This window comes from Sphingomonas sp. P4_G3 (assembly GCF_056401105.1).
The window spans coordinates 286,287-342,878 of sequence record NZ_JBFUJZ010000003.1; the positions used below are offsets into that span (position 1 = coordinate 286,287).

Consider the following 56,592-nt stretch of genomic DNA (forward strand, 5'->3'; position numbering starts at 1 on the left):
ACGGCGCGGCCTGGACCTTCGTGATCTGGGGCGGACTGCACGGCGCGGCATTGGTGATAGAGCGGGTCTGGGCAACGAGCCCGCAGACCCGAAAGATCGTTCTGCCGCATTGGGCCAAGGTCGTGCTGACCTTCCACGTCGTGACCTTGGGCTGGATCTTCTTCCGCGCGGCAAGCTTCGGCGACGCGCTGGCCTATCTCGGCGGGATTGTCGCGCCGGCGACGGGCGCGGTCACCGTGACGCCATTGGTCGTCCTGCTGATCGCGTTCGGCCTCGCCATCCACGCCTTACGCTGGGACTCGATGACGCGACTGGCCGAGCGGCTGCGCGGCTTGCCCGCGCCCGCGCTCGCCGGCGCGTTGGTCGCGGCGATGCTGGTGGTCGACGCGATGCGCTTCGAAGGGATCGCCCCGTTCATCTACTTCCGCTTCTGAGAGAGCCGATCATGTCCGACCTCTACGAATTCCCCGCCAATCTTCCCGACCAAGACGATGACGGCCACGCAACGCTCAAATGGACGGGCGTGATCGTCGCCTTGGCAACGTTGGGACTGGCGTTGTTCAATCCGACCGCAATCAGCGGCTGGGTCGACGATCTACCACCGGGGCCGACCAATGTCCGCCTTACCGCAATCGGCGAAGATTGGGCCGAAACCGCTGACCGGATTGGCCTGGGCATGGGTCACGCCAGGCTTCACGCCGCCTGGAAGAGTGCCGAACGTACCAATTGGAAAGGCCGCCAGCCGGTCGAGATGGCGGCGACCGACCAGCCCGCTACGCCGTGAGGTCACGCAGGCAGGCGATCAGCGTGCGCCGCGCAAGCACGATCTTGAAATCGTTATGGCCGTACCCGCGCGCGGCCCTCAGCAGCGCGTCGGCCGCTGCCTCGAACGCTTCGGTCCCGGCAGGCTTGCCGACCAATGCGGCTTCGGCTTCGGCACTGCGCCACGGCATCGACGCAAGCCCGCCGAACGCCAGCCGCGCCGAGGTGACGACACCATCCTCGACCGCGACCGCCGCCGCGACCGACACCAGCGCAAAGGCATAGGACGCGCGGTCGCGCACCTTGCGATAGAGTTGCCGGCCAGGTGGCGGCGCGGGCAGCTCGATCGCGACGATCAGTTCGCCGGGTCTGAGATTGGTCTCGATCTCGGGCGTGTCGCCGGGCAAGCGATAGAGATCGCCGAGCGCGATCCGCCGCTCCTCGCCGTCAGGCAGCGCGGTCACCACCACCGCGTCGAGCGCGCGCAACGCCACCGCCATGTCCGACGGATGCGTCGCGATGCACGATTCCGATCCACCGAGCACCGCATGGATGCGGTTGAACCCGCCGATCGCGTCGCACCCGCTGCCCGGCTCGCGCTTGTTGCAGGCCGCCGCGGTCTCGTAGAAATAATAACAGCGCGTCCGCTGCAGCAGATTGCCGGCGGTCGACGCCTTGTTGCGCAATTGCGCCGACGCGCCCGCCAAGAGGGCCCGGCTCAGCATCGGATAGTGCGCACGGATCAGCGGATGGGCGGCGAGATCGCTATTCGGTACCAACGCGCCGATCCGCACGCCGCCGCCAGCGATCTGCTCGACGCCATCGAGTGCGAGCCGGCTGATGTCGACCAGCCTGACCGGCGTCTCGACCTGCAATTTCATCAGGTCGACCAGATTGGTCCCACCGGCAATATAACGCCCACCGTCCGCGCCGGCGGCCAAGGCGTCCTCGACGGTCGCGGCCCGCGCATAATCGAATGGCTTCATTCCGCGGCCTCCGCCACGCGCTTGGCATCCGCCACCTCGCGGATCGCCGCGACGATCGTCGGATAGGCCGAACAGCGGCAGATATTGCCGCTCATCCGCTCGCGTATCTCCATATCGTCGAACACGACATGATCGAGATCGTCGCTGACATGGCTCGGCCAGCCCTGGGCGACTTCATCGAGCATCGCAGTCGCCGAGCAGATCTGTCCCGGCGTGCAATAACCGCATTGGAAACCGTCATGATGGAGGAACGCCGCCTGCAACGGACTGAGCTGGTCGGGCGTGCCGAGTCCCTCGATCGTCACCACCTCGTCGCCTTCGTGCATCACCGCCAGGCTCAGACAGGCGTTGATCCGCCGCCCGTCGACCAGCACCGTACACGCGCCGCACTGGCCGTGATCGCATCCCTTCTTGGCGCCGGTCAGGCCGAGATGTTCGCGCAACAGGTCGAGCAAGGTGGTGCGAACGTCCGCCTCCACCTCGCGCGCTTCGCCGTTGACGGTGATCCGCATCGCCTTCTCCCCGGGACAGACCCGCCGCTACAAAGGCACCGGAACGGCACAATTCTGCGACAATTCGAATGTAGTGGCCTGCATTGCTCCCGACCAGTAGCGGATAATGAATGCGTCGTTCGATCAGCCTCGTCTTATTGCTTGCCGGCAGCGCGCCCGTCGCGCTCCACGCCCAAACCGCGCCTGCCCCAGCGCCGAACCCGGCGCCTCCGCAGTCGAAGCCCGCATCTGCGCCGCAATCGGACGACGACAGCGCGGATGAGAACGACATCGTCGTCACCGGCTCGCGCAGCCTGCCCGGCGCGGTAGTCGGCGATATCCCGCCCGAACAGTCGCTCGGGCCTGCCGATGTCCGCTCGTACGGCGTCAACAGCGTCAGCGACCTGCTCAACGAGCTCGCTCCGCAGATTCGCAGCGATCGCGGGTCGGGCGGCGCGCCGGTCGTGCTGCTCAACGGCCGCCGCATCTCGAGCTTCGCCGAAATCCGCGATCTGCCGACCGAGGCGATCGCGCGCGTCGATATCCTGCCTGAGGAAGTCGCGCTCAAATACGGCTATCCCGCCGACCAGAAGGTCGTGAACATCGTCCTGCGCCAGCGCTTCAAGTCGATCACCACCGAACTGGGCGACCAGGTCGCGACCGAAGGCGGCCGCAACACGCCATCGGTGACCGGCGATATCGTCACGATCCGCCGCAACAACCGCTTCAGCCTGCACGCTGGCTATACCGACAGTTCGCCGCTCTACGAGAATGAACGCGACATCCTGCCGCCGGTGACCAAGCAGGCCACGCCGGGAACGATCGACCTCAATCCGGGCTTCGACCAGCGGCCCTATCGCACGCTCTTGTCGTCGAGCCGCAATTTCCAGACGAACCTGGTCTACGCCCGGCCGCTGGGCAAGGTGAATGCGACGATCAACGGCACGTTCCAATATACCGAATCGACCGGCGCGCAGGGTCTGCCGACGCTCGATTTGACCTTGCCCGCGGGCAATCCGTTTTCCACCTCCGCCGGCGATGTCGAGATCGACCGCGTCGCCACCGGCTACGATCCGCTCAAGCAGCGCAATTCGGCGCTGACCTATCATCTCGGCACCGGCTTCAACGGCCAGTTCGGGACGCAATGGCGCTGGTCGCTGACCGCCAATTACGATCGCGTCGACAGCGAGACGTTCAGCGAGACGGGGTTCGACGTCAGCGCCCTTCAAGCCCGGCTCGATGCCGGCGACCCGACGTTCAATCCGCTCGGACCGATCAATCCGCTCGATTATGCGGTGGCGCCGGCCAATCGCGGGCAATCGACCTCCAATAGCGGCGGCGTCGATGCGCTGGTCAACGGCAAGCTGCTCAAGCTGCCCGCCGGCGACATTTCGACCGCGATCCGGGTCGGCGGCTCCTTGTCGAGCCTCGACAGCCAGTCGTATCGCCTCGACTCGCAGAGCGGGCTGGTCAGCACCAGCGGATCGACCACGCGCAACGAAGCTTCGGGGCAAATCAATCTCGACGTGCCGATCGCGAGCAAATCGAAGCACGTCCTGGCGTTCATCGGCGACCTGTCGCTCAACGGCAATTACGCGGTGCACCAATTGTCGGACTTCGGCACGCTGACCACCCGCGGATACGGCGCCAATTGGCAGCCGATCCAGGGCGTGCGGTTCATCGCCTCGGTGACCGACCAGGACGATGCCCCGTCCGCCGCGCAGCTTGCCAATCCCACCGTCGTCACGCCCAACGTCCGCGTGTTCGACTATATCAAGGGCGAGACGGTCAGCGTCACCAGCACGACCGGCGGCAACCCCTTCCTCAACGCCGACAGCAAGCATACGCTGAAGATCGGCCTGACGTTGAAGCCGTGGGAAAAGACCGATTTCACGCTGACCGCCAATTACGTGAAGTCGAGCGTGCGCAACGCGATCGCCGGCTTGCCGTCGGCGACTGCCGCGGTCGAGGCCGCCTTTCCCGACCGCTTCACGCGCGACGCCGATGGCGACCTCACCGCGATCGATACGCGCACGGTGAACTTCGCGCGCACCGACCGGTCCGAATTGCGCTGGGGCTTCAATTTCTCGCATCCGCTCAAATCCAAGTTGCAGAAAGAAATCGAGGCGTTCCGCGCCGGCAAGGGCCCCAACCCGTTCCAGGGCCTGCGCTTGCCCAACAACCGCCGCTTTGGCGAGCGGCCGCAGGGCGCGGGCGGTCCACCCCCGGGTGACGGCGGCACGCCCAATGCCACCACGCCGCCGGCTGACGGCAGCAATCCCAACGCGACGGGTACCCCGCCCCAGGATGGTGCGGCCGGCGGCGGCCGTCCTGGTGGCGGACGCTTTGGCGGTGGCGGGTTCGGCGGCGGTGGTTTCGGCGGCGGCGGCGGGCGCGGCGGTCGTGGTGCGTTCGGCGGCGGCGGTGGCCGGCTGCAATTCGCTTTCTACCACACCTGGCATTTCACCGACCGCGTCGAGCTTTCGCCGACGCTCCCGGTCGTCGACCTGCTCAATGGCGGTACGATCGGGCAAGGCGGCCAGTCGCGCCACGAACTGGAGGCACAGGCAGGCTATTCCAATAACGGCCTGGGCGTCCGCTTGTCGGCCGATTGGCAAAGCGGCACGCATGTGCTGGGCGGCAGTCCGGGCAATCCCAACCCGCTCGATTTTTCGAGCCTGGGGACGATCAACCTGCGGTTGTTCGCCGACCTCACCCAGCAGCTCAAGTTCCTCAAGAAGAACCCCTGGGCTGCCGGGATGCGGGTGACCCTGGCGCTCAACAACGTCCTCGATTCGCGCCAACGCGTCCGCGACGCCAACGGCAGCACGCCAATCAGCTATCAGCCCGATTATCTCGACCCGATGGGCCGGACAATCCGGCTGAGCGTGAGAAAGGTGTTCTTCTAAGGCCGAGTGCAGGGAAATAGCGGCGCTATTTCCCGCCCGGCGCTCGGCCCGGCCGGCGGCGCCAACGGCGCCGTCCGACGCGGCGAGAGGCCAGCTACTGCACAATCCCCAACTAACTCCCCTCCCTTAAAGGGAGGGGGTTGGGGGTGGGTGCACGCGTCTGCGCGCCGTAAAGACTCATTGGCCGATCGCTAGAGAGCGCCGGACGAGGCATCGAGCCTCGCCCGACGCTACACCCACCCCTTGATCCCCTCCCTTTCAGGGAGGGGAGAATGTCGTCGCCGAGATCCCTACAACCCCACCTTCTTCTCCAGCCACCGCGCCGCCGCGTCTGGGCTCTCCTTCCCCGCATCGCGATCGACCATGTAATTGGCCTCGCGCATCGCCTCGACCGGCACGCGCCCGATCAGCGGCTTCAGCGCCGCGATCATCCGCGCATCCTTCGCGTGGCGCGGAGCGATGGTCAGGATCGCATCGTAATTGGGGATCGCCCCCTTTGGATCGCTCAGCACGGTCAGCTTGTCAGCGGCGATCCGTCCGTCGGACGAGAAGGCCGAGATGACGTCCGCCTGCCCGCTTTCGAGCGCGCGATACATGAAGGTCGGATTATAGGCATGGGCCGACCCGAACCGGATCGGATAGGCGGCGCGCACCGCCTTCCATTCGGGGCGTTCGAGGAATTCGAGATCGGCGCCGAATTGCAGGTCTGGCGCCTTGGCGACCAGATCGTCGAGACTGGTAATACCCAGCGCCTCGGCGCGATCGCCGCGCATCGCGAAGGCATAGGCGTTTTCGAACCCCATTCGTCCGAGCAGATTGAGACCCTGTTTCGCTTGCCAGCTGCGGATCGCCGCCAGCATCGCATCGCGCGGCGGCGTGTCGGTCCGCTTCATCTCGTTGGTCCAGATCGTGCCGGTATAATCGACCGCGACATCGACATCGCTCGACGTCAGCGCCGCGAACATCACGCCCGATCCCAGCCCTTCCTTGTAGCGCACGCGATAGCCCGCCGCCTCGAGCCGATGGCCGATCATCCGCGCCAGGATATATTGTTCGGAGAAGCCCTTGGCGCCGATCGTCACCGTCTCCTGCCGCACCGGCAGCACCGGGAGCAAGGCGATCACGACGCCGAGCGCGAGCAGACCGAACGCGATCCATGCGCCGAGCCGTTTGCGCCGCGCGATGCCGCGCTCGATCACGCCGAGCAGCGCATCGACCGCGAGCGCCAGTCCCGCCGCCGCGGTGCACCCCGCCAGCACCAACGCCCAATTCTGCGTCTGCAGCCCGGCGAAGATCATATCGCCCAGGCTCGGCTGACCGACCGTGGTCGACAGTGTCGCCGCGCCGATCGTCCACACCGCCGCCGTGCGGATGCCGGCCATCAGCACCGGCGCGACCAATGGCGTCTCGACCAGCCGCAATTTCTGCCACGCGGTCATGCCGACACCATCGGCCGCCTCGATCACCGCCGGATCGATCCCGGCGAGCCCGGTCACGCCGTTCCTGAGGATCGGCAGCAAGGCGTAGAGCGTCAGCGCGAGGAGCGAGGGAAGGAAGCCCAATGCAGGAATTCCGCCGCCGACCAGCGTCGAGAGCGACAACAGGATCGGATAGAACAGAGCGAGCAATGCCAGGCTCGGGATCGTCTGGACCAGGCTCGCGAAGCCGAGCACGATCCGACCGACCGAAGGAACCCGCGCCGACCAAACCGCGAGCGGCAGGCTGAGGATGATCCCCAGCACCAATGCGCTCATCGCCAGCAACAGATGCTGGGCGAGGAGATCGGGGACCCGTGCAAGGGCGTCGAGGAAGTCGACCACTAAAACTCCTCCCCGGCACAGGGAGGGGGACCGCCGGGCGCAGCCCGGTGGTGGAGGGGGTAGGCCTCCAGGGATGTAGCCGGTGGCGCCCCCCCTCCACCAGCCTCCGGCTGGTTCCCCTCCCCGCAAGCGGGGAGGATTTGGGGGGAACCCATCACGCGCTCGCCTCCAGCGCGCCGAGCCGTTTCATCTGTTCGCGCGGCACCGCGACCAGCGCCTGCGCCGCTGCGCCGCCTTCACCGGCCAACAGCGCCCGAGGCACCGCATCAGCGACGATCCGACCCTTGTCCATGACCAGCACGCGGTCGGCGAGCAGCAGCGCCTCGGCCATGTCGTGCGTGACCATGATCGTGGTCAGCCCGAGCCGATCATGCAGCGCGCGGATGGCGTTGCCCAATTGATCGCGCGTGACCGGGTCGAGCGCGCCGAACGGCTCGTCCATCAGCAACAATCTGGGTTCGGTCGCTAAGGCGCGCGCGACACCTACGCGCTGGCGCTGCCCGCCTGACAAGGCATCGGGCATGCGCGTCGCGAAGTCCGCCGGCAAATCGACCAGCCCGAGCAGTTCCGCAACGCGGGCGTGCGGGTCCTTCTCTCCCTCCAGCCTGAGCCCGATCGCGACATTCTCGGCGACGGTCAAATGCGGGAACAGCCCGATATTCTGGAAGACATAGCCGATCCGCCGCCGCAGTCGGAACCGGTCCTCGGTATCGATCTGTTGCCCGTCGATCGCGATGCTGCCCGCGCTCGGCTCGATCAGCCGGTTGATCGTTTTGAGCAGAGTCGACTTGCCCGACCCCGAGCTGCCGACCAGCGCGACGAAGCTTCCCCCGGCGATCTCGACCGTCACGTCGTCGACCGCGACGGTGCCGCCGGGGTAGCTCTTGGTCACGCCGGAAAGGGCGACGGATGGGCCTGGCAGACTCACGCGGACGTTGTGCGGAACGATTGCCACAGGGTCAAACGCTCGAATTCGTCACCCCGGGCTTGTCCCGGGATCCACTGTGCCGCAATCCTGGGCCAAGAGGCTCCGTGGATGCCGGGACAAGCCCGGCATGACGACGGTACGAAAAGGGCGGGGAATGACGACCAAAGCAATCTTCATCACCGGCGGCGGATCGGGCATCGGCCGCGCGGTGGCACAGCGGTTCGCGCGGGAGGGCTGGCGGGTCGGCCTCGCCGACGTCAACGCCAAGGGACTGACCGAGACCGCCGCGTTGCTGCCTACGGGGATAAGCGACACCTATATCATGGACGTGCGCGATCGCGATTCGTGGAAGAACGATCTCGACGATTTCACGTCCAAGACCGGCGGCCGGCTCGACGTGCTGTTCAACAATGCCGGGATCGGCACCGGCGGGCGGATCACCGAGATGAGCTTCGAGGATCTCGACCGGGTCGTCCAGATCAACCTGGTCGGCGTGCTCAACGGCGCCAAGATCGGCCATGCCTATCTGGCCAAGACGCCGGGATCGTGCCTGCTCAACACCGCCTCAGCCTCGGCGATCTATGGCACGTCCGGCCTGTCGGTCTATTCGGCGACCAAGTTCGCCGTGCGTTCGCTGACCGAGGCGCTCGATGGCGAATGGTATGGCGACGGCATCAAGGTGCGCGCCCTCATTCCCGCCTTTATCGACACGCCTTTGCTCCAAGTGCCGGTCGACGGCAGCAACCGCAATATCCGCGAATCGGTGACCGCGGCCGGACTCGAATTGAGCAGCGCCGCCGACGTCGCCGATGCCGCGTGGAATGCGGTTCATGGCGACGCCGTCCACACTTATGTCGGCAAGACCGCGTTCCGGATGAAATTCGCCGCCCGCTGGATGCCAGGCCAGCTCAGGAAGATGATGCGGCGCGGGATCGGCAGCAAGGATTAGGTGGATCGACATTCAGACCTCCCCATTCTGTCCGCCGGGAGGGATTGTTGACTCAGTCATGATTCTATAGTGTTGATTCGATCAACATAATGGATTGTTGCGACATGACGGTTCGACACGAGCGGGACGTGGCCGCGCTGCGCGGCTTCAACCGCGTATATACCATGCAGTTGGGACTGCTCGACGCCCATCTCGACGACAGCCCGTTCACCCTGAGTGAAGCGCGGATTCTCTACGAACTGGCCAACCGGACCGATCCAACCGCGGCGGAAATCGCCCGCGTGCTCCGGCTCGACCCGGCGCAGATCAGTCGCACGATCAAGCGGTTCGCCAATCGCGGCCTGGTCACGATGCGTGACGATCCATCGCATGGCCGCCACCAATTGCTGTCGCTCACCGGGCCGGGCCGAGCCGCCTTTGCCGCGCTGGAAGGCAATACGCAGCGCGCGGTCGGCGCGCTGTTGGACGGATTGCCGCCCTTCCGGCGCGCGGCGATGCTCTCCGCGGCGAGGACGATAACCCGGATATTCGAACAGGATACCACGCCCCGGCCCGTGCTGCGCGGACTCAGGCCCGGCGACCTCGGCATGGTGACCGCGCGACAGGCGATCCTCTACGCGGAGGAATATGGCTGGAACGGCGACTATGAAGCGCTGGTCGCGCGCATCCTCGCCGACTTCCATCAGTCCTTCGATCCCGACCGCGACGCGGCCTGGATCGCGGAGATGGACGGGCGGATGGCGGGCTCGATCTTCCTGGTTCATGGCGACGAGCCGGACGTGGGCAAATTGCGCCTGCTTTATGTCGAGCGCGATGCGCGCGGCACGGGGGTCGGCAAGATGCTGGTCGCGGCGTGCATCGACCGTGCGCGGGCGGTCGGATACAAACGGCTCGACCTGTGGACCAACAGCGTCCTGTCCGCCGCGCGCGCGATCTACGAGCGAGCCGGTTTCGTGCTGGTCGACGAAACGCCGCACCATTCCTTCGGCAAGGACCTGGTCGGCCAGACGTGGTCGCTGGCGCTTTGACGACGCACCGGGCGCGGCCTATGGCGCTCGTCGCGAGATCGATTGGTGCGGGATCGGGAACGGGAATCGGCCCGGTGAACATCCCCGACTTCGGTGCGTTCGCTCTTGCTCTGGCCAGGAAGCGGATATTGCGGCACTAGCGAATTTATGCCCGGCGTGACCCAAGAGCGAAGGCCGACGATCAGCCTCATCATCCCCGCTTATAACGAGGAGGAATATCTTCCCGCCTGTCTCGATGCGGTGATGCGCAACGTCGCGGGCAAGGTGACCGAAATCATCGTCGTCGACAACAACAGCACCGACGGCACGCGGCAAGTGATCGAGCGCTATCCCGGCGTCACCTATGTGTTCGAGCCCGAAAAGGGCATCACCCGGGCGCGCCAGCGCGGCTTCCTCGAGGCGACCGGCGATATCCTGGCCTATGTCGATGCCGATACGCACCCGCCGGCGGGCTGGATCGAGCAGATCTGGGAACAGTTCGGCAAGCGCAAGAATCTGGCCTGCCTGTCCGGGCCGTACAGCTTTTACGACCTCAGCGGGCTGCGTAACAAGATTTCGAGCGGATGGTTCGTCGCGGCGCGGCCGTTGTACGGGATTACCGGCTATATGATGGTCGGCGGCAATTTCGCCATTCCGCGCGACGTGCTCGAGCGGATGGGCGGGTTCGACAGCTCGATCGAATTCTATGGCGAGGATGTCGACATCGCCAAGCGCGCCAAGCAACAGGGCAAAGTGCTGTTCTCGCCGCGGTTCGTCATGCCCACCTCGGGACGGCGGATGAAGAAACAGGGCTTCGCCAAGATCGCCGGTATCTATTTCCTCAATTATTTCTCGATCGTCTTCCGCGGCAAGCCCGCCACCAAGGGCTATGAGGACATCCGCTAAGCGGAACGGCCACGCAATGGCGGCGGAATCCCATCGCTAGTCGACTAACAGATCGATCGCCTCCGCCATCGCGATGTCGCGGTGCGACAATCCGCCGGCGTCGTGCGTGGTCAGCGTGATGTCGACGCGGTTCCACACGTTCGACCATTCCGGATGGTGGTCGTGCTTTTCGGCCAACAGCGCGACGCGTGTCATGAACGCGAACGCCTCGCTGAAATCGCCGAAGGTGATGCTGCGGCTGATCGCGTCGCGGCCCTCGTCATAATCCCATTCGTCGAGTTCATCGAGCGCTTCGCCGCGTTCCTCGTCGCTCAGTTGTTCGACCATCGCTTTCTCCCTTGCTTGCCGCCGCGATGGATAACGGCCTATGCCGCTCGTCATGAGCGGGCAAGAGGGCGCACATGTCGCGCCAAGCGCACAGGAGATCGAGGCGATCGCGCGCCGAACGCTCGCGGCGTTGCCCGACGCGTTTCGCCGCCATCTCGGCGAGATCGTGCTGATCGTCGAGGATTTCGCCGATGACGAGACGCTGAAGGCGCTCGATATCGAAAGTCCGTTCGACCTCACGGGCGTCTATCATGGCCGCCCGATCGGCGAGAAATCATCGATGGAGTCGGGCGCGGTACCCGACCGCATCCATCTCTATCGCCGCGCGATCCTCGACGAATGGATCGAGGACGGCGAGGATCTGACGACGCTCGTCCGCCACATCGTGATCCACGAAGTCGGGCATCATTTCGGCCTGAGCGACGACGATATGCACCGGCTCGAGGACGACGCGTGACCCTGATCGCGTTCGACGCCGTCACCTGCATTCGCGGCGGACGGGCACTGTTCCAGCGCCTGTCTTTCACGCTGGAGCAGGGTGGAGCGGCGCTGGTCACCGGCCCGAACGGCATCGGCAAGTCGAGCCTGATCCGTCTCGCCGCCGGGCTGCTCGCCCCCGCCGCCGGTCGCATCACCGGTGACGCGGCGCGTGCCCTCCTGACCGACCAGCCCTCGCTCGACGAGGAATTGCCGCTGGCCCGCGCACTCACTTTTTGGGCGCTGCTCGATCGAGCAGCGGACAATGTCGCGGCCGCACTGGACGCTCTTGCGCTGAGCGATCTCGCCGACATCCCCGTCCGCTTGCTCTCGACTGGCCAGCGCCGCCGGGCCGCGATTGCGCGCGTCATCGCTAGCGGCGCACCGCTCTGGCTGCTCGACGAGCCGGCCAACGGGTTGGATAAGGCCGCGCTCGGTCTGCTCGAAACGGCGCTCGCCAAGCATCGCGCGTCGGGCGGCGCGGTTCTGGTGGCGAGCCACACGCCGATCACGCTGCCGGACGCCCTCGCGATCGATCTTTCGCAGCACCTACCTCAGTTGGAGCCGGCGGCATGAGTTCGGCTCTCGTCCTCCTCATCGCCCGCGACCTGCGCCGCGCCTGGATCGGCGGCGGCGCGTTGCTGCCGGTGGCGTTCTTCCTGCTCGTCGCGATCCTGTTTCCGTTCGCGATCGGCCCCGACGCCAAGCTGCTCGCGCGTGTCGGCGGCGGCGTGTTGTGGGCGGCAGCGCTTCTCGCCGCGCTGATCCCGATCGAACGCCTCGTCGCGCCGGATCTGGCCAGCGGGGTGATCGACCAACTGCTGACGCGCGGCCAATCCGCCGCGACCATCGCCTTCGCCAAGCTGATCGCGCACTGGCTCGCCTTCGCCCCGCCGATCCTGCTCGCCGCGCTCCCCGCGGCGGCCCTGCTCAACCTATCCACCGAGACGCTGCTCCGGGTCGAGATCGGGCTGCTGATCGGCACCCCAGGCCTCGCCGCGCTCGCGCTGGCAACCGGGGCGCTGGTCGCGGGGCTGCGCGGCGCCGGCGCGATCGCCGGGCTGCTACTGCTGCCGCTCGCGGTGCCGTTGCTGATCTTCGGCGCGGGCAGCCTCGACGGCGGCGTCGGCGCGCTCAAGCTGCTGGCGGCGGTCAGCCTTGTGCTGGTCGCGGGAGCGCCGTTCGTCGCCGGTGCGGCGATCCGCGCCGGGCTGGATTGAACAATATTCTCGAATTACCCTCCATCGTGGAGCGGGACCGTCATTGCAAGCGAACGAACTGGCGCCATCTTCGCTGGCCGAGCCGGTACCGAGCCGTTAGCATCCAGGCATGCGCCTCGCTTCCCTCGCTTCAAAGATCGCGATCATGGTCTTTGGCATAGTGGTCGGAGCGGTCACGACATGGGCATTCGTATCCCGTCCCGCCCCGCCTGCATCGATTTCGGTATCGATGTCCGCAGAAACCCCGATACCCGAGCCGACGTCACCGCCGCCAAAGGGCAGCAGCGCCGAACTCGGCGCGAAGCTGTTGCAGCGTGTCGGACGCAACCTGATCGCCGACGACCGGGCCAGGGGCTGGCAGGACGGCCCGATCGAATTCTACGGGGCGCCCAGGCCCTATGGTGACACGCTCTGCAGGGTCGCCGTGTACACTGTCGCGCCGAAGATCATCCGTGGCGCGATTCTCGAGAAGGAAAAGTGGGACGACGATCTCAAGGTCGAAACAAGATACGGGCTGTGGAAGCGGCCATCCGCCGCCGGAGGCGACCGGGACAAAGCCTGCGTGGCATTTCGCGACTTCCGGCATCTGATCACGGAGGGCAGCCTGCTCTCGGTCGGCCGCGCTACATACGCGATGGACACGATCCTCGATCAGGCGAAGTCGGGCAAAGCCGGGTTCAAGATGTCCTGCACCATAATGTCACTGAGCTTGGGCAAACCGGTATCGTGCGATCCGCTGGCTATCCTGCGGGCATTGTCGCTTCAGGATATCTATCATGCCGAAACGACGTCCGAGGCCAAAAATGACCGATCTTCAGTGTTCCGCGATCAGGTTCTGGTCGCAGGCGACAAGATAACGAAGATATTGAAGATGAAGACTTTCATGACGACGATCAACATCGAGGACGAACAGCATTTCGGCAAGCAGAGCGTGGACGAAGCCGATGTGCGATCGGTGGAGATCGTGATCGAGGAGCTGTGCTGAGGGATCCGGCCTAGGTCGCTCGTATCGCGCTGGTCGCGGGCAGCCCAGTCGGCGTCGCGGCGATCCGGCCCCGGGGCTCCGCAGGCGCTCAGAACGACCCGCAATTGCTCGGCGCCCGCCCTCCCGCGAAGCGCGCATCGATCCAGCCGAGCGTCGCTTCCGCCTCGGTACGGGCGACAGTGCCATGCTCGCCGCCCGGCACCGAGATGAAGCGCACCGTCTTGCCTGAAGCACAGGCGGCGCGCGCGAAATCGCGCACCACGGCCGGGGCGACTATGGTGTCGCCGGTCCCGGTGGCGATCAGCGCCGGCACCTTGATGGCAGCAGCCGACGGACTGTTCTCGCGCATCAACCGTCCCCAGGGCTGTTTCGTGCCGAGGTCGAGATTGCGGATCGCGCGCTGGGCGATGACGATGCCGATGATCGTGCCGAGCTTGGGCTTCGCGTCGAAGTTGACGCAATTGTTGTCGGCCAACCGGGTCATCACGTTCTGGACCGAGCGCGGTCCCAGGATCGACATCGACGCGCCGTAATAGCGCGACCAGCTCGTCGCGGTATAGGCAGTGAGCAGGGCGCGGACACGGGCGTCGCTGCCTTCCTTGAAATTCCGGTGCAGGTCGGTCGGCGGCACGATCGCCGCGATCCCGACGAGTTGCAGATCGGGGGCGTAGCTCGACCATAGTTGTCCGGTCCACAGCGCGGCATGACCGCCTTGCGATTCGCCCCAGACGGCGAAGCGCGATCCGGCTTCGGCTTCGGGAATGCCCCGCGCCGCACGGACCGCGTCGAGCGTCGACTTACCTTCGCTGGTACCGACCAGCACGGGATGGACCATGTCGGAACCGAGTCCGGGATAATCGGGCGCGACGATGGTATAGCCGCGGCGGACGACGTCATCGAGCGCCGGGATCAGCGTGAAGTTGGTACTGCCCAGGGACGGCGCGCAGCGCTTCGAAATGCCGATCAGGCCATGCGTCCAGGCAATTACCCGTCGCGGGCCGGCACTGGAGCGATCGCGAGGGGCGATGACCATGCCCGTCACCCGGATCGGCTGGTTGCTATCCCCGCTGGTCCAATATTCGATCCGCCAGGCTCGGACATTGGCGGGAGCGTCCCCGACCGGTTGTGCGGCGATGAGCGTGCCGGCGCGCTGGGCGACGGCGGTGCGGGGTAGGATAGCCAATGTCGCTGCCAACAGGATGGTCAAGGTGCTCAGAAACCGATGCATTGGACCGCTCCCCGCAATGTCGGCGGAGAATAGCATGTTCGTCGGGCAGTGGAAAACTGGCCCCTTTCGGCTGTCGAGGCACGGGCGCGACGGATCGCGAAAGCGGGCCGACAGGCGTCTACCAGCTACGGCCGTTCACCGGCTCCAGCGCGCCCAGATCGCGGTGGGCAGCAACAGACCGCGCGCTTCCTCGCGCACCGCGAGCTCGCCCGCCTCGACCTTGCCGGGCAGATCGGAGAAGGCCTGGCTGACGAGTTCGCCGATCGCCAGCGCTGACATGCGCACGGCGTACACCGTCAGGAACAGGAACCGCGAGCGGTCGTCGAGCAATTGCCGGCAATCCTGGATCAACCCTGGCAGTCCTTCTTCAAGCCGCCACACTTCGCCTTCCGGTCCGCGACCGAATTTGGGCGGGTCGAGCAGGATCCCGTCGTAACGCCGGCCGCGTCGCACCTCGCGCGCGGCGAATTTGGTCGCGTCGTCGACCATCCAGCGCACCGGTTTGTCGTCGAGTCCCGCCAGCCGCGCGTTCGATCGCGCGCCTTCGACCGATTTCTTGGAGGCGTCGACATGGACCATCTTCACGCCCTTGGACGCCAATGCCAGGGTGCCGACACCGGTATAGCCGAACAGGTTGAGCGCCTCCGCCTCGTCCAGGCCCGCAAGCCGCTCGCGCATCCAAGTCCATACCGGCGCCATGTCGGGGAAGAAGCCGAGGTGACGGAACGGCGTGGTCTGCGCAGTGAAGCCGACATCGTCCCATTTCATCGGCCAGCCGTCGCGTGGCACCTGGCCGCTATATTGCCAGCGCCCGCCGCCGTCCTCGTCCGATCCGGGGATGAACTCGGCGTCGGCCTTCCAGTCGGGGCTTGCTGGTGCCCACATTGCCTGCGGTTCGGGGCGAATGAAGCGGAAGCGGCCATAGCGTTCGAGCTTGCGGCCATGGCCTGAGTCGACCAGGCCGTAATCGGCCCAGGGCTCGCCGATCATCGTGTCGAGTTTCATGCGGCAGCGCTCGACGACAGACCCTCACCCTTCCGCGCCTGCGGCGCTCCCTCCCTCTCCCGCATGCGGGAGAGGGAAGGGGCCCGCCCGGCGCAGCCGGGTGGGAAGGGTGAGGGTCTGTTGATCATGCCGCGACCCTAGCGATGTACTCCGTCACCGCCTCGAACGTCGCTGGCAGCGTCTCGTACCGTTCCTCGCGCTCGAACAAATCGCCCACCCGCGCCGGCAGGACCGGGCGTACGCCGGTGGCACGCTCGACCGCATCGCCGAACTTGGCCGGGTGCGCGGTCGCCAAGGTCACGATCGGAGCGTCCACGTCGACCTGCCGCGCCGCGCCGAGACCGATCGCGGTATGCGGGTCGATCACTTGCCCGGCGCGCTCGCACGCCCAGCGCATCGCCAACGCCATGTCGTCGAGGTCGATCCGCGCACTCGACAACAGATCCGCCGCGCCTTCGCGCTGTTGGTTGGTCAGCCGCATCGCCTTCGACGCCTCGAACCCCGCCATCTGCGCCGCCATCGCCGCGCCGTCGCGTCCGCCAACGTCGAACAGCAGCCGCTCGAAATTCGAGCTCACCTGAATATCCATCGACGGGGTCGGCGTCGCCACCACCCCGGCGGCCGAATAGTCGCCACTCGACAGCGCGCGGTGGAGGATGTCGTTGACGTTGGTCGCGACGATCAACTTCGCGACCGGCAGCCCCATCTTAGCCGCGACATAGCCGGCGAACACGTCGCCGAAATTGCCGGTCGGCACCGAAAAGGCGATTGCGCGCTCGGGTGCGCCGAGCCGCACACCCGCATAGAAATAATAGACCACCTGCGCCATCAGCCGCGCCCAGTTGATCGAATTGACCGCCGACAGGGTCAGATGCCCGAGCGGGCCAGTCCCGGCGGCATTGGCGTTGAACATCGCCTTCACCATCGCCTGGGCGTCGTCGAAGCTGCCCTCGATCGCGATATTGTGGACGTTGGGCGCGAACACCGTAGTCATCTGGCGGCGCTGGACGTCGGACACCCGCCCTTTCGGGTGGAGCATGAAGATTTCGACCCCGGTCCGCCCGGCGACCGCGTCGATCGCCGCCGATCCGGTATCGCCGCTGGTCGCGCCGACGATCGTCAGTTTCTGGTCGGTCCCCTGGAGGAAGCGCTCGAACAGCAGGCCGAGCAATTGCAGCGCGACGTCCTTGAACGCCAGGGTCGGCCCATGAAACAGTTCGAGCAGCCAGTGGCGGTGATCGAGCTGGACCAGCGGCGTCACCGCGTCGTGCGAGAAACGGCCGTAAGCCTGGGCGCACAGATCGCGCAGCTCGTTCTCGCTCAGCGCGTCGCCGACGAACGGCGCCATCACCCGGACCGCGGTCTCGACATAGGATAGACCAGCCAGCCCGGCGATCTCATCGCGGCTCAGCGTCGGCCACGCCTCGGGAAGGTACAATCCGCCGTCATTCGCCAGTCCGGCCAGCGTGACCTCACGAAAACCGAGCGCAGGCGCTGCCCCACGCGTACTCACATATTGCATGCTTACCCCTTACGAGCGCGGCGGCGCAGCGCCAGCAGATAGATGATCACCGCGATCCCGGCGAACAGGAACCATTGCACCGCATAGGCGAGATGGTTGTTGGGGATCGACTCGATGCTGGGCATCTCGTTCGCCGCCAGTCCCGGCGCCGGCGTATTGGCCACCAACAGCAATTCCTTGGGCGCGGCCCTGCCGAACAATGTCGCGATCAGCGGGGTGCTCGACGGCGCGTGGCTGATCATTCCGTCGACCTTGCCGCCGGTCCATTTGGGCTTGAACTCGGGATTGTGCGTCGTGCCGAGCTGGACCGAAAAGCCCGGCCCTTCGGCCCCCGTGGCGCATCGCGCGATGACACGGAACCCGGCCTTGCCCGCGCCGTCGAGCGCGAAGCTGACCGGTTTCAGGCAGAAGGTGCCGGCGCGGCGGAACAGCAAATCGTCGCCGATCGCCGGGATCGGGAAGGCGATCGGCGGCTTCGACGGGTTGGCGGCGAGCACGGCCAATTCGGCGAGCTTCTGCCCGCGCCGCTGCAATTGCCAGAACCCCAGCGCAATCATCGCGGTCACGGCCAAGGCCACCAGCACGGTCGCCACAATCGGGAAGCGCTTCATCGCGGGCCCTCGCTGCGGAATTCGCGCGCCTTGTTGCGATATTCGAGCGCGAGCAATCCTGCCTTCGACACTCGTAACGCCAGCAGCACGGCGGCCGCGCTCAGCGGAATCCAGAGCAGCACATGAACCCAGAAGGGTGGCGACAGCGACAATTCGAGCGTGATTGCCGCGGCGACGATCGCCCCGCCCAGGATCAGGATCAGGAACGCCGCCGGACCGTCGCCGACATTGAATGCCGAGATGTCGAGCGCGCAGGCAGAACAGCGATCGGCAAAGCGCACCCAACCGGAGAACAAGGTCGGCGCGCCGCAGCGCGGGCAAAGTCCACGCAGCGCGACCTGGACCGGCGCGACCGCGGCGGGCGCAGAGCCCCCGTCGGGTCGCGCCTCAGTCATCAGCCGGCGTGGACGGGCGCGCCCCAGCCACCCCAGACGTAGATCGTGATGAACAGAAACAGCCACACCACGTCGACGAAATGCCAGTACCAAGCGGCGGCCTCGAAGCCGAAATGCTGCTTCGGGGTGAAGTCGCCCTTGTACGCGCGGATCAGGTTGATGGTCAGGAAGATCGTGCCGATTAGCACGTGGAAGCCGTGGAAGCCCGTCGCCATGAAGAACGACGCGCCATAGTTGAGACCCTTGAACGGGAACGGCGCTTCCGAATACTCATACGCCTGGATCGAGCTGAACAGCACGCCGAGCACGATCGTCAGCCACAGGCCCTTCTTGACGCCGTCATTCTCGCCGACGCCCAGCAGACCCCATAGGCCCTTCATCGCGCCGCCGCGCTGATTGTGGATCAGCGCATGGTGCGCCCAGGTCACCGTCGTGCCCGACAGCAGCAGAATGATCGTGTTGAGCAACGGGAATTGGAAGGCGTTGATGACCTCGATGCCCTTGGGCGGCCAGACCGAGGCGGCGGCGATATTCTCGGTCGCCAGGCTCGCCGTCTTGCTCGCGGCGTCCCACACGACCGGCGCGGGGAACAGCGAAAAATCGAAGAACGCCCAGAACCAGCCGACGAAGAACATCACTTCGGAGGCGATGAACAGCACCATGCCGTAGCGCAGGTGGAGCTGCACGACCGGGGTGTGATCGCCCTGATGCGCTTCCTTGATGACGTTGGACCACCAGGAGAACATCGTGAACAGCACGCAAATCAGGCCGAAGCCGAACAACAGCGAACCGTAATGCGCGCCCTTCATCCACATGATACCGCCCGACGCCAGCGCCAGCGCGGACATCGCGCCGATCAGCGGCCAGGGATCGGGTTGCAGGATATGGTAATCGTGGTTCTTGGCGCCGGCCATGTCGGTCCCCGTTAGACTGGTTTGATTAAGCCTCTAGCTTGGCGTTTTCGCGGAATCTACCGGGTAAAACGTATAGCTGAGCGTGATGGTCTGGATATCGCGCGCGTCCGGGTCCTTGAGGATCGCCGGATCGACGAAGAAGATCACCGGCATGCGCTGGGTCTCGCCGGGCTTGAGCGTCTGCTGGGTGAAGCAGAAGCACTGGATTTTCTTGAAATATATCCCCGCCTGCGCCGGGGTGACGTTGAAAGTCGCGGTACCGGTCAGCGTCTGGCTGGACGTGTTGGTCGCATCGAAGAACGCCATGTCGCGCGCGCCGATATCGATCGTTTCCGACTCGTTCTCGGGCTTGAAATTCCATTTGAAGCCGGGCGCGACATTGGTGTCGAACGCGACCGTGACCTTGCCATCGACCGCGCCGGGAGCGCGCAGCGCCCGTCCGGTGGTGCCGTTGAGCCCCGTCGCCTGGCAGAACATGCGATAGAGCGGCACGCTGGCCCAGGCGAGGCCGGTCGAGCAGCATACGCCGATCACGGCCAGAAGCGCTGTACGTGTGGTCCGCTGCATCGCCATCACTCGTGCGACCAACCCAGCCCGATCTTGGCGATGGCGAGCGCGAAGATCAGGATCACCAGCACGCCGAGCACCAGCGCCAGCGCGCGCGCATTGCGGCGTTGCGCCGCGAGTCTCTGTTGGTCGGGAGTCATGCCAGCCACCGATCGGCGACAACCGCGCCAAACAGGATGAAGAGATAGGCGATCGAATAAGCGAACAGGCGCTTTTCCGGGCGCATGCGATCCTCGGCACCGGTCGTACGGAATGTGATCTGCGCCGCGAGCAGTGCGAACCAGGCTGTTGCCGCTACCGCGACCCAGCCATAGATCGCGCCGGTCAGCCCAAGCGGCCAGGGCGCCACCGCGGCAACCGCCATCGGGATGGTGTAGAGCCCGATCTGCGTCCGCGTGGCGCGCTCGCCCGCGACTACCGGCAGCATCGGGATGCCGGCATTGGCGTAATCGGTCTTCACGAACAAAGCGAGCGCCCAGAAATGCGGCGGGGTCCACAGGAATACCAGCGCGAAGAGCAGCAGCGGCAAGGGCGCGAGGCTGCCGGTCGCCGCCGCCCAGCCGATCAGCGGCGGGAAGGCACCGGCGGCACCGCCAATGACGATATTCTGCGGCGTGCGCGGCTTGAGCCAGATCGTGTAGATGAAGACGTAGAACAGGATCGACGCCGTCAGGATGCCCGCCGCGAGCAAATTGGTCGCGAGGCCCATCAGCAGCACCGAAAAGACGCCGAGCCCGACACCGAATTGCAGCGCCGAGTCGCGGCTCATCCGCCCAGCCGGCAGCGGCCGCCCACGCGTGCGCTTCATCTTGGCGTCGATATCGGCTTCATACCATTGATTGAGCGCCCCCGCCGCGCCCGCGCCGAGCGCGATGCACAGGATCGCGGTGAAGCCGATCACCGGGTGGATCGCGACCGGAGCCGCGAGCATGCCGCACAGACCGGTAAAGACGACAAGCGTCATCACCCGGGGCTTGGTCAGCGCCAGGAAATCGCGCCAGTCGGCAGGAAGGGCGATGGTCTCAGTGGTCATGGGTTGAGGGGCCTATAAGCGGCTCGCGGCGGCATGCAAAGCGGTTGCGCCGAAACGAAAACGCCCCGGAAAACTTCCGGGGCGCTTCGTTGCCGGATCAGTACCGATCAATGATGATGGGAATCACCCCCGTCTATGACGGGCAACGTCTCGAACTGGTGGAACGGCGGCGGGCTCGACAAGGTCCACTCGAGCGTCGTCGCACCTTCGCCCCAGGGATTGTCGGGCGCCTTCTTGCCCGCGAACAGCGACCAGATCAGGTTGATGAAGAAGATGGCCATGCCCGCGGCCATGATCATATAGCCGATCGTCGCGAATTTGTTGAAATATTCGAACGCGTTGGGATAGTCCGGATAGCGCCGCGGCATGCCCTGCAGGCCCAGGAAGTGCATCGGGAAGAACAGCACGTTCACGCCGATGAAGAACACCCAGAAGTGCACATGGCCGAGCAGCTCGTTGTACATCCGGCCGGACATTTTCGGGAACCAGTAATAGAAGCCCGCGAACAGCGAGAACACCGCGCCGAGGCTGAGCACGTAGTGGAAGTGCGCCACCACGTAGTACGTGTCCTGCATGTAGTCGTCGACGCCGCCATTGGCGAGCACGACGCCGGTCACGCCGCCGACGGTGAACATGAAGATGAAGCCCATCGCCCAGACCATCGGGGTCTTGAAGCTGAGCGAGCCGCCCCACATCGTCGCGATCCACGAGAAGATCTTGATGCCGGTCGGCACCGCGATCACCATCGTCGCGGCGGTGAAGTACATCTTGGTGTTCACGCTGAGGCCGGTGGTGAACATGTGGTGCGCCCACACGATGAATCCGACCACGCCGATCGCGACCATCGCGTACGCCATGCCCAGGTACCCGAACACAGGTTTCTTCGAGAAGGTGGCGATGATCTGGCTGATCATGCCGAAGCCCGGCAGGATCATGATGTACACTTCGGGGTGGCCGAAGAACCAGAACAGATGCTGGTAGAGGATCGGGTCACCGCCGCCTTCGGCCTGGAAGAAGGTCGTGCCGAAATTGCGGTCGGTCAGCAGCATGGTGATCGCCGCGGCGAGCACCGGCAGCGCCAGCAGCAGCAGGAACGCGGTGACCAGCACCGACCACACGAACAGCGGCATCTTGTGCAGGGTCATGCCCGGCGCGCGCATGTTGAAGATGGTAGTGATGAAGTTGATCGCGCCCAGGATCGAGCTCGCGCCCGCCAGGTGCAACGACAGGATCGCCATGTCGACCGATGGCCCCGCCTCCTGCGTCGATAGCGGCGCATAGACCGTCCAGCCGGTGCCCGCGCCGCCATCCGCGCCACCGAAGAAGGGCGAGGCGAGCAGCAGGGTGAAGCTGGGGATCAGCAGCCAGAACGAGATGTTGTTCATGCGCGGGAACGCCATGTCCGGCGCGCCGATCATCAGCGGCACGAACCAGTTGCCGAACCCGCCGATCATCGCCGGCATGACCATGAAGAACACCATGATCAGACCATGGGCCGTCACCAGCACGTTCCATAGATGGCGCGCCTGGTCCATGTTGACGTCGCCGCCGCCACGGATGTGGTTGAGCGTATTGGCCCATTCGCCGAGGAACTGGATGCCCGGATGCATCAATTCGGCACGCATCAGGCCCGAAATCGCACCGCCGATGATCCCCGCGGTGATCGCGAAGATCAGGTACAGCGTCCCGATATCCTTGTGGTTGGTCGACATGAACCAGCGGGCGAAGAAGCCCGGTTTGTGATCCGCGTCATGATGATGCTCGTGGCCGCCGTGATGCGCCTCGAAGGCGTTGGGCGTGAGGGCGATATCGCTCATTGTCTTACTGTCCAGTCGAATTGCCGGCAGCGGCATTGTCGGAGGCGGTCATATTGTCCGCGGGTGCGGCGGTGTTGGCATCCGCCGGAGCCGACGCATTGGCAGCAGCCGGCGCCGCGCCGGGTTCGGCCGCACCGGCGACCTTGCCGCCCTTGGCGACAACCCATTTGTTGTAGACGTCGAGCGGAACCGCTTCGACCGCGATCGGCATGTACGCATGCTTGGGACCGCACAATTCCGAGCACTGGCCGAAATAGAGGCCCTGCTTCTCGATCGTGAAGCTGGTCTCGTTGAGGCGGCCGGGGACGGCGTCGAGCTTGATCCAGAATGCCGGCATTGCCCAGCTGTGGATGACGTCGGCCGAGGTGGTGATCAGGCGGATCGGCACGCCGACCGGCAGCACGACGCGATTGTCGACCGCCAGCAGGCGGGGACCGTCGTCGTCGGTGCGCGCGCGCTCGCCCGGGCCGACCTCGTCCTTTTCCTTGAGCAGGTTGGCGGTGATTTCGAACCCGCCATTGTCCGGATAGCTATAGGTCCAATACCATTGGTTGCCGGTGACCTTGAGCGTGATGGCATTCTTCGGCGGCGGCGCGAATTGCGCCTGGAGCAGGCCGATCGACGGGATCGCCAGCAGCACGAGGATGACCACCGGGAGCAAGGTCCACACGACCTCGATCATCGTGTTGTGCGCGGTCTTCGACGGCACCGGGTTGGACCGGCGGTTATAGCGGAAGATCACCCAGAGCAGCAGGAGCAGCACGAACACCGAGATGATCGTGATCGTCCAGAGCAGCGGGCCGTTGTGGAACCAGGCGGCACGCTCGCCATTCTTGGTCACCTGCGGCTGGAGACCGATCTCACCATCGACCGGCTGGCCGATCCCTGCGACGGGCTTCATCGGTGGCGCGCCGTCCATCGACAGCAACGGATCGTTAGCCGCGGGCGCCGCCTTGGCATCCGGCGTCCCTTTGGGCACCGCCGTGACAACGATGGCCCCGGCAGGAGCGGCAGTCGTCGCCGCCGGAGTCGCGGCGGTGGCGGGCGGCGGCGCCGTGGGCGCCTGTGGCGCGGCCTGGCCGGCGCCGGCGAGCATCAGCCCCGCCGCCAGCATCGCTGTTTTCACAACCGTAAAGCGCATATTGTCGCGTCACCCTGTTCAAGCATTTGAGCCGCGGCAGCGGCCCCATAAGTCGCGGATTTGGCCCGTCTGGCCCGGGCCTATACGCCGCCCGCGTCGCAATCTTCAAGCGCGGGAGTCGATTTTCGCAGAGACATGACGTTGCGCGCCTCGAACCGGGCCCGTATCTGGGGCGTCAGATGAGCGGCTCCCCTTCCGAACGCCTGCGCCTGGGCGTCAATATCGACCATGTCGCGACCGTCCGCAACGCGCGCGGCTCCGGCTATCCCGATCCCGTGCGCGCCGCCTTGCTCGCGGCCGAGGCGGGTGCCGACGGGATCACCGCGCATCTGCGCGAGGACCGCCGCCACATCACCGACCACGATATCGCGCGGCTGTCGGCCGAGCTCCCGATCCCGCTCAACCTCGAAATGGCGGCGACCGACGAGATGCTCGAGATCGCGCTGCGTCATCGACCGCACGCGGCGTGCATCGTTCCCGAAAAGCGCGAGGAGCGCACCACCGAAGGCGGCCTCGACGCCGCGGGCCAGCACAATCACCTGGCGCCGATGGTCCGCGCGCTGGGCGCGGCCAATATCCGCGTCTCCTTGTTCATCGAGCCCGACCCGCGCCAGATCGAGGCGGCGCTGAGCCTCGGCGCGCCGGTGGTCGAGATCCATACCGGCCGCTATTGCGAGCTGGACGGTGAAGACCGCGCCGTCGAACTCCGCCGAATCGCCGATGCCGCAGCGCTCGCCGCCAAGAACGGGATCGAAGCGCATGCCGGCCACGGCCTGACCTTCGACAATGTCGTACCGATCGCCGCGATCGCGCAGATCCGCGAACTCAATATCGGGCATTTCCTGATTGGGGAGGCGATCTTCGACGGCTTGGCGCCGGTGGTGCGGCGGATGCGTGCTCTGATGGATGAGGCTAGGTGAGCCTAGCTCGATCCCGTCATCCCAGCGAAAGCTGGGATCTCAGGCCTTCGGAGCGCGCGCTTGCGGCACGAGACCCCAGCTTTCGCTGGGGCGACGGCCTGATGGGCGCGCTGATGTGCGTAGAGGCGCGCGGTGCCGGCCCGCRCSCCCACCCGGCCGCCCAGTCATGGTATCTTATGGGCGGCCGGATGGGGGTGCGGGCCGGCACCGCTTCCGCGGCAGCGGACAAAGAGTCGTGATCATCGGTCTCGGCTCAGACCTGTGCAATATCGAGCGGATCCAGAATTCGCTCGACCGTTTTGGCGAGCGATTCGAGACTCGCGTGTTCACCGAGGTCGAGCGTGCCAAGGCGAATCGCCGCCCGTTCACCAAGGCCGGCACGCTGGCCAAGCGCTTCGCCGCCAAGGAAGCCTTTTCCAAGGCGGTCGGCACCGGGTTCAAGGCCGGCGTCTTCATGCGCGATATCGGTGTGGTCAATGCGCGATCGGGCGCGCCGACCCTGGCGCTGACCGGCGGCGCGAAAGCACGGCTCGACGCGATCACACCGGCTGGCCACGTGTCTTATATACATGTAACACTAACCGACGATCATCCCTGGGCGCAGGCCTTCGTGGTGATCGAGGCGCGGCCGGCCCCGGATGATGCTATCGGGTCGAGACATGGTATCGGGAATGACGAATGAGTGACGAGTTGGCGTTGAACGACGGAAAATTCGACCCCGTGGCACCGGCCGAAACCGCCAAGCCCGCGCCCGCGGACAAGTGGCGTGCGGGCGCACACGCCGTCTGGAAAGAGATTGCCGGCATCTTCTGGCTGATCCTCGCCGTGCTCGGCTTTCACAGCTTCATCGCCAAGCCATTCTACATCCCGTCCGAATCGATGCTGCCGGGGCTCGAGGTCGGCGACCAGTTGGTCGTCGCCAAATATGCTTATGGCTGGTCGTTCATCTCGCCCACCTTGCCCAACCCCATCGCGATGTGGCGCGATCTCGTCCAGCACAAGCCGCAGGAAAGCTGGGGCGTGCAATTGCCCTTCATCCACGGCCGACTGTTCGGCCGCCTGCCCGAGCGCGGCGATGTCGTCATCGTCACGCCTCCCGGGCGCAACACCGATTACATCAAGCGCGTGATCGGGCTGCCGGGCGACCGAATCGAGGTGCGCAACGGCGTCGTGTTCATCAACAATGTACCGGTGAAGCGCGGCCCGGTTCACTATGTCGACCTGCCCGATTATGGCGGCGTGGCGCTGACAGGTGAGGAATATGGCACGACCTGCGACATCCCCGGTGGCCTGCAGGGTCCGGCGAACAAGCATTTTTGCCGGTTGCCGCTGGTCCGCGAGACCTTGCCCAACGGGCGCAGCTTCGAAACGGTCGATCTCAGCCGTGGTACGCCGGACAGCGGTCCGAGCTATTACGAAGGCGACAATTACGGCCCGCGCGTGGTGCCGCCCGACCATGTCTTCCTGATGGGCGACAACCGAGAGCGCTCGGCGGACAGCCGCATCGCGCTCGACCAGGGCGGGCTGGGCGGCCCGGTGCCGTGGGAATATATCGGCGGCCGCGCCGAGTTCGTCACCTTTTCCAAGAACGGCAGGGCGACCTGGAACCCGCTGACCTGGTGGGGCGGGCTGCGCGGCGGCCGCGCGGGTACCTCGCTCCACCCGGCACGGGATAAATAAATGGCCGACGACACCGCAGCGCTGGTCGCCGAGCCCAGCCCCAACGAAATGCGCGATCCCGAGATGCGCCGCGAGCTGAAGCGCGCGGCCGTCTGGCTGGGGCTCGCCGCGACGATGGCGCTGGTGGTGATCCTGATCCAGCCGATCCTCATCATTCTGGCGGGTCTGGTATTCGCCTCGATGCTCGACGGCGGCGTGCGGCTGTTGGGCCGCGCTTTGCCGATCGCGCGCAGCTGGCGGTTGCTGATCGTCGTCATCCTGACGATCGCCTTCATCGGAATCGTCTTTTACAAGACGGGCGCGGGCGTGGTGATCCAGTTCCAACAGCTCCAGGCCACGCTCGAAATCCAGGCCGACCGCATGTCGCAATGGGCGGCGGCGCAGGGCATCCTGCCCGGAGCCGAAGATCTCAAGGGCCTCGCGCAACAGGCGTTGGGATCGGTCGGCAAGCTCACCAGCTGGATCGGTACTGCGCTCGGTGCGGTCACGACCTTGTTCATGATCATGGTCATCGGGCTGTTCGTCGCGATGGAACCCCGCATCTATGACCGCGGGCTGCAGTGGATGGTGCCGAGCGACTATCGCGCCGAATTCTCGATCACGCTCGGGCGGATGGCATCCCAGCTCCGGCGGCTGCTGGCCGGCCGCCTGGCGGGAATGGCGTTCGAAGGCGTGCTGATGTGGATCGCGCTCAGCATCGCCGGGATTCCGATGGCGCTGGTGCTCGGCATCATCACCGGCATGCTGGCGTTCATCCCCAATGTCGGCGCCTTCGTCAGCGGTGTCCTGATGGTCTCGGTCGGTTTCAGCGCGGGTGTCGACAAGGGATTGTGGGCGATCTTCATCTATTTCGTCATCCAGACCTTCGACGGCTGGGTGGTGATCCCGTTGGTCGCGCGGCGCACGGTCGATCTGCCCCCGGCGCTGACCCTGTCGATGCAGATTCTCGCCTCGACCCTGTTCGGCGTGCTCGGCCTCGCGCTCGCCGACCCGCTGACCGCGATGATCAAGGTTGCGCTCGAGCGCAATTCGGAACGCACCGCCGAGGAGGATGCCGAAGCGGCGGCTGCCGGCATGGGGATGCTGTGACGATAAGGCTGCACGATTATTGGCGCTCGTCGGCAAGCTATCGCGTCCGCATCGCGCTGGCGATGAAGCAGGTCGACTATGAGCGCCACACCGTCAATCTGCTCAAGCGTGAGCACGTTTCACCGGAAAATCTCGCGGTCAATCCGCAGGGACTGGTGCCGACGCTGGAGATTGACGGCCATATTCTGGGCCAGAGCCTGGCGATCATCGACTATCTCGACGCGCGTTTTCCCAGTCCGCGGCTGATCCCGGCTGATGCGCTCGCCCGCGCCATGACCCTGCAACGCGCGCTGGTGATCGCCGCGGACATCCATCCGGTCGACAATCTGCGCGTCCTGCGCCGGCTGAACGAGATGGGTGTAGATCAGGCGGCGCGCGACGATTGGTACCGCCATTGGATCATCGAGGGCTTCACTGCGCTGGAGACCATGGCTGGCAGCGGCGCCTTCCTGGGCGGGAGATCGCCCGATTTGTCCGATGTCTGCCTGGTGCCCCAAATGTACAATGCGCGACGGCTGGAAACCCAACTTGAGGCCTTTCCCCGCCTGGTGGAGATCGATGCGCGGCTGACCGAGATCGACGCGGTCGCCGCGGCGCACCCCGACCGGTTCAAGCCCGCTGACTGAATAGCCGAGCGATCGGGCGGCGCTTGACCGCGTGCGAAAGCAGCCCGGCCGATCCAGGAACGGATACGCCGGTCAGTCCGCGAACGTCAGTCCGGTTAGCTTCGGCCCCGCTCCATGGTCGACGATGAATTGCGCGATGATCTGCCGCATCGCCTGGTTGGTGATGCTGTTATAGGTCGTGTTGAAATCATGCCCCGAATAGGGAAACAGGATCTGGTGGACCTCAAGACCGGCGGTATTTGCCTTGCGCACGAAATCCGTCCCGGCTTCCGGCGATAACAAGGGATCGGAGGCTCCGCCCAGGATCAGCGTCGGCGGATTGCTGGGGAATTGGAAATGGCGCAAATCGATCGCGGCGTAACGATCGGGATAATCGCGCGGCGACCCGCCGATATAGCGCGTCAGGTATGAACGCTGCTCGTCACGCAATTCGCTAGCATAATACCACGACCCGATGACATCGATCAGCGGCGCTTTGGCGACCACGACCGCGATGTGCGGAATGGCGGGGCCGCATTCCGGGTCGGTGCGCTTGGCATTGGCCAGATATCCGGCGGCCATCGCCAGGCTGCCTCCAGCGGACCCGCCGGTCAGCGTCACGCGATCGAGGTCGATGTGCAGCGCGCCCGCATTGGCGACAGTCCAGGCGAGCGCGCATTGCACGTCGCGCGTGGCCAGATTCCAGGTCGGCCGATCGTCTCTGGCCAGCCGATAGTCGATGCTGACCACGGTCCAGCCATGGTCGGCGAACCAGCGCTGGTTCGCGGCGCCGAACGATCGGCTGCCCTGGAAGAAGCCTCCGCCATGCACCGCGATCAGCACCGGACTCAAGGTGCCGGCTGGGTTTGGCGCGGGGTGGTAGATATCGAGCCACAGGTCTTCGCCGCCCGGCCGCGAATAGATTCGGCTTTCGTCGGGGCGCGCGCCGTCCCGCACTTCGCGCAAGTCGAGCGCCCGGACGACGTTGATCCGCGCGCCGTTGACCTGCGCGATATAGAGCAAGTGGAGCATCACCCAGGTTGTCGCGAGAATGGTGACGACGGCGGTCACGACGAGGGCGATCGCGGCCCGGGATTTGAACAGCGAATTCGCCAGCAACCCGATCAACAGCGCGACGATCCCCCACAGGAACAGCCACGACGTGTGGTTGGGTACGACGCCCAACGCATAGATACGAAACCACGGGATGATCGGCACGACCGCGCCGATCAGGATGAGCAGGCACGGCAACACCATGATCCAGGCGATGGTCATCATGCCCGTGCGGCACAGTCTGAACGCCGTGCTCATACCGCGCCCTCGGGTGATGCGGCATCGGGCATTCCGATCGCTGCGGCGGGAGCCGGCGAGGCGACCGGCCGCACGCCCAGCACACCTGACAAATTGGGCAAGCGCGCGATCGCCACCCAAGTCGCCAATGTCGTGCCGGCCGCGAGCGCCAGTAGAGGCGCGCCAGAAAATCCCCAGGCGGACCACAAAGCGAACACCAGCGGATGCCAAAGGTAGAAGAACAGGCTGTCCCGGCCGATCGCACTGATCAGCGGAATGTCGAACGTTATCCGCCGCAACCAGGGAAACAAGGCGATCAGCGGAACGCACAGCAGCAGTTCGGCGGCTGCCTCGGCCGGAGTTGAGGGATGATCGTACAGACGCGACCACCACAGCAGCCCGACAAACGCGACTAGCAGCAGCGGATATTCGCGCGTCGGCGCGGGGCGGCGCGCGACCCACATCCCCAGCGTGAAATAGATCGGATAGATGAAATAGCGCCGGTCGGGCGTCCAGGCGCCGAATTGCCAGACATCGTGCCCGACGCCGAACACGTACATCGAACCAATGCTCATCGGGATGGCGATCGCCAGCATCGTCGCGGGACCGAGGCGACACAGCTTCGCCGCGAACATGAAGGCCAGGATGACCGGCACGAACCACAAATGATAAGGCGGGCGGATCACCGCATAGAATGGAGAGAACCACGCGATCGAGCCGGTGATCACCACCGCCACCGCACAGGCGGCGAGCCAGGGAAGCACCATGCGATCATAATATTTCCGCAGCAGTCCCGCCGACGACAGGCTGCGCGCCAGTTCGAGGTTGAACAGATAACCGGTCAGGCCGATGAACAGCGGCATCCGGAAGCCGATGCCGAACCAGGTCAGGAAATGGTGGCGTTGGCTCAGTTCGGCGAAATGGCCGAGGATGACCAGGACGACCAGCGCGCCGCGAAACAGATCGATGCCCGAAACGCGCGGCTTGTCGACGCGCGGCGGGGGTGATGTCCACGCGACATCGCGGTTCTGAAGGCCCTCCCCCATAAGCAGGATATTGCCCGGGACGCGTTTCGATCCGTTGAGCGACGATGGTTAACGCGGCCTTCACTACTCGGCCTCTCTTAACCGCTCTTCGCCGAGCAGCGGGCACGAGAGGGTTGCCGCCGCTTTAAACGTTTCAAAACGACTGATCGGTTAAGCGCGAGCCTATGGCTAGTCAGCACAACGCATCGCTCCATTCGTCGCAGGGCGGCGAATCCCCGGCAACCCGCGCCGCCGCTTTCGTCGCGCCGCCCTTCTCGACGCCGCATGTCGTCGCGGAGATCGCCAAGCGCCATCCCGATTCCACCGCGCTGGTCGCACCCTGCGGCGTGCTCAGCTATGCCGAGCTCGACGCCCAGGCGAGCCGCGTCGCCGCCTGGCTGGCGTCGCAGGGCGTCGGTCGCGAATCGCTGGTCGGCGTGTGCCTCGAGCGCTCGTTCGACCAACTCGTCGTCGTGCTCGGCGCATGGAAAGCGGGTGCCGCCTATCTGCCACTCGATCCGAGCTGGCCCGACGGCCGCCTCCAGACGATCGTCGAGGAAGCCGCTTGTGCGCTCGTCGTCGGCCGCGGAGACACTGCCGCTCGCGTGCCCAATAGCCCGACCCCGGTCGTCACGCTCGACTGGCAGGCCCCGGAGCTCGCTACCGCCGAGCCGCTCGCCGCGGCGCCCAACGATCCCGATGCGCTCGCTTATGTCATCTATACCTCGGGCACGACCGGCAAGCCCAAAGGCGTCGAGGTCACCCACGCCAATCTCTCCTGGCTGATCGGCTGGCATAACGAGGCGTTCGGCGTCACCGCCGACGATCGCGGCAGCCACCTTGCCGGTCTCGGCTTCGACGCTTCGGTCTGGGAAGTCTGGCCGTATCTGTGCGCCGGCGCCTCGGTGGTGCTGGCGACCGACGACGTCCGCACCTCGGACGAGCGGTTGCGCGCGTGGCTGATCGTCCAGGGCGTCACCGTCGCTTTCGTTCCCACCGCGCTTGCGCAGGACCTGGTCCGCGACGATTGGGCGGTGGGCACCAAGCTCCGCTACATCCTGACCGGCGCCGATCGGCTGCTCGGTCGTCCGCGTCCGGGTCTGCCCTTCGCGTTGGTCAACAATTACGGCCCGACCGAATGCACCGTCGTCGCCACGTCGGCGATCGTGCCGCCGGGCAATGAGGAAACCGGGCTTCCCGCGATCGGCTATCCGATCAAGGGCACGACGATCCGCATCCTCGACGGCGAGCGCAAGGCCGTTGCCGATGGCGAACAGGGCGAAATCTATATCGGCGGTCCGCAAGTCGCGCGCGGCTATCGCCATCAGCCCGAGCTCTCCGCCGCCGCCTTCATCATGATCGACGGCGAGCGCTTCTACCGCACCGGCGACCGCGCCGCGTGGCGCCCCGATGGCCAGCTCACGTTCCACGGCCGCGTCGACGACCAGGCCAAGGTGCGCGGCCATCGCGTCGAGCCCGAGGAAACCGCGAGCGTCCTGCGCACCCATCCCGGCGTCCGCTCGGGCGCGGTGATCGCGGCGCCCTCGCCCGATGGCGGCGACATGCTCGTCGCCTATGTCGTCGAGAAGGACCCGCTGTCGGCCGAAGAACTGCGCGAATTCCTCGGCAAGACCCTGCCCGAATATATGATCCCCGGCGCGTTCGTCCGGATCGACGCGCTGCCGCTGACGCCCAACGGCAAGCTCGACAAGCGCGCTCTGCCCGAACCGAGCGACGCCAACGCCCTCGCCTCGGCCGGGTTCGCCGCGCCCGAGACGCCGGCCGAAGCAAAGCTCGCCGAGATACTCGAAGGCGTGCTTGGCCGCGGCAATGTCGGGGTCGACGACAATTTCTTCCTGCTCGGCGGTCACTCGCTGCTCGGCACCCAGGTGGTGCTGCGCGCGGGCGAGGCGTTCGGCATCGATCTGACGCTGCGAGACCTGTTCCAGGCGCCGACCATCCGCCAGCTCGCCGCGCGGATCGAGGAGATCGTGTTCGCGATGATCGAGGCGATGGACGACGACGAAGCCGCCACGCGCGCCCAGCAATAACGGCCCAACGGAGAGCCGAGAGATATGACCGAGCATTCGCCCATCGCCGCGGCCCAGCCGTTCGACCCGAGCCTCAGCCTGTTCCAGCTGCTCGACCCGGCAGTGCATGCCGATCCCTTCCCGTTCTACCGCCGACTCCGCGAGGAAGCGCCGGTGATGTGGGATCCGTTCATGCACACCTGGGTCGTCACTCGGTACGAGGACGTGCATTTCGTGCTGAAGGAATTCAGCGCGGACCGCACGCCCGATCCCAAGAAGATGGAGGCGCTCGGCCTGCCCTCGCTCGGCCCCGTCGCCGATCTGATGGCGCGGCAGATGCTGTTCCTCGACGCGCCGGACCACACCCGCCTGCGCAAATTGTGCATGAGCGCGTTCACCCCGCGCCGGGTCGATGCGATGGAGGACAAGGTCCGCGAGATCGCGCACGACCTGATCGACCAGGCGGTGCAAGGCGGCGAGTGCGAGCTGATCGCCGATTTCGCCGAGCCCTTCCCGGCGATCGTCACGGCCGGCCTGCTCGGCGTGCCGCTCGAGGACCATCGCCAGCTCAAGGCCTGGTCGGCGACCTTCGCCGAGATGCTCGGCAATTTCCAGCACAACCCCGACCGCGTCCGCGACGTCCTCAAGTGCGTCGCCGACATGACCGGCTATTTCCGCGATGCGGTTCGCGAGCAGGAGCGCAACCCGCATGACGGGCTGATCCGCTCGCTGATGGATGCCGAGGTCGACGGCCAGCGCCTGTCCGAGGACGAGGTCATCGCCAACACCATCGTGACGATGGTCGGCGGTCAGGAGACCACGACCAACCTGATCGGCAACGGGATCCTGACGCTCACGCGCCAGCCCGACAAGATGGCGCAATTGCGCGCGCATCCCGAAATCATCGAAAGCGCGGTCGAGGAATTGCTGCGCTATGAGACGCCGAGCCAGCACACCGCGCGTATCGTCAAGCAGGACACTGAGATCGGCGGCAAGCTGATGAAAAAGGGTGAAGCGGTGATGGCGGTGATGGCTGCCGGCAACCGCGATCCCGAACGCTTCCCCAATCCCGACGAGCTCGATCTGACCCGCACCGACAACCGTCACCTCGCCTTTGGCTGGGCGGCGCATTTCTGCTTCGGCGCGGCGCTGGCGCGGATGGAAGCGCGGATCTCGTACCTCGCCTTGCTCGCACGCATGGAGGACATTCGCGTCGCGGTGCCCGAGAGCACGCTCGAATGGCGCACCAATTCGGGTCTGCGCGGGTTGAGCGCCCTCCCGCTCGCCTTCCGCCCCGTGGAGGCCTGAACACCCATGAATGCGCATGTCGATCTGTCCGCGTCGAAGCGGGCACTGCTCGAAAAGATGATGCGGGGCGGCGGCGTGGCCGTCGCCAAGCCGCAGCAGATCGAGAAGCGCACACCGGACGCGGAGATCCCGCTGTCGGCCGACCAGCGTCAGGTGTGGCTCCACGCCATCATGGCGCCGGACGTGCCGCTCTATAACGAGTCGATCACGATCCACCGCTTCGGCAGTTTCGACCGCGGCGCGATGGAGCGCAGCGTCAACGAAATCCTGCGTCGGCACGAAGCCTGGCGCACCGCGTTCGTCGAGGAAGGCGGCGTGCTGGTGCAGCGCGTCCGCGAGCATCGCGACATCGTGCTGCCCTATGACGATGTCAGCCATCTGCCCGAAGCCGAGCGCGACGCCGCCGCGCTGGCGATCGGCCAGGAGGATGCGCGCCGCGCGATCGACCTGAACGACGCGCCGCTGTTTCGCGCGCGCATCGTCAAGCTCGCCGACGACAATCACCGGCTCTATTTCACGCTCCACCACATCATCTTCGACGGCGTCGCGATCTATCGCGTGATCGTGCCCGAGCTGGCCAAACTCTACGACGCTTTCTCGCGCGGCGCGCCCTCGCCGCTGCCGATGGCCGCGCTGCAATATGGCGATTACACGATCTGGCAGCAGGAGCATCTCAAGAGCGCGCCGATCCAGAAGCAGATCGACTATTGGCGCCGCACGTTGGCCGATGCGCCGCCCAAGCTCGAACTGGTCGGCGACCGCACCAAGCCGGCGCGCCCGACCCATGCCGGGTCGATGGAAGTGTTCGAGATTCCGAACGACCTGATCGAAAACTTGAAGCTGGTCGGACAACGCCACGGCGTCACGCTCTACATGACCCTGCTCGCCGCCTATCACGCGCAGCTCCACCTCTATTCGGGCGACGAGGATATCATCGTCGGCGGGGTTACTGACCTGCGCCGCCGCCCCGAACTCGAAAATGTCGTCGGCTATTTCCTCAACACGATCGCGCTGAGGGCTAAGCCCAAAGGCGAGACACGGTTCAGCGATTTCCTGACCGAAGTGCGCGACTCCGTGCTCGGCGCGCTCGCCGCGAGCGAAGCGCCCTTCGACGAGGTGGTCCGCGCGCTCGACGTCAAGCGCCGGCCGGGCACGCATCCCCTGTTCAATTGCCTGTTCTCGATCGAACCGCCGGTCGATCCCTTCCCCGACGGCTGGGACCTGACCCAGATGGACGTCGTGGTCGGGGGCGCCAAGTTCGACCTCTATCTCGAACTCGACGAGCGCCAGAATGAGGGGATGCACGGCCGCTTCCTCTATTCGACCGAATTGTTCGACCCGTCGACGGTGCGGCGGATGATCGGTCATTATCTGACGATCCTCGAAGGCGTGGTTGCGGATGCGACCCGGCCGCTCAAGGACCTGCCGCTGCTCGGCGAGCGCGAGCGGCAGCAATTGCTGGTCGACTGGAATGACACTGCCACGCCGCTGTCGTCGGCGATGCTGCCCGAGGCGTTCCGTGCGCAAGTCGCGGCGAGGCCCGATGCCATCGCGATCCGCTTCGGCGATCAGGCGGTCAGCTATGCCGCGCTCGACGCGCGCGCCGACGCCATTGCGGGCACCTTGCATGCAGCCGGGCTCAGGCCAGGCGATCTGGTCGGCATCTGCCTCGACCGCTCGCCCGACATGGTCGCCGCCTTGTTCGCGGTGCACCGGATCGGCGCGGCGTACCTGCCGCTCGATCCCGATTTCCCCGTCGCGCGGCTCGATTATATCGCGACCGATGCGGGCGCCGCCGCGCTGCTGACCGAGCGGCGCCTGAGCCACGTCCTGCCAAAATGCCCGCTCAAGCGCATCCTGATCGAGGACGTCGCGCCGGCCGGGACCACACGTCCATCGGTCTCCGTCCAGCCGACCGACCTCGCCTATGTCCTCTACACGTCGGGTTCGACCGGCAATCCCAAGGGTGTCGAGATCGGCCATCAAGCGCTGATCAACCTGCTGACCTCGTTCCGCGCCAACCCCGGCTTCACGTCCGAGGATTCGCTGCTCGCGGTCACCACCTTGTCGTTCGACATTGCCGCGCTCGAACTGTTCCTGCCGCTGATCAGCGGCGGCGAGCTGATCGTTGCGCCCAAGAGCGTCACCGCCGACCCGCGCCAGTTGAACGAGCTATTCGTCGGCGCCAAACCGAGCGTCATGCAGGCGACCCCCGCGACCTGGCGTGCGCTGATCGAGGCGAACTGGCAAGGATCGCCGACCCTGCGCATCCTGTGCGGCGGCGAAGCGCTGCCGCGCGACCTCGCCGAAAGCCTGGTCCAACGCTCGGGCGAGCTATGGAACGTCTACGGCCCGACCGAGACCACGATCTGGTCGACCGTCGCGCGCGTCACGTCCGGCGACGGCCCGGTGCCGATCGGCCGCCCGATCGCCAACACGACGATCCATATCCTCGACCGCTATGGCAACACCGCGCCGATCGGCGTGGTCGGCGAATTGTTCATCGGCGGCGCCGGCCTCGCGCACGGCTATCGCCACCGCGCCGACCTCACCGCCGAGCGCTTCGTCGAGATCCGTGGCGAGCGCCTCTACCGCACCGGCGACCTCGCCCGCTATCGGCCCGACGGCACGATCCTGTGCCTCGGCCGCGTCGACAATGACGAGAAGATCCGCGGCTATCGCGTCGCGGTCGAGGAGATCGAAGGCGCGCTCGCCGAGCATCCCGACATCGCCGCCGCCGCCGTGCGCAGCTGGCCCGACGCCTCGGGCGAACGCGCACTCGCGGCCTATATCGTCACCCGCGGCGACACGCCGCCGAGCCGCGCCGAGCTTCGCGAGCATCTCGCCCGGACGCTGCCCGATTACATGATCCCCTCGCATTTCGAGCATCTGCCGGCCTTGCCGATGACGCCCAATGCGAAAGTCGACCGCAAGGCGCTGCCGCAGCCTGGTGGCGCGGGTGCGCGCGAGATCGAACCGCCGCAGGGCGAGACCGAGGAGAAGCTCGCCGCGATCTGGTGCGACCTGCTGCGTATCGGCCAGGTCAGCCGCGACGACAGCTTCTTCGAACTCGGCGGGCATTCGCTGCTCGTCGCGCGGCTGCTCGTCCGCATCGAACAGCAATGGGGCCGCCGCATCGGCATGGCCGAATTCTTCCAGGCGCCGACGCTCGAAAAGCTCGCCGAGCGGATCGAGGGCAATGTCATTGCCGATCTCGGCGAGTGGGTGCCGCTCCAGCCGCTCGGCGACGAATTGCCGCTATTGTGGCTCGACGGCGGCCCGACCTTCATGGCGCTGGCGGAAGCGATGGGCACCGACCGCCCGTTCCTCGGGCTGCCGCTCGGCCCGATCCTCGAGCGCACCTTGCAGCCGGGCATGACGTTCGAGCAGATGGCGTCGGAGATCGTCACGGTGATCCGCGAGAGCCGCCCGCACGGTCCGTATCTGATCGGCGGCTGGTGCACCAACGGCATCATGGCGTTCGAGGTCGCGCGGCAATTGCGCGCTGCGGGCGAAGACGTGCCGCTGCTCGCGCTCGGCCATACGATGAACCCGGTCGCATTCCAGAAGATTACCTCGACGCAGATGCGGATGAGCAAGGCGCGCTACCATCTCGGCGTGTGGAGCAATCTGCCGATCGGCAAGCGGCTGGATTACGCCTTCGACCGCGCGCGGGGCCTGATGGAAGATGTCGGCGTCGCCGAGATCGCCGAGCGCGAGGGTCGCTACCGCGTCTTCGCCGCGCAGATGGAGCAGGCCGCGTATAGCTATTTCCCCGGCGACTATGACGGCGTGGTCGCCTTGTTCCAGCCGGCCGAACGGCTGGCGGTGCTCGACAGCCGCCCGGGTTGGTCGGAAGTCGTACGGGGCTCGCTCGAATCGTTCGACGTTCCGGGCACGCACGGCACGATGGCCGAAGCGCCCAACGTCGCGACCTTCGCGCAGCGGCTGAACGAAGCGCTCGATCGGGCCTGCCGGCCGGGCCGCCGCCTGAGGCCCTGATCATGGAGATGGTCGCGATCGACCGCGCCGCGCCGGGCATTGCGACCCTGACGTTGCTCGACCTCGACCTGCCGCGCGCGGAACTCGACGAATATCGTTGCTGGCTCGACGCGGATGAGTGTCTGCGCGCTTCGAGTTTTCGCCGGCCCATCGACCGCGACCGGTTCGTCGCGCGGCGCGGACTGATGCGCGCGCATCTCGGTCAGGAACTGGGTATCGCGCCGCAGATGGTGCGCATCGCCACGGACGAGCACGGCAAGCCGTTTCTGCGCGACGATCCCGATCTTGCCTTCAACCTGTCGCACTCGAACGGGCTGGCGCTGCTGGCGACGATGCGCGGCGGAGCGATCGGCTGCGACATCGAATGGCGCAATCCCGAACTGGCCTGTCCGCGCGTCGCCCAACGGCTGTTCGCGGCTGAAGAATATGAGACGCTGACCGCGCTCCCGAGCGAGCAATGGATGGCGGGCTTCTACAATTGCTGGACGCGCAAGGAAGCCTACGTGAAAGCGCTCGGCCTCGGCCTGTCCCATCCGCTCGACGCCTTCACCGTGTCGGTGGCACCCGGCGAGCCCGCGCGCTTCACCAGCGACGAGCCGGGCTGGACCTTGGCCTCGTTCGAGCCGGCGCCCGGCTATCAGGCGGCGCTGGTGACCTGGGCCGGCCCCTCGCCCGCGCGATAATAAGGTTTGCCGCGCACCATCGAGATCGCCTCGCGCAGAATGTCCTTCGAGAACAGCCACAGCCAGCCGAGATAGGCCACGCCGCCCGCCGCGACCAGGATAGTCAGGTGAAGCTGCACCGCCATCGCGGGCAGGATGGTGTCGATCCCGACGACCAAAGCGCCCATTGCCAGTGCCGGCGTCACGGTCGGCGCGATCGCTTTCGCCAGCGCCATCGCCGACAGCCCGAGCACCGGGAGCACGCGCCACGCGGTGATCGCCAGATAGATGATATAGGCGAAGAACCACGAGGCAGCGAGCCCGGTCACACCCCAGCGCAGCCCGACCACGAACGCCAGCGACAACAGTACCGCACCGATCATGCCGGTATGCACGTTGATCCCCGGCCGCCCCATCGCGCTGCACGCCGGGCTGAACAATACCTGGAGCGTCATCGCCGGCATCGCCACCGCGAGCAGCCGCACGAGCGGCGCGGCCTCGACCCATTTGGGCCCGAGCACGGTCGCCACCAGCGGCCCAGCAGTTACCGCCAGCCCGACATAGAAAGGCATCGCCACCAGCATCACCATTCGCGACGAGCGCGCAAAGCCTTGGGCGACGGCATCGCGATCATCCTGCATCCGCGCATAGATCGAAAAGGCGACGTCGTTGATTGCCGGCACGAACTTGGACACCAGGATCTGCGTCAGGAACAGCCCGGTCGTATAGAGCCCAAGCGTCGCCGGATCGAGCACGCGGCCGGCGATGAACACATCGGCCTGGCTCTGCAGCACCCAGAAGAACTGCCCCGCCGCCATCAGCCCGCCGAATTTGGCGAGCTCGCCCGCACCGCGGAAGTCGAACAACGGACGGTAATGATGCCCCGATACCCTGGTCATCCCGATCGCGCGCGTGGTGTAGAGGACCGCCGGCGCCAGGATCAGCGTCCACACGCCGAGACCCGCATAGGCACCCGCCAGCGCCGCCACGGCACCCGTGATCGACGACAGGAAATAGACCTTGGCCTGTTGCTTGAAATCGATCGCCCGCGCCAATAGCGCATAGGGAAACGCCACGAACGGCGTCGTGACATAGAGGAACGCCTGCACGCGCAGCAGGTCGGCGACGATCGGCTGGTGGAAATAGGCCGCGACCAATGGCGCCATCAGGAACTGCACCGCGCCCAGCCCGAAATTGAGCACGATCAGCATGCCGTACAGCTGGCGGATCGTGCGCTCGTCGGCATCGGGCTTCTGGATCAGCCCGCTCGCGAGGCCAGCGCCGTTGAGCATATTCAGCACCGCGAGCACGACCTGGGTCATCGCAAACAGGCCGTAATCGTGCGGGTCGAGGATGCGGATGACCAGGAAGGTCGCGCCCCAGGTGATGATCTGCCCGACGATCTGCGCGCCCGAGCGCCAGATCACCGCCGACCGCGCCTGCGCAAACAGCGAAGGCGACGGCGATTCCTCTTCCGGCTTGGACACGGGTGCATGCAGCATCACCGCTTCATGCACCCGACACGATTAAGTGCGCGTAAACCGCGTCGTCGCGCACTTAAGATGCCCGGCATAAGACGAAAACCGTCGCCCGTGCGCGGCACCGATGAAATGCGGCAATCCGATTCTTATCTGTGCCGTGACCGCACAGGAAAGGATGCCGAATGCCCCGGCCAATCAAGATCGATTTCGTCTCCGACATCGCCTGCCCGTGGTGCGCGGTCGGCCTCAATGGGCTGGAGGAAGCGCTGGCGCGCGCCGGCGACCTGGTCGATGCGCAGATCACCTTCCAGCCGTTCGAACTCAATCCCGACATGCCGCCCGAAGGCGAGGATTCAGTCGAGCATATCAAGCGCAAATACGGCATCAGCGCCGAGCAAGCCGCCGCCAATCGCGACACGATCCGCGACCGCGCGGCGGCGGTTGGGTTCGACATGGCAATGTTGGGCGAGCGGCGGCTGCACAATACGTTCGACGCGCACCGCCTGCTCCATTGGGCCGAGTTCGAAGGGCGTCAGCTCGCGCTCAAACATGCCTTGCTCGCGGCCAACTTCACTCGAGGCCTCGACGTGTCGGATCACGACACTCTGGTCTCGATCGCCGAGCAGGCCGGGCTCGACGGCGCCACCGCACGTGAAGTCTTGTCCTCGGGCCGCTACGCGCAAGAGGTCCGCGACGCCGAACGTCTGTGGCAGTCGCGCGGCATCAACTCGGTGCCGGCGGTCGTCATCGACGGCCGCTACCTGATCTCGGGCGGCCAGCCGCCGGAAGCGTTCGAGCGCGCGCTGCGCCAGATCGTCGCCGAAGCCGCCTGAAACCGGGCAACAAGATTCCGCTTTTGTCGGCCGCCCTAGTCTGACAACACACCGCGCGAGCGATCATCGAGCGGGGAGTTTCGTCATGGCGATCAAGCGAGTTGCTGCGCTGTTGCTGCTGGGCATGTCGGGGCTGGCGCTTGCCCAGACCGCACCCAAGCCGAAATACGGCCCGTGGGGCGTCGATTACACCTCGATGGACAAGGCAACCAAGCCCGGCGACGATTTCTTCCGATACGCCGAGGGCAGCTGGCTCAAGACCGCGCCGATCGCCCCCGACAAGGCGCGCGCCGGCTATAATTACGACATGCCCGACGAAAGCGAGGCGGAAGTCCGCAAGCTGGTCGAGGATGCCGGCGCCAACCCGGCCGACCCCAAGATGCGCCGGATCACCAATTTCTACGGCGCCTGGATGGACCAGGCCGGGATCGAGGCGCGCGGCACCGCGCCGCTCAAGCCCTGGCTCGCGCGGATCGCCACGGTCAGCAATACCAACCAGCTCGTCGCGCTGATGGCCGAGCCCGGTTTTGCCGCGCCGATCAACATCGGGGTCAGCCCCAATTCCAAGGATCCGACCCATTATACGGTCGACACCGGCCAGGCCCGGCTCGGCCTGCCGACGCGCGATTACTATCTGCTGCCCGACGCCAAGTACGTCGGCTATCGCAAGGCCTATCGCGATTATATCATCCATATCCAGGAGCTGGCCGGGATCCCGGATGCCGCGGCCAAGGCCGATGCGATCATCGCGCTCGAGACTAAGCTGGCGCAGGACCAATGGACGCCCGAGGCGCGGCGCGATCCGGTCAAGATCTACAATCCGATGGACCGCGCGGGCCTCAACAAGCTCGCCCCGCAATTCGACTGGACCCCGGTGCTGGCCAAGATCGGCCTGGGCAAGATGCCGATCGTGGTCGTCGCCGAGCCGAGCGCGGTGGCCGCGGCGGGCAAGGCGATCGGCGCGACGCCGCTCGCCACCTGGAAGGACTGGATGACCTTCCGCTTCATCAGCGACCATGCGCAATATCTGCCCAAAGCGTTCGACGACACGCGGTTCGGTTTCTACAGCCGGACGATGCAGGACGTGCAGAGCCAGCCCGAACGCTGGAAGCGCGGTGTGCGCCTGCTCAACGACTATCTCGGCGAAGCGGTCGGCGAACTCTACGCCCAGCATCACTGGACCGCCGACACCGACAAGCAGATGACCGAGCTGATCGGCGATTTGCGCGCGGCGTATAAGGAAAAGATCGACAACGCGGCGTGGATGGACGACCCGACCCGCAAGGAAGCGCTCGCCAAGCTCGCCTCGTTCGATCCGCGGATCGGGCATCCGGCCAAATATATCGATTATTCGGCGATGACGGTGTCGCGGACCGATCCGCTCGGCAATGCGATCGCCGCCGAGGATTTCCAGTGGAAGCTGGAATTGTCGCGGCTGCCCAAACCGGTCGACCGCGGGCTGTGGGACATGAACGTCCAGGAAGTGAACGCTTATTACAATCCGCTGATGAACCAGGTGACGTTCCCGGCGGCGATCCTGCAACCGCCGTTCTTCGATCCCGCCGCCGATCCCGCGGTCAATTACGGCGAGACCGGTGCCACGATCGGCCACGAAATGGGTCATGGCTTCGACGACGAAGGCCGCCAGTTCGACGCTCAGGGCAAACTCCGCGACTGGTGGACCAAGGAATCGGCCGACCGCTACACCGCGCACGCGCAAAAGCTGGTCGCGCAGTTCAACGGTTACGAGCCGATCCCCGGCGTCCACATCAAGGGCGAGCTGACCCTGGGCGAGAATCTCGGCGACCTCGGCGGGCTCGAAGCCGCATACGCTGCGTATCGGCGCTATGTCGCGCGCCATGGCGAGCCGGCGGTGATCGATGGCTATACCGGCGACCAGCGCTTCTTCATCGCTTATGCCCAGAGCTGGCAAGGCAAGGCACGCGAAGGCGCGTTACGCGCGCAACTTCTGTCCAACCCGCACAGCCCGGAGGAATATCGCGTCAACGGCATCGTCCGGAACATGGACGCCTGGTACGCCGCGTTCGGCGTCAAGCCGGGCGACAAATTGTACCTGGCGCCCGAGGATCGCGTCCACGTTTGGTAGCGGCGGCAAGGTCTCGAGCATTGGCGAGCAGGTCGGGATCGGCCTCCGCGCGCTCCACTAACGTCGCCGCCGCTGCTAGGAGACGCTGATGCGTTCGTCCCCGCGCCTCCGGCTTCGGCACTTCAAGGCGGATTCGGGCGCCACCAGTCACAGCGCCTGGGTCGAGCGGCCGTGGCCGAGCATCGGCACGCTCTATCGCACGACGCCGCACGAGCCGTTCGCCGCTTCGGCGGTGTCGCTCCTGCTCGGCGATCTGATCGTGCATCGCGCCGATTTCACGGCCCAGCGCTGGGTTCGGGATGCCCAATTGATCGCCGCGAACGATCCCGGGACGTTGAATATCGCCATCACGCTGGCCGGGCGCGCGGCAGGCGTTATGGGCGACCGCCCGTTTCGCACCGGCCCGGGCAGCGTGCATTTCGTCGACCTGTCGCAGACCTCGCGCCACGATTCGAGCGCGAGCCGGACGATCCTGGTGGCCGTTGCTCGACCGCTGGCGACCAGCAACGGCCTCGACGTCGCGGCCTTGCATGGCGTGGTCGTCCGCTCCGCCGCCGGCGCCGCGCTGATCGCCTATCTCGACCGGCTGTTGCAGACCGCCGACGCCTATTGCGAGGAAGACATTCCGCTGCTGTCGCGGACGATCATCGACCTGCTGGTATTGACCGAGCGCTCGGCGGAGCCCGAAAGCGCACAGGCAGTGCGTCGCGCTGCCGCTGCGCACGCCGCCCGGGCGCTGATCGACGCACACCTCGGATCGGCCGGCCTGACCATCGCGCGCTTGTGCCGTGACCTTGGTCTGTCGCGGACCAGCCTGCATCGGTTGTTCGACGACGATGGCGGCGTCCAGGCCTATATCCGAAACCGTCGGCTCGAAGCGGTCCACCAGCTTTTGAGCCAGCCCGGCAGCGACGAGCCGCTACAGGCGCTTGCCGACCTTTACGGGTTCAGCGACGCGGCGCACCTGTCGCGCTCGTTCCGCGCGCGCTACGGCGTCGCGCCCAGCACCTACCGGCGGCAATTGATTGGCCTGACATCGATCTGACGGTGGTTACGCACACGGAACGTGCATTCAAATGCGGTATTTCTTGGCGTGCGAATCGCGCGATGGCACCCACCGGAGCAGCCCTGAAGGTAGAGGAATTCGAGCGATATATCCGCCGAACCGGTCGAGATCTGGCCGACGAAGATCATTAACGCCGCTATCTGAAACACTCGTTCAAGTAAGCGGGCTCCGCATTCAAAGGCGCAGACGCGGAATTGCGCTAATGATCCACTCGGTGGCGCTGCGACCGGGGAACGCTGGCCAATCCGCAAGGATGGGGCCGCACCCCAGCATTTCCGGGGGGGGATGTGTCGGCGCCACCGCACTCCGACAGATCGAACCGTTGTCAGGTTCCTCGGTAATTCCCCGGCACGATCCTGTATTTCGCCATCTTGTCGTAGAGTGTCTTGCGCGGCAGGCCGAGCGCGCTCAGCACCGGCTGGATCCGTCCCCGGCTGACTTCCAGCGCGGCACGGATTTCGCTCGCCTCATAGTCGGCAACTCGCTCCGACAGCGACCGTTCGACGGCGCGACCCGGCAGATCGTCGGGCGCGATGCCCATCACCGTCTCGACCGCGAAATTGCGCAGCTCGCGGACATTGCCGGGCCAGTCGTGGTGACGCAGCCGCCCACGCGTTGCGGCATCCATCCGCCAGTCGGACTGACCGAACTGCTCGCCCGCTTCGTGCGCGAACAAGGCGAACAGCGTCAGCACGTCCTCCCCGCGTTCGCGTAACGGCGGTACGCGGATGCGCGCGGTGCTCAACCGATAGAGCAGATCGGCGCGGAATTGTCCGGCCCGCACTGCTTCGGCCAGATCGATCTTGCTGGTCGCGACGACGCGCAAATCGACCGGTTCGGGCCGCTCGGCGCCGATCGGATGGACCTCGCGTTCCTCCAGCACGCGGAGCAGCCGCGCCTGCATCGCCATCGGCATGCTGTCGATCTCGTCGAGTAGCAAGGTGCCGCCGCTCGACGCCGCGATCTGGCCGACGCGCGACAGCCGGGTGTGCGGCACGCTGTCCGAGGCATGGCCGAACAACTCGATCTCGGCGAGGCCTTCGGGCAACGCGCCGCAATTGACCGCCATCAGCGGGCGCGCACGCCGCCGTCCCCAACGGTGCAGCAAGGTGGCGACCAGTTCCTTGCCGGTCCCGGTCTCGCCTTCGACCAGCACGTCGATATCGGCCTCGGCGAGTTGACGGACGATGTGGCGCAGGCGCTGCATCGGCGGGCTGTCGCCGATCAGCGGATCGTCGGCGGGCTGCTCGGCCAGCAAGCGCAATCGGCGATTGTCCATCACCAGCGCGCGATGGTCGAGCGAGCGGCGGACCGCGGCGACCAGATGGTCGGTCGCGAACGGTTTGGTCAGGAAATCGGCCGCGCCATCGCGCATCGCTCCCACCGCCATCGCGATATCGCCGTGACCGGTGATCAGGATGACCGGGATCTCGCGGTCGATCGCTGCCACCGCCGCCAGGAATTCGAGCCCGTCCATATGCGGCATGCGGATGTCGCTGACGATCGCGCCGGGAAAGTCGCGAGTGATCGCCGCGACGGCGTGATCGGCGCGCGCGAAGGGCTTTACTTCTATCCCGGCAAGTTCGAGCGCCTGTCCCGTCGCCAGCCGCAATGCGTCGTCATCCTCGACGAAGATCACCGGGCCGGTCATGCGGTCTTCAATCGCGCGACGAAAGTGGCGCCCGCCGGACCGGGGCTGTGCGTGATGTCGCCGCCGAATTCGCGCGCGATGTCGCGGGCGATCGCCAGCCCGAGTCCAAGCCCTTCGGGTTTGGCCGACGCGAACGGCGTGAACAGGCTCGCCGCGATCGCCGGGTCCAGCCCCGGACCGTTGTCGGCGACGGTCAGCTCGACCGCCTCCTCCACCGGCGCCGCAGTCAGCATTACGCGGCCATCGGCACGCCCGTCGACCGCCTCGATCGCGTTCTGGACGAGATTGATGACGACCTGTTCGAGCCGCGTGCGATCGCCGACCAGCGGCGTGGCGAGCAGCCGGTCACCGATCTCGACCCGTACCACACCGCGCGCACGCTCACCGAGCAGGAGCAGCACGCCGTCGAGCACCGAGCCCAGCGCCGCGGTTCCGCTGGCGCCGGCCCGGCGCCGCGCAAAGGCACGCAATTCGCCGGTGATCGTGCCGATCCGCGCGGTCAGGTCGACGATCCGCACCAGATTCTCACGCGCCTTGCCGGGGGCATTGCGGTCGATGAACGTCGTGCCGTTCTCGGCAAAGGTGCGGATCGCCGCGACCGGCTGGTTGATCTCATGCGCGACCCCGGCGGTGATCTGGCCGAGCGAGGCGAGCCGGTTGGCCTGAGCGAGTTCCTCGCGCGATTCGCGATAGCGCCGGTCGGCCTCGATCCGTTCCTCGGACTCGACCACCAGCCGCGCATTGGCGTCGCTCAATTCGGCGGTGCGGCGCTTCACTTCTTCCTCGAGCGCCGCGCGCGCCGCCGCCTGCAACCGTCGCGTCTCGGCCGATCGGATCAGCAAGCCGGCGCCGACCGCGACCACCAGCAGCAGCCCCAGCCCGAGCAACAAAGCCTGGCTGCGCGCCGCCGCCAGCGGCGGATCGAGCGGCGACAAATGGTACAACCGCCCGCCACCGAGCGGCGCGGGTTCGGTCGCGACGCGATAGCGGGTCTTGCCGCCCACCAGCGCACCGGCACCGTCGAACGCAACAGGCGCGGGTGCCGGTGGAGCATTGCCGAATTGCAGCGTGCGCCTGAGGTCGGCGATCGTTGCCGCGTCGATCGGCCGGATCGCATGGAAGCGCCAGTCGGGCACCCCCGTCACCAGGATGACGCCATGCGCATCGACGACGAAGCTCATGCCCGTGTTGCGCGTCCATGCCGCCTCGACGCCGTCGAATTCGACCTTCACCACCACCACGCCGAGCGCGCGGCCATCGCGGTCGACGCGGCGGGCAAGATACAGGCCGGGGCGGCCGCTGACCGTTCCCAAGGCGAAGAATTCGGACGCCCCGTTTGCCATCGCGTCGCGGAAATAGGGCCGGAAGCCGTAATTCTGGCCGACAAAGCTGGCGGGGCTGTTCCAGTTGCTCGCCGCACGCGTCGTGCCCGCGGCGTCGACGACATAGATCGCCGCCGCGTCGGTGCGCTGCGCGAGCTGTTCGAGCGTGCGGTCGAGCCGTGCCTGCGCGGCGCCGCTTCTGTCGCCCAGTGTCGCCGCCATGTCGGGATATTCGACCAGCACCAGCGGCAGCAGACGGAATTTTTGAAGCTCGCTCGACAGCAAGGCGACATGGGTGCGTGCGGTCTGGCGCGCGGTGGCGTCGGCCACCGCCTCCGCCTGCGCCAGCGACCAGCGCGCGCCCACCCAGACCAACAGCGCGGCCAGCGCCAGCAGCACGAGCCCGATCAGCCAGACCCGGCGCCAAGCCGCGCGGACCGAAGGGGCGAAAATCCGCACTATCCCGCCGATAGTGTGCGGGAATCCACACATTTTGTCTGCGAGCGTCGACTGGAATAATCGATAATTTCCATGTTTCTCAGTCTATTAGATCGAAGCGACAAGCCGCTGGCCCGCCTCTCTCCTTGCTGCAAGAATGCACGACCAAGGCCCGGTGACAAGAGCCGCGCGGCTTGCCGCCGCCACAGAGAGGAAGAATGATCGCCCAACCCGTCGAGGCTCCCGCCGCCCCCGCGCGCACGCCTTTCTATCGCCATCTCTATGCGCAGGTGCTCGCCGCGATCGTGCTCGGCGCGCTGCTCGGCCATCTCTGGCCGACCGCGGGCGAAGCGCTCAAGCCGCTCGGCGACGGGTTCATCAAATTGGTCAAGATGATCATCGCGCCGGTCATCTTCCTGACCGTGGTCGGCGGCATCGCCGGGATGCGCGAGCTCGGCTCGGTCGGCCGCGTCGCGATCAAGGCGTTCGGTTATTTCCTGGTCTTCTCGACGCTGGCGCTGATCATCGGCCTGGTCGTCGCCAATGTCGTCCAGCCCGGCGCGGGGATGAACGTCGACCCCGCGACGCTCGATATGAAGGCGGTCGCCGGCTATGCCCACGACGCGCACGAGACCAGCGTCACCGGCTTCCTGATGGCGATCATCCCGACCACGATGGTCTCGGCACTGACCGAAGGGTCGATCCTCCAGACCTTGTTCGTCGCGATCCTGTTCGGCATTTCGCTGTCGCTGGTCGGCCGCCCCGCCGAGCCCGTGCTCGAACTGGTCGAGCGGCTCGGCCTCGTCGTGTTCAAGCTCACCAGCATCCTGATGAAAGCCGCCCCGATCGGCGCGTTCGGCGCGATCGCCTTCACCATCGGCAAATATGGCGTCGGCAGCCTGGTCAATCTCGGCGCCTTGGTCGCGACCTTCTATCTAACGTCGTTGCTGTTCGTGCTGGTCGTGCTCGGCGCGGTCGCGCGCGTGCACGGTTTCTCGATCCTCAAGCTGCTGGCCTATCTCAAAGCCGAATTGCTGCTCGTGCTCGGCACCTCGTCGTCCGAAGCTGCGCTCCCCAATCTCATCGCCAAATTGGAAGCGGCGGGCTGCGATCGCGGCGTGGTCGGACTGGTCGTGCCGACCGGCTATTCGTTCAACCTCGACGGCACCAACATCTACATGACGCTGGCCGCGCTGTTCATCGCACAGGCGACGGGCGTTCACCTATCGCTCGGCGACCAGTTGCTGCTGATGGCCGTCGCGATGCTGAGCTCGAAGGGCGCGGCCGGGGTCACCGGCGCCGGCTTCGTCACGCTGGCTGCGACTTTGTCGATCGTGCCGTCGGTGCCGGTCGCCGGCATGGCGCTGATCCTGGGCGTCGATCGCTTCATGAGCGAGTGCCGGAGTCTCACCAATTTCATCGGCAACGCGGTCGCCGCGATCGTCGTCGCGCGCTGGGAAGGGAAACTAGACCGCACCGCGCTCGACCGCGCACTCAACCAACGCCCACTCATCGAAGAGAATCTCGAAGCGGCCGTCGAGCCACAAATCATCGCATAATAACAATCGCATAATAAAATAAGGGAGAGTGACATGAACCGATCGATCGGGCGGCGCGCCTTGGCTGCCGGCACCGCGGTCGCGGCGCTGACTGCGGCAAGCGCGGCAGTCGCGCAGGACAAACCTGCCACGCTGCAGGATCAACCCGCACCGCAAGACCAGGCTGCACCGCAGGACAATGTCCCTGGCCTTACCGATTCACAGAGCAGCGACAGCCGGGCGAACGGCCAGTCCGGATCCGAAAAGGACATCGTCGTCGTCGGCACGCAAATCCGCGGCGCTAAGACCACCGCCGCGCTGCCCGTCACGGTGATCGGCAGCGACCAGATCGACGCGATGGGCGCGGCGTCGGGCGACGATCTGTTCCGCTCGATCCCGCAGGCTGGCGACGTCACCTTCAACGAAGGCAACAACCCGCAGACCAGCAACGCGGCGCGCGGCGACGTCAATTCGATCAACCTGCGCAACCTCGGCATCGGCTACACGCTCGTGCTGCTCAATGGCCGCCGCCTCGTCTCGCACCCGACCAGCCAGGCGGGCGAAGGCAATGTGCCGGTGCTCGGCTACAATGCCAATTCGCTTCCCGTCGCCGGACTGGAACGCGTCGAGATCCTGCGCGACGGCGCCGCAGCCATCTATGGCTCGGACGCGGTCGCCGGCGTGGTCAACACGGTGACCAAGACCGACCTCAACGGCGGCAGCTTCGATTTTCGCTATGGCGGTCCCGAAGGCGCCAGCCGCCGCGACTACGAAGTGACCGGTACGTACGGCAAGAATTTCGGCGGCGGCCGCGGCAACGTGTCGCTCTATCTCGACTATACCCGGCACACCGCACAGCTCGCTTCGGACCAGCCGTATACGGCGAGCGACAATCTGCTGTCGCTGTTCGCCAACAATCCCGATTTCGCCGGAAACCTGACCGCGGACGGCCGCGCCACGCAATCACCCTGGGCCAACCTCGCCGTGGTTGGCGGCCCGGGCACGATCCGCATGAGCCCGGGCAACAAGGCGCTGACCTCCTCGGCCGGCGCGTTCCACACCCAGTCGGTGCTCAACCCGGGCTGCGTGTTCGTGATCAGCGCCGACACCTGCCTCGGCACCGGTACCCGCGCGACCGCGACGACCTTGCGCTCGGAGCGGTTCGATACGCGGCCGGGCACCTCGGTCACGCCATCGCTCAATCGCTACAACAGCTTCCTGACCGCGCATTATGACGTGTCGGACCGCGTCACGCTCTATACCGAGCTCGGCTATTACCGCGCCGACACGCAGCGCATCCAGCCGCCGACGATCAACCTCAATGCCATCACCATCCCGGCGTCGAATTACTGGAACCCGTTCGGCCCGGTGAAATTCGCCAATGGCCAGACCAACCCCAACCGCATCCCGGGCCTGACCAACGTCCCCGCCGCCGGCCTGCCGGTGACCTTGAGCACCTATCGCTTCCTCGATGCCGGCTATCAGGTCGTCAACACGGTCAATTGGCAGGACCGTTTCCTGATCGGCGCCAAGGGCAAGATCGGCAGCTTCGATTTCGATACCGCCCTGCTCTATTCGGAGGCGCAGGCGACCGACAGTTCGAACGCGATCGACATGACCAAGCTGCAGAAGAATTTGGCGCTGTCGACGCCCGACGCCTATAACCCGTTCAGCGGCGGCTGCGCGGCATCGCCCAGCCTGGGCGATTGCTCGCCCGCCAGCCAGTCGACGATCGACCAGTTCAAGGTCAATCTGCGCCGCCAGTCCAAGACCACGCTAGGCCTCGCCGATTTCAAGCTGTCCAAACCGGACCTGATCAGCCTGCCCGCCGGCGGCCTGGGTATCGCGCTCGGGATCGAAGGCCGGCGCGAAACGCAGCGCGACGATCGCGACCCGAACCTCAACGGTACCGTGACCTTCACCGATACGGTGACCGGCGCGACCAACCTGTCGAACATCGCCGCGGTCAGTCCGACGTTCAGCACCCATGGCGAGCGTACGGTTTTTTCGGCGTTCGGCGAACTCGCCGTGCCGGTCATCTCGCCCGACATGAACGTGCCGCTGATCCGCCGCCTCGATGTCCAACTCGCCGGCCGCTACGAACATTACAGCGACTTCGGATCAGTGGCGAAGCCCAAGATCGCCGCCGCCTGGGACCTGATCGACGGCATCCGCCTGCGCGGGTCCTATTCGAAGGGCTTCCGCGCGCCGAACCTGGAGCAGACCAACGCGGTCGCTTTTTCGCGGCTCAACACCAACGGCGCCGCATCGACCGATTATTATCGCTGTGAAGCGGATGTTCGCGCCGGGCGGCTGGCGGCCAACAACTTCCCCGGCTGCTCGCGCACGATCGGCTATTCGATTTCGGTCAGCGGCAATCCCGACCTCAAGCCCGAGAACAGCACCAACTGGACCGCGGGCGTCGTGCTCGAACCCAAGTTCATCCCGAGTGAGTATGGCAAGCTGACCTTCACCGCCGATTACTGGTCGATCAAGCAGACCGGAATCGTCGGACAGTTCGGCGCGCAGAACGCGCTGGTGCTCGATTACTTGCTGCGCCTGCAAGGCTCGAGCAATCCCAATGTGATCCGCGCCGCACCGACCAGCGACGATACGCCGGTCTTCGCCGGCACCGGGCTTGCCCCGGCGGGCGCGGTGACGCTGATCAAAGACCAGTTCGTCAACCTGCTGCCGCAGACGGTGCGCGGCTACGATCTGACCATGCTCTACACGGTCAAGACCGGGTTTGGGCGCTTCAACCTCAACGTCAACGTCGCGCGGCTGACCAAGTATAGCCGTCAAACGCCGCCCGCGGTGCAGGCGCTGTTCGACGCGCGCGCCGCCGGCACCATCAATCCGGCTACCCCGCTGACCGATGCCAGCAGCCTGCTCCAGGTCAACGGCAAGCCCAAATGGCGCTGGTCGGGATCGCTGACCTGGACATTGGGCGGGGTCCAGCTCGGCGGCTATGCCAATTATATCGGCACGGTGTACGACACCAACTTCCTCGATGGCGCGGGCAACCCGTTCGTCGTGGACGGCCAGACCCAGTTCAACCTCTATGTGCAATACCGCTTCCGGAAAGGCCCGATGGACGGCACAAGCTTCAGGGTCGGCGCGCGCAACATCTTCGACAAGCAGCCGCCAGTCACTGAGTCGGGCTATCTCGGCTCGCTCTACGTGCCCTATGGACGCTATTGGTACATGCAGGTTGGGAAGAAGTTCTGACGATGAAGCGACTGATTGCCCTGTTTGGTCTGGCGCTCTCCACCGCCGCCGCGATCCCCGCGGCGGCGCAGGTGGCCCCGCCACCGCCGGCCCCGACCGTCGCAGCTCCGACGACGACGGCCGCCCGACCGCGCTCGATCCTGTTCATCGGCAACAGCTTCACCCAAGGGGCGCATTCGGCGGTCAAACGCTATCGCAACAACACCGTGATCGATCTGAACGGCGACGGCTATGGCGGCGTGCCGGCATTGTTCAAATTGTTCGCCGCCGAATCGGGGCTCAATTATACGGTGGCGCTGGAGACCGATGGCGGCAAGACGCTCGGCTTCCACTGGAACCAGCGCCGTCAGTTGGTCTCCCGGCAATGGGATGTCGTCGTCCTTCAGGAACTGAGCACGCTCGATCGCGATCGCCCGGGCGATGCGACCGATTATCGCACCTATGCCCCGCAATTCGCCGCGATGTTCGCGCGCAACAATCCGCGGGTCGACGTCTATCTGATGGCGACCTGGAGCCGCGCCGATCTGGTCTATCTGCCGGGCAGCCCCTGGTCGGGCAAGCCGATCACGGCAATGGCGCAGGATTTGCGTCGCGCGGCCGACGGGGTTCGCGCGCTGTCGCCTGCATTCCGCGGCATCCTCCCCGTCGGCGAGGCATGGAACCGCGCGATCGCGAGCGGAATCGCCGACCCCGATCCCTATAATGGCGTCGCGTTCGGCCAGGTCGATCTGTGGACCTACGACCATTACCACGCCAGTATCTTCGGCTATTATCTGGAGGCGTTGGTCGTGTTCGGCCGCGTCACCGGGGTCGACCCGACCAGGCTGGGCGCCAATGAGCGCGCCGCCGACGATCTCGGCATCGATCCCCGGGTCGCGGTCCAGCTGCAACAGGTCGCCAAGGCGCAACTCGCGCTGCCTTGAGCTGCGAAACGGGCGAGACGGCCTTTGAACTTGGCGGGTGGGGAAGCCCCGTTATTGCCCGATCGCTGGCTCTCCACCCTTCGCTGCGGCCGGCGCCTTCGCCACTTCCACAAGGCAAGCCTTCTTCGTCGGCATCGCCGTCTTGCCCGATTGGTGATGCCCAGCGGTCGGGGTGCATGCCGGACGGTCGCGCATGCGATAGGTGGCCGCGGGGGTCTTGCCGGCCGGGTGCCAGACCAGTTCGTGCGTTTCATCGAGCGATTGCGCGGCGGCGGGCAGCGGCAGGACAAGCGCGGCGGCCACGGCGATCAGGACGGATTTCACATTGGACTCCTTTTTGAAGAGCCCGCTTCCTGCCATTCGGTCCGTCGCGCCGCCTTGCCGCTCCGTAACAAATCATTGCCGGCCCGGGGCGGCAACCTTGAGGGCGGAGCGTCGCGCGACTAGGTCCAGCGCATGACACCGATAGAGGCCGTCCGATGACCGCCCCCAACATCGTCCTGGTCGAGGACGACCCGCCGCTCCGCACGCTCACTACCCGCGCGCTACAGGAGAATGGCTATAATGTCCGGCCCGCCGCGACCGCGCCCGAAATGTGGCGCGCGTTCGAACAAGGCCCGGTCGATCTCGTCCTGCTCGACATCATGCTGCCCGGCACCAGCGGCATCGATTTGTGCCGCGAGCTTCGCCGCACCAGCGACGTCCCGATCATCTTCATCTCGGCCAAGAGCAGCGAGACCGATCGCGTAGTGGGGCTCGAACTCGGTGCCGACGATTATCTCGCCAAGCCATTCGGCACGCGCGAGCTGGTCGCGCGCATACGCGCCGTGTTGCGCCGCCATGCGATCGAGCGCGGCCCCGCCGATCGCGAGAAAGGCGAGCTCAGCTTCGAGGGCTGGACGGTCAATCTGCCGCGCCGCGAATTGCTGTCGCCGACCGGCGCCGCGGTCGAACTGACCGGCGCCGAGTTCGATCTGCTCGTCGCCTTGTGCGACAACGCCCAGCGTGTGATCGCGCGCGAACGCCTGATCGAGCTGTCGCGCACCCGGCTCGGCGACAGTTCGGACCGCAGCGTCGACGTGCTGATCAGCCGGTTGCGCCGCAAATTGTCGAGCGCGGGCAAGCCCGCCCCGATCATCACCGTGCGTGGCGTCGGCTATATGCTCAACGTCGCGGTCGAGCGGCGTTGACGCGCCTGCCCCACCTCACCTTGGGGCTGATCGGCCGCGTCTTCGCGATCCTGCTGCTCGCGGTCCTCGTCGAATATGGCGCGAGCACCTTCCTGTACGAGCGCGCCAGCCAGTTCTCGGTGCGCCAGGACGAAGCGCACCGGCTCGCCGAGCATCTCGTCATCGCCAGCAAGCTGATCGAGGAAGCACCGATCGGCGAGCGCAACACGATGGCGTCCGAACTCACCACCTCGCGCTATGCGGTCGCGTGGCGCGCGGTACTGCCCAAATCGCCCGCGGTCGCACCGTCGCTCGACAAATTGACCGAGCAAGTGCTCGCCTGGGAACCCAATCTCGATGGGCGCGACCTCCGCCTCAGCCTGACCTCGCCGGGGCGCGACGGCTTCATCACCGGCGCGTTCCGGCTCGACGATGCCAGCTGGGTCACGTTTCGCACACGCCAACCGGTGCGTGCGCTCGACATGGCGGTCAGCCGCATCCTGCTCGCTTTGACCCCGGCGGTCGCCCTGATCCTGATCGGCGGATTGCTGGTGCGGCAGATGCTGCGTCCGATGCGCGATCTCGCCCGCGCCGCCGACCGCGTTGGCCATGGCGAGGTCGAAGCGGTACCCGAACGCGGTCCGAGCGAAGTGCGCGATGTGATCGTCGCGTTCAACGCGATGCAGGCGCGCATCCACACATTGATCGCCGACCGCACCCAGGCGCTCGCCGCGGTCGGCCACGATTTCCGCACCCCGCTCGCTCGCCTCCATCTGCGCGCCGACGCGATCGACGAGGAGGAGTTGCGCAACGCAATCCAGCACGACGTGGTCGAGATGGACCAGATGGTCGCGTCGTTGCTTGCCTATCTATCAGGCGAGGACGAAGCCGACGGGGAAGCGCCCAGCGCGACCGACCTCGCGGTGATGTGCGCGACTCTCGCCGATGACGCCGTCGATCGTGGCGGCAAGGCCAAATATCACGGCCCCGATCATTGCGAACTGATCGTCCGCCGCGTCGCGCTGAAGCGTGCGGTCACCAACCTGGTCGAGAATGCGCTTCATTACGGCAAGCGCGTCGATATTCGCCTCGACGCCACTCCCGATCGAGTGACGATCGCGGTCGAGGACAATGGCCCCGGTATCGCGCCGGAGGATCGTGCCCGCGCGCTCGAACCGTTCGTCCGCCTCGACGACGCGCGCGGCCGCGACACGCAGGGGTTCGGCCTCGGCCTCGCCATCGTCCAACGCGCGGTAGCAGCACATGGCGGCGAGTTCGCGCTGGGCGCTGCGCCGTCGGGCGGCCTCAGCGCGCGGATCACGCTGCCGCGAGGGGTGGCGGTCGTCGCGTAGCGCGCAGCGGACTGCCCAGTGGTCGACGAAACTGATATGAATCGACCATGGACCCCGATCCGATCAAGAAATCCGTGCTGAAGAGCACGTATATCGGGATCATCCTGGCGCCGTTCTTATCGGCGTTCATCATCGCCGCCATACTGGCAGCCGGGCCGGCCGAGGTGTTCAAGGCGCTGCGCGGCAAAAAACGGGACGGTTGAGTCCGACCGATGATATTCGTGCGATCGGCTCATTGAGCGGGGCCGACGCCAGGGAGGGCAATTGAGCGACATCGCGATCCGATTAGACGGCCTGTTGCTCGGGCTGGTCCTCGTCGCAGGCGGCGGGATATTCATCGTTGCCGCGCTCTTATCGGCGATCCGGACATTGCTGACCAAACCCGCGGACAAGCGTTCCTGGACAATCACTTCCGATAGCCTGTGGCTGGTCCTGGCGCACGCTGTCGCGCTGGTGCTGCTGGCCGCCTATACCGACAGCCAGACCAGTGCGCCGACCGGCCCGGACTGGATCGACTGGCTGGCGGTGCCGTGGCTTTGTTTCGTCCTGGCAGGGCTAGTCCTGCTCGTTCGTCGGCTACGGCGCGAAAACAAGCCGGACGTCAGCTGAATCTGTACCCACGCCGCAAAGGCGTCTACCGTCTCCGAATGGGGTTCATCACCCGCCACCGACCCTCTCGCGCCGCGATCGCCGCGCTGGCCGGTCTGTCACTCTCCGCCGTCGCGATCCCCTCTTCCGGCCTAGCCGGACAAACCGCGCCGGCGAACTCCTCGCAATTGGTCGGAACCTATGATGGCCACCAGATGGAAATGGCGGTCGGCCTCGAGCTGCGGGCGGATGGGCGGTTCTACTATGGATTGTCCTATGGCGCGC

52 protein-coding genes (2 of these 52 running past the window's edge) are annotated in these 56,592 nt (G+C 66.0%); 30 read left to right on the forward strand and 22 right to left on the reverse strand.

Going from position 1 to position 56,592, the window contains the following annotated elements:
- Both AC1DQQ_RS09440 and AC1DQQ_RS09445 read left to right on the forward strand, forming a co-directional pair.
- Positions 1–434: the final stretch of an MBOAT family O-acyltransferase gene (locus tag AC1DQQ_RS09440; protein WP_478045005.1), read on the forward strand. It extends 973 nt beyond the left edge of the window; the window shows 434 of its 1,407 coding nt (coding positions 974–1,407); its start codon lies beyond the left edge, outside the window; it ends in the stop codon at positions 432–434.
- Positions 435–445: 11 nt separating this feature from the next.
- Positions 446–784 (forward strand): hypothetical protein, encoded by a 339-nt coding sequence (locus tag AC1DQQ_RS09445; protein ID WP_478030809.1) that lies wholly within the window; start codon positions 446–448, stop codon positions 782–784.
- On the opposite strand, the gene AC1DQQ_RS09450 is transcribed toward AC1DQQ_RS09445, so the two are convergent.
- Positions 774–1,748, reverse strand: coding sequence for an FAD binding domain-containing protein (locus AC1DQQ_RS09450; RefSeq protein WP_478030811.1), 975 nt, complete (start codon positions 1,746–1,748; stop codon positions 774–776). The two genes, AC1DQQ_RS09445 and AC1DQQ_RS09450, sit on opposite strands and share 11 nt — an antisense overlap.
- Entirely contained in the window at positions 1,745–2,260 is a 516-nt protein-coding gene (locus AC1DQQ_RS09455; protein WP_478030812.1) for a 2Fe-2S iron-sulfur cluster-binding protein, read from the reverse strand. The genes AC1DQQ_RS09450 and AC1DQQ_RS09455 overlap by 4 nt, the downstream gene beginning before the upstream one ends.
- 110 nt (positions 2,261–2,370) lie before the next feature.
- On the opposite strand from AC1DQQ_RS09455, the gene AC1DQQ_RS09460 reads away from it, so the two are divergent.
- Positions 2,371–5,148 (forward strand): TonB-dependent receptor, encoded by a 2,778-nt coding sequence (locus AC1DQQ_RS09460; RefSeq protein ID WP_478045007.1) that lies wholly within the window; start codon positions 2,371–2,373, stop codon positions 5,146–5,148.
- A gap of 290 nt (positions 5,149–5,438) precedes the next feature.
- On the opposite strand, the gene AC1DQQ_RS09465 is transcribed toward AC1DQQ_RS09460, so the two are convergent.
- A complete protein-coding gene (locus AC1DQQ_RS09465) occupies positions 5,439–6,902 on the reverse strand; it encodes an ABC transporter permease/substrate-binding protein (RefSeq protein WP_478045276.1) in 1,464 nt (487 codons plus the stop codon).
- Positions 6,903–7,122: 220 nt separating this feature from the next.
- Positions 7,123–7,860 (reverse strand): ATP-binding cassette domain-containing protein, encoded by a 738-nt coding sequence (locus AC1DQQ_RS09470; protein ID WP_478030816.1) that lies wholly within the window; start codon positions 7,858–7,860, stop codon positions 7,123–7,125.
- 190 nt (positions 7,861–8,050) lie between these two features.
- On the opposite strand from AC1DQQ_RS09470, the gene AC1DQQ_RS09475 reads away from it, so the two are divergent.
- The 3 genes from AC1DQQ_RS09475 to AC1DQQ_RS09485 all read left to right on the forward strand — a co-directional run bounded on the left by AC1DQQ_RS09475 (position 8,051) and on the right by AC1DQQ_RS09485 (position 10,758).
- The gene (locus tag AC1DQQ_RS09475; RefSeq protein ID WP_478042544.1) at positions 8,051–8,845 is read left to right on the forward strand and encodes an SDR family oxidoreductase; all 795 of its coding nucleotides are present in this window, start codon (positions 8,051–8,053) and stop codon (positions 8,843–8,845) included.
- A 104-nt stretch (positions 8,846–8,949) separates the two neighbouring features.
- Entirely contained in the window at positions 8,950–9,873 is a 924-nt protein-coding gene (locus AC1DQQ_RS09480) for a bifunctional helix-turn-helix transcriptional regulator/GNAT family N-acetyltransferase (protein ID WP_478030820.1), read from the forward strand.
- Between the two features lie 156 nt (positions 9,874–10,029).
- On the forward strand, positions 10,030–10,758 hold the full coding sequence (locus AC1DQQ_RS09485; RefSeq protein ID WP_478030821.1) for a glycosyltransferase family 2 protein: 729 nt from the start codon (positions 10,030–10,032) through the stop codon (positions 10,756–10,758).
- Positions 10,759–10,794: 36 nt separating this feature from the next.
- On the opposite strand, the gene AC1DQQ_RS09490 is transcribed toward AC1DQQ_RS09485, so the two are convergent.
- On the reverse strand, positions 10,795–11,085 hold the full coding sequence (locus AC1DQQ_RS09490; RefSeq protein ID WP_478030823.1) for a 4a-hydroxytetrahydrobiopterin dehydratase: 291 nt from the start codon (positions 11,083–11,085) through the stop codon (positions 10,795–10,797).
- Between the two features lie 40 nt (positions 11,086–11,125).
- On the opposite strand from AC1DQQ_RS09490, the gene AC1DQQ_RS09495 reads away from it, so the two are divergent.
- The 4 genes from AC1DQQ_RS09495 to AC1DQQ_RS09510 all read left to right on the forward strand — a co-directional run bounded on the left by AC1DQQ_RS09495 (position 11,126) and on the right by AC1DQQ_RS09510 (position 13,767).
- Positions 11,126–11,542, forward strand: a complete 417-nt coding sequence (locus AC1DQQ_RS09495; RefSeq protein WP_478030824.1) for a metallopeptidase family protein — start codon at positions 11,126–11,128, stop codon at positions 11,540–11,542.
- On the forward strand, positions 11,539–12,138 hold the full coding sequence (gene ccmA / locus AC1DQQ_RS09500; RefSeq protein WP_478042545.1) for a heme ABC exporter ATP-binding protein CcmA: 600 nt from the start codon (positions 11,539–11,541) through the stop codon (positions 12,136–12,138). Before AC1DQQ_RS09495 ends, ccmA begins: the two co-directional genes overlap by 4 nt.
- A complete protein-coding gene (locus tag AC1DQQ_RS09505; RefSeq protein ID WP_478045008.1) occupies positions 12,135–12,782 on the forward strand; it encodes a heme exporter protein CcmB in 648 nt (215 codons plus the stop codon). Before ccmA ends, AC1DQQ_RS09505 begins: the two co-directional genes overlap by 4 nt.
- A 109-nt stretch (positions 12,783–12,891) precedes the next feature.
- On the forward strand, positions 12,892–13,767 hold the full coding sequence (locus tag AC1DQQ_RS09510; RefSeq protein WP_478042548.1) for a hypothetical protein: 876 nt from the start codon (positions 12,892–12,894) through the stop codon (positions 13,765–13,767).
- 88 nt (positions 13,768–13,855) lie between these two features.
- Here AC1DQQ_RS09510 and AC1DQQ_RS09515 read toward each other — a convergent pair whose 3' ends face one another.
- The 11 genes from AC1DQQ_RS09515 to coxB all read right to left on the reverse strand — a co-directional run bounded on the left by AC1DQQ_RS09515 (position 13,856) and on the right by coxB (position 24,000).
- On the reverse strand, positions 13,856–14,995 hold the full coding sequence (locus AC1DQQ_RS09515) for a lipase family protein (protein ID WP_478045010.1): 1,140 nt from the start codon (positions 14,993–14,995) through the stop codon (positions 13,856–13,858).
- Between the two features lie 135 nt (positions 14,996–15,130).
- Positions 15,131–16,000: a class I SAM-dependent methyltransferase gene (locus tag AC1DQQ_RS09520; protein WP_478045012.1), complete on the reverse strand. Its 870-nt coding sequence runs from the start codon at positions 15,998–16,000 to the stop codon at positions 15,131–15,133.
- Positions 16,001–16,124: 124 nt separating this feature from the next.
- Positions 16,125–17,522 (reverse strand): threonine synthase, encoded by a 1,398-nt coding sequence (gene thrC / locus AC1DQQ_RS09525; RefSeq protein WP_478042551.1) that lies wholly within the window; start codon positions 17,520–17,522, stop codon positions 16,125–16,127.
- 2 nt (positions 17,523–17,524) lie between these two features.
- Complete coding sequence (locus AC1DQQ_RS09530) at positions 17,525–18,133, reverse strand: SURF1 family protein (RefSeq protein ID WP_478030835.1); 609 nt, start codon at positions 18,131–18,133, stop codon at positions 17,525–17,527.
- On the reverse strand, positions 18,130–18,528 hold the full coding sequence (locus AC1DQQ_RS09535) for a DUF983 domain-containing protein (protein ID WP_478042553.1): 399 nt from the start codon (positions 18,526–18,528) through the stop codon (positions 18,130–18,132). The genes AC1DQQ_RS09530 and AC1DQQ_RS09535 overlap by 4 nt, the downstream gene beginning before the upstream one ends.
- Positions 18,528–19,442: a cytochrome c oxidase subunit 3 gene (locus AC1DQQ_RS09540; RefSeq protein WP_478030839.1), complete on the reverse strand. Its 915-nt coding sequence runs from the start codon at positions 19,440–19,442 to the stop codon at positions 18,528–18,530. Before AC1DQQ_RS09540 ends, AC1DQQ_RS09535 begins: the two co-directional genes overlap by 1 nt.
- Positions 19,443–19,475: 33 nt before the next feature.
- A complete protein-coding gene (locus tag AC1DQQ_RS09545; RefSeq protein WP_478030841.1) occupies positions 19,476–20,015 on the reverse strand; it encodes a cytochrome c oxidase assembly protein in 540 nt (179 codons plus the stop codon).
- Complete coding sequence (locus AC1DQQ_RS09550; RefSeq protein ID WP_478042554.1) at positions 20,015–20,149, reverse strand: hypothetical protein; 135 nt, start codon at positions 20,147–20,149, stop codon at positions 20,015–20,017. The genes AC1DQQ_RS09545 and AC1DQQ_RS09550 overlap by 1 nt, the downstream gene beginning before the upstream one ends.
- Entirely contained in the window at positions 20,146–21,042 is an 897-nt protein-coding gene (locus AC1DQQ_RS09555; protein WP_478042555.1) for a heme o synthase, read from the reverse strand. The genes AC1DQQ_RS09550 and AC1DQQ_RS09555 overlap by 4 nt, the downstream gene beginning before the upstream one ends.
- A 107-nt stretch (positions 21,043–21,149) precedes the next feature.
- A complete protein-coding gene (gene ctaD / locus AC1DQQ_RS09560) occupies positions 21,150–22,859 on the reverse strand; it encodes a cytochrome c oxidase subunit I (RefSeq protein WP_478042557.1) in 1,710 nt (569 codons plus the stop codon).
- Between the two features lie 4 nt (positions 22,860–22,863).
- The gene (coxB, locus tag AC1DQQ_RS09565) at positions 22,864–24,000 is read right to left on the reverse strand and encodes a cytochrome c oxidase subunit II (protein ID WP_478042558.1); all 1,137 of its coding nucleotides are present in this window, start codon (positions 23,998–24,000) and stop codon (positions 22,864–22,866) included.
- Between the two features lie 179 nt (positions 24,001–24,179).
- Between coxB and AC1DQQ_RS09570 the strand changes: the two genes are divergently transcribed.
- The 5 genes from AC1DQQ_RS09570 (at position 24,180) to maiA (ending at position 28,315) form a co-directional block, all read left to right on the forward strand.
- Positions 24,180–24,920, forward strand: a complete 741-nt coding sequence (locus AC1DQQ_RS09570; RefSeq protein WP_478030851.1) for a pyridoxine 5'-phosphate synthase — start codon at positions 24,180–24,182, stop codon at positions 24,918–24,920.
- A gap of 235 nt (positions 24,921–25,155) precedes the next feature.
- On the forward strand, positions 25,156–25,602 hold the full coding sequence (acpS, locus tag AC1DQQ_RS09575) for a holo-ACP synthase (RefSeq protein WP_478042559.1): 447 nt from the start codon (positions 25,156–25,158) through the stop codon (positions 25,600–25,602).
- The gene (gene lepB, locus AC1DQQ_RS09580; RefSeq protein ID WP_478030853.1) at positions 25,599–26,600 is read left to right on the forward strand and encodes a signal peptidase I; all 1,002 of its coding nucleotides are present in this window, start codon (positions 25,599–25,601) and stop codon (positions 26,598–26,600) included. Before acpS ends, lepB begins: the two co-directional genes overlap by 4 nt.
- On the forward strand, positions 26,601–27,689 hold the full coding sequence (locus AC1DQQ_RS09585; RefSeq protein WP_478045013.1) for an AI-2E family transporter: 1,089 nt from the start codon (positions 26,601–26,603) through the stop codon (positions 27,687–27,689).
- The gene (maiA, locus tag AC1DQQ_RS09590) at positions 27,686–28,315 is read left to right on the forward strand and encodes a maleylacetoacetate isomerase (RefSeq protein WP_478045015.1); all 630 of its coding nucleotides are present in this window, start codon (positions 27,686–27,688) and stop codon (positions 28,313–28,315) included. The genes AC1DQQ_RS09585 and maiA overlap by 4 nt, the downstream gene beginning before the upstream one ends.
- 72 nt (positions 28,316–28,387) lie before the next feature.
- On the opposite strand, the gene AC1DQQ_RS09595 is transcribed toward maiA, so the two are convergent.
- Both AC1DQQ_RS09595 and AC1DQQ_RS09600 read right to left on the reverse strand, forming a co-directional pair.
- Positions 28,388–29,605 carry an alpha/beta hydrolase fold domain-containing protein gene (locus AC1DQQ_RS09595; protein WP_478030858.1) on the reverse strand — a complete coding sequence of 406 codons (1,218 nt, stop codon included), beginning with the start codon at positions 29,603–29,605 and terminating at the stop codon, positions 28,388–28,390.
- Complete coding sequence (locus AC1DQQ_RS09600; protein ID WP_478042564.1) at positions 29,602–30,630, reverse strand: acyltransferase family protein; 1,029 nt, start codon at positions 30,628–30,630, stop codon at positions 29,602–29,604. Before AC1DQQ_RS09600 ends, AC1DQQ_RS09595 begins: the two co-directional genes overlap by 4 nt.
- Before the next feature lie 164 nt (positions 30,631–30,794).
- Between AC1DQQ_RS09600 and AC1DQQ_RS09605 the strand changes: the two genes are divergently transcribed.
- From AC1DQQ_RS09605 to AC1DQQ_RS09620, 4 genes are read left to right on the forward strand one after another with little or no spacing between them, the layout of a single operon-like run.
- Positions 30,795–32,660 carry a non-ribosomal peptide synthetase gene (locus AC1DQQ_RS09605; protein WP_478045016.1) on the forward strand — a complete coding sequence of 622 codons (1,866 nt, stop codon included), beginning with the start codon at positions 30,795–30,797 and terminating at the stop codon, positions 32,658–32,660.
- A 24-nt stretch (positions 32,661–32,684) separates the two neighbouring features.
- Complete coding sequence (locus AC1DQQ_RS09610; protein WP_478030861.1) at positions 32,685–33,947, forward strand: cytochrome P450; 1,263 nt, start codon at positions 32,685–32,687, stop codon at positions 33,945–33,947.
- 6 nt (positions 33,948–33,953) lie between these two features.
- Positions 33,954–37,949, forward strand: a complete 3,996-nt coding sequence (locus tag AC1DQQ_RS09615) for a non-ribosomal peptide synthetase (RefSeq protein ID WP_478045018.1) — start codon at positions 33,954–33,956, stop codon at positions 37,947–37,949.
- 2 nt (positions 37,950–37,951) lie between these two features.
- Complete coding sequence (locus AC1DQQ_RS09620; RefSeq protein WP_478045019.1) at positions 37,952–38,632, forward strand: 4'-phosphopantetheinyl transferase family protein; 681 nt, start codon at positions 37,952–37,954, stop codon at positions 38,630–38,632.
- On the opposite strand, the gene AC1DQQ_RS09625 is transcribed toward AC1DQQ_RS09620, so the two are convergent.
- Positions 38,587–40,113, reverse strand: a complete 1,527-nt coding sequence (locus AC1DQQ_RS09625) for a lipopolysaccharide biosynthesis protein (protein ID WP_478045021.1) — start codon at positions 40,111–40,113, stop codon at positions 38,587–38,589. The two genes, AC1DQQ_RS09620 and AC1DQQ_RS09625, sit on opposite strands and share 46 nt — an antisense overlap.
- A gap of 161 nt (positions 40,114–40,274) precedes the next feature.
- On the opposite strand from AC1DQQ_RS09625, the gene AC1DQQ_RS09630 reads away from it, so the two are divergent.
- The 3 genes from AC1DQQ_RS09630 to AC1DQQ_RS09640 all read left to right on the forward strand — a co-directional run bounded on the left by AC1DQQ_RS09630 (position 40,275) and on the right by AC1DQQ_RS09640 (position 44,077).
- Positions 40,275–40,925 carry a DsbA family oxidoreductase gene (locus AC1DQQ_RS09630; RefSeq protein WP_478042569.1) on the forward strand — a complete coding sequence of 217 codons (651 nt, stop codon included), beginning with the start codon at positions 40,275–40,277 and terminating at the stop codon, positions 40,923–40,925.
- A gap of 85 nt (positions 40,926–41,010) precedes the next feature.
- Positions 41,011–43,032, forward strand: a complete 2,022-nt coding sequence (locus tag AC1DQQ_RS09635; protein ID WP_478045022.1) for a M13 family metallopeptidase — start codon at positions 41,011–41,013, stop codon at positions 43,030–43,032.
- 88 nt (positions 43,033–43,120) lie between these two features.
- A complete protein-coding gene (locus AC1DQQ_RS09640; RefSeq protein ID WP_478030871.1) occupies positions 43,121–44,077 on the forward strand; it encodes a helix-turn-helix domain-containing protein in 957 nt (318 codons plus the stop codon).
- 346 nt (positions 44,078–44,423) lie between these two features.
- On the opposite strand, the gene AC1DQQ_RS09645 is transcribed toward AC1DQQ_RS09640, so the two are convergent.
- Both AC1DQQ_RS09645 and AC1DQQ_RS09650 read right to left on the reverse strand, forming a co-directional pair.
- Complete coding sequence (locus AC1DQQ_RS09645) at positions 44,424–45,749, reverse strand: sigma-54-dependent transcriptional regulator (RefSeq protein WP_478045023.1); 1,326 nt, start codon at positions 45,747–45,749, stop codon at positions 44,424–44,426.
- Positions 45,746–47,530, reverse strand: a complete 1,785-nt coding sequence (locus AC1DQQ_RS09650) for a sensor histidine kinase (RefSeq protein ID WP_478045024.1) — start codon at positions 47,528–47,530, stop codon at positions 45,746–45,748. Before AC1DQQ_RS09650 ends, AC1DQQ_RS09645 begins: the two co-directional genes overlap by 4 nt.
- 197 nt (positions 47,531–47,727) lie before the next feature.
- On the opposite strand from AC1DQQ_RS09650, the gene AC1DQQ_RS09655 reads away from it, so the two are divergent.
- From AC1DQQ_RS09655 to AC1DQQ_RS09665, 3 genes are read left to right on the forward strand one after another with little or no spacing between them, the layout of a single operon-like run.
- Positions 47,728–49,068 (forward strand): dicarboxylate/amino acid:cation symporter, encoded by a 1,341-nt coding sequence (locus AC1DQQ_RS09655; RefSeq protein WP_478045025.1) that lies wholly within the window; start codon positions 47,728–47,730, stop codon positions 49,066–49,068.
- 33 nt (positions 49,069–49,101) lie between these two features.
- Positions 49,102–52,275, forward strand: a complete 3,174-nt coding sequence (locus AC1DQQ_RS09660; protein ID WP_478045026.1) for a TonB-dependent receptor domain-containing protein — start codon at positions 49,102–49,104, stop codon at positions 52,273–52,275.
- 2 nt (positions 52,276–52,277) lie between these two features.
- Positions 52,278–53,198: a PEP-CTERM sorting domain-containing protein gene (locus tag AC1DQQ_RS09665; RefSeq protein ID WP_478045027.1), complete on the forward strand. Its 921-nt coding sequence runs from the start codon at positions 52,278–52,280 to the stop codon at positions 53,196–53,198.
- A 51-nt stretch (positions 53,199–53,249) separates the two neighbouring features.
- Here the strand turns inward: AC1DQQ_RS09665 and AC1DQQ_RS09670 are convergent, their stop codons facing one another.
- Positions 53,250–53,522, reverse strand: coding sequence for a hypothetical protein (locus tag AC1DQQ_RS09670; RefSeq protein ID WP_478030880.1), 273 nt, complete (start codon positions 53,520–53,522; stop codon positions 53,250–53,252).
- A gap of 155 nt (positions 53,523–53,677) precedes the next feature.
- Between AC1DQQ_RS09670 and AC1DQQ_RS09675 the strand changes: the two genes are divergently transcribed.
- The 5 genes from AC1DQQ_RS09675 to AC1DQQ_RS09695 form a co-directional block, all read left to right on the forward strand.
- Positions 53,678–54,388, forward strand: a complete 711-nt coding sequence (locus AC1DQQ_RS09675; protein WP_478042576.1) for a response regulator — start codon at positions 53,678–53,680, stop codon at positions 54,386–54,388.
- Entirely contained in the window at positions 54,385–55,719 is a 1,335-nt protein-coding gene (locus tag AC1DQQ_RS09680; protein WP_478045028.1) for an ATP-binding protein, read from the forward strand. Before AC1DQQ_RS09675 ends, AC1DQQ_RS09680 begins: the two co-directional genes overlap by 4 nt.
- Positions 55,720–55,766: 47 nt before the next feature.
- Positions 55,767–55,922 (forward strand): hypothetical protein, encoded by a 156-nt coding sequence (locus AC1DQQ_RS09685; protein WP_478042578.1) that lies wholly within the window; start codon positions 55,767–55,769, stop codon positions 55,920–55,922.
- Positions 55,923–55,983: 61 nt separating this feature from the next.
- Entirely contained in the window at positions 55,984–56,328 is a 345-nt protein-coding gene (locus AC1DQQ_RS09690; RefSeq protein ID WP_478042579.1) for a hypothetical protein, read from the forward strand.
- A gap of 38 nt (positions 56,329–56,366) precedes the next feature.
- Positions 56,367–56,592 carry the beginning of a hypothetical protein gene (locus AC1DQQ_RS09695; RefSeq protein WP_478045029.1) on the forward strand. It continues 485 nt past the right edge of the window, so only the first 226 of its 711 coding nucleotides appear in the window; its start codon is at positions 56,367–56,369; the stop codon falls past the right edge of the window.

What these genes read in the sequence shown, in the direction of transcription:
- AC1DQQ_RS09510 (WP_478042548.1), top strand. Translation starts at nt 12,892, where the DNA reads ATGCGCCTCGCTTCCCTCGCTTCAAAGATCGCGATCATGGTCTTTGGC.
- AC1DQQ_RS09555 (WP_478042555.1), bottom strand. Translation starts at nt 21,042, where the DNA reads ATGACCACTGAGACCATCGCCCTTCCTGCCGACTGGCGCGATTTCCTG.
- AC1DQQ_RS09535 (WP_478042553.1), bottom strand. Translation starts at nt 18,528, where the DNA reads ATGACTGAGGCGCGACCCGACGGGGGCTCTGCGCCCGCCGCGGTCGCG.
- AC1DQQ_RS09675 (WP_478042576.1), top strand. Translation starts at nt 53,678, where the DNA reads ATGACCGCCCCCAACATCGTCCTGGTCGAGGACGACCCGCCGCTCCGC.
- AC1DQQ_RS09530 (WP_478030835.1), bottom strand. Translation starts at nt 18,133, where the DNA reads ATGAAGCGCTTCCCGATTGTGGCGACCGTGCTGGTGGCCTTGGCCGTG.
- AC1DQQ_RS09645 (WP_478045023.1), bottom strand. Translation starts at nt 45,749, where the DNA reads ATGACCGGCCCGGTGATCTTCGTCGAGGATGACGACGCATTGCGGCTG.
- AC1DQQ_RS09595 (WP_478030858.1), bottom strand. Translation starts at nt 29,605, where the DNA reads ATGAGCACGGCGTTCAGACTGTGCCGCACGGGCATGATGACCATCGCC.
- AC1DQQ_RS09465 (WP_478045276.1), bottom strand. Translation starts at nt 6,902, where the DNA reads ATGAGCGCATTGGTGCTGGGGATCATCCTCAGCCTGCCGCTCGCGGTT.
- AC1DQQ_RS09445 (WP_478030809.1), top strand. Translation starts at nt 446, where the DNA reads ATGTCCGACCTCTACGAATTCCCCGCCAATCTTCCCGACCAAGACGAT.
- AC1DQQ_RS09550 (WP_478042554.1), bottom strand. Translation starts at nt 20,149, where the DNA reads ATGACTCCCGACCAACAGAGACTCGCGGCGCAACGCCGCAATGCGCGC.
- AC1DQQ_RS09505 (WP_478045008.1), top strand. Translation starts at nt 12,135, where the DNA reads ATGAGTTCGGCTCTCGTCCTCCTCATCGCCCGCGACCTGCGCCGCGCC.
- AC1DQQ_RS09635 (WP_478045022.1), top strand. Translation starts at nt 41,011, where the DNA reads ATGGCGATCAAGCGAGTTGCTGCGCTGTTGCTGCTGGGCATGTCGGGG.
- AC1DQQ_RS09615 (WP_478045018.1), top strand. Translation starts at nt 33,954, where the DNA reads ATGAATGCGCATGTCGATCTGTCCGCGTCGAAGCGGGCACTGCTCGAA.
- AC1DQQ_RS09655 (WP_478045025.1), top strand. Translation starts at nt 47,728, where the DNA reads ATGATCGCCCAACCCGTCGAGGCTCCCGCCGCCCCCGCGCGCACGCCT.
- AC1DQQ_RS09545 (WP_478030841.1), bottom strand. Translation starts at nt 20,015, where the DNA reads ATGGCGATGCAGCGGACCACACGTACAGCGCTTCTGGCCGTGATCGGC.
- AC1DQQ_RS09660 (WP_478045026.1), top strand. Translation starts at nt 49,102, where the DNA reads ATGAACCGATCGATCGGGCGGCGCGCCTTGGCTGCCGGCACCGCGGTC.
- AC1DQQ_RS09475 (WP_478042544.1), top strand. Translation starts at nt 8,051, where the DNA reads ATGACGACCAAAGCAATCTTCATCACCGGCGGCGGATCGGGCATCGGC.
- AC1DQQ_RS09480 (WP_478030820.1), top strand. Translation starts at nt 8,950, where the DNA reads ATGACGGTTCGACACGAGCGGGACGTGGCCGCGCTGCGCGGCTTCAAC.
- AC1DQQ_RS09605 (WP_478045016.1), top strand. Translation starts at nt 30,795, where the DNA reads ATGGCTAGTCAGCACAACGCATCGCTCCATTCGTCGCAGGGCGGCGAA.
- AC1DQQ_RS09490 (WP_478030823.1), bottom strand. Translation starts at nt 11,085, where the DNA reads ATGGTCGAACAACTGAGCGACGAGGAACGCGGCGAAGCGCTCGATGAA.
- AC1DQQ_RS09610 (WP_478030861.1), top strand. Translation starts at nt 32,685, where the DNA reads ATGACCGAGCATTCGCCCATCGCCGCGGCCCAGCCGTTCGACCCGAGC.
- AC1DQQ_RS09630 (WP_478042569.1), top strand. Translation starts at nt 40,275, where the DNA reads ATGCCCCGGCCAATCAAGATCGATTTCGTCTCCGACATCGCCTGCCCG.
- AC1DQQ_RS09685 (WP_478042578.1), top strand. Translation starts at nt 55,767, where the DNA reads ATGGACCCCGATCCGATCAAGAAATCCGTGCTGAAGAGCACGTATATC.
- ctaD (WP_478042557.1), bottom strand. Translation starts at nt 22,859, where the DNA reads ATGAGCGATATCGCCCTCACGCCCAACGCCTTCGAGGCGCATCACGGC.
- AC1DQQ_RS09450 (WP_478030811.1), bottom strand. Translation starts at nt 1,748, where the DNA reads ATGAAGCCATTCGATTATGCGCGGGCCGCGACCGTCGAGGACGCCTTG.
- thrC (WP_478042551.1), bottom strand. Translation starts at nt 17,522, where the DNA reads ATGCAATATGTGAGTACGCGTGGGGCAGCGCCTGCGCTCGGTTTTCGT.
- AC1DQQ_RS09495 (WP_478030824.1), top strand. Translation starts at nt 11,126, where the DNA reads ATGCCGCTCGTCATGAGCGGGCAAGAGGGCGCACATGTCGCGCCAAGC.
- lepB (WP_478030853.1), top strand. Translation starts at nt 25,599, where the DNA reads ATGAGTGACGAGTTGGCGTTGAACGACGGAAAATTCGACCCCGTGGCA.
- AC1DQQ_RS09620 (WP_478045019.1), top strand. Translation starts at nt 37,952, where the DNA reads ATGGAGATGGTCGCGATCGACCGCGCCGCGCCGGGCATTGCGACCCTG.
- AC1DQQ_RS09625 (WP_478045021.1), bottom strand. Translation starts at nt 40,113, where the DNA reads ATGCTGCATGCACCCGTGTCCAAGCCGGAAGAGGAATCGCCGTCGCCT.
- AC1DQQ_RS09520 (WP_478045012.1), bottom strand. Translation starts at nt 16,000, where the DNA reads ATGAAACTCGACACGATGATCGGCGAGCCCTGGGCCGATTACGGCCTG.
- AC1DQQ_RS09460 (WP_478045007.1), top strand. Translation starts at nt 2,371, where the DNA reads ATGCGTCGTTCGATCAGCCTCGTCTTATTGCTTGCCGGCAGCGCGCCC.
- AC1DQQ_RS09515 (WP_478045010.1), bottom strand. Translation starts at nt 14,995, where the DNA reads ATGCATCGGTTTCTGAGCACCTTGACCATCCTGTTGGCAGCGACATTG.
- AC1DQQ_RS09585 (WP_478045013.1), top strand. Translation starts at nt 26,601, where the DNA reads ATGGCCGACGACACCGCAGCGCTGGTCGCCGAGCCCAGCCCCAACGAA.
- AC1DQQ_RS09665 (WP_478045027.1), top strand. Translation starts at nt 52,278, where the DNA reads ATGAAGCGACTGATTGCCCTGTTTGGTCTGGCGCTCTCCACCGCCGCC.
- coxB (WP_478042558.1), bottom strand. Translation starts at nt 24,000, where the DNA reads ATGCGCTTTACGGTTGTGAAAACAGCGATGCTGGCGGCGGGGCTGATG.
- AC1DQQ_RS09570 (WP_478030851.1), top strand. Translation starts at nt 24,180, where the DNA reads ATGAGCGGCTCCCCTTCCGAACGCCTGCGCCTGGGCGTCAATATCGAC.
- AC1DQQ_RS09540 (WP_478030839.1), bottom strand. Translation starts at nt 19,442, where the DNA reads ATGGCCGGCGCCAAGAACCACGATTACCATATCCTGCAACCCGATCCC.
- AC1DQQ_RS09600 (WP_478042564.1), bottom strand. Translation starts at nt 30,630, where the DNA reads ATGGGGGAGGGCCTTCAGAACCGCGATGTCGCGTGGACATCACCCCCG.
- AC1DQQ_RS09455 (WP_478030812.1), bottom strand. Translation starts at nt 2,260, where the DNA reads ATGCGGATCACCGTCAACGGCGAAGCGCGCGAGGTGGAGGCGGACGTT.
- AC1DQQ_RS09640 (WP_478030871.1), top strand. Translation starts at nt 43,121, where the DNA reads ATGCGTTCGTCCCCGCGCCTCCGGCTTCGGCACTTCAAGGCGGATTCG.